General features: G+C 72.8%; 44 protein-coding genes and 1 pseudogene (1 of these 45 running past the window's edge). 19 read left to right on the top strand and 26 right to left on the bottom strand.

Going from position 1 to position 57,671, the window contains the following annotated elements; all coding sequences use genetic code 11:
- Together ABZ851_RS28480 and ABZ851_RS28485 are read left to right on the top strand one after the other, a co-directional pair.
- The coding region (locus tag ABZ851_RS28480; RefSeq protein ID WP_361133262.1) for a condensation domain-containing protein at positions 1-2,121 on the top strand (2,121 nt) is incomplete at its 5' end.
- Positions 2,121-7,808, top strand: a complete 5,688-nt coding sequence (locus ABZ851_RS28485) for an amino acid adenylation domain-containing protein (RefSeq protein ID WP_361133265.1) — start codon at positions 2,121-2,123, stop codon at positions 7,806-7,808. The genes ABZ851_RS28480 and ABZ851_RS28485, both read left to right, overlap by 1 nt.
- Before the next feature lie 76 nt (positions 7,809-7,884).
- Here the strand turns inward: ABZ851_RS28485 and ABZ851_RS28490 are convergent, their stop codons facing one another.
- The 4 genes from ABZ851_RS28490 to ABZ851_RS28505 form a co-directional block, all read right to left on the bottom strand.
- Positions 7,885-10,353 carry a BTAD domain-containing putative transcriptional regulator gene (locus tag ABZ851_RS28490; protein ID WP_361133268.1) on the bottom strand — a complete coding sequence of 823 codons (2,469 nt, stop codon included), beginning with the start codon at positions 10,351-10,353 and terminating at the stop codon, positions 7,885-7,887.
- 432 nt (positions 10,354-10,785) lie between these two features.
- A complete protein-coding gene (locus ABZ851_RS28495; protein ID WP_311623245.1) occupies positions 10,786-11,487 on the bottom strand; it encodes a class I SAM-dependent methyltransferase in 702 nt (233 codons plus the stop codon).
- Between the two features lie 50 nt (positions 11,488-11,537).
- Positions 11,538-12,935: an acyltransferase family protein gene (locus ABZ851_RS28500; protein WP_361133271.1), complete on the bottom strand. Its 1,398-nt coding sequence runs from the start codon at positions 12,933-12,935 to the stop codon at positions 11,538-11,540.
- Positions 12,928-13,929 (bottom strand): alpha/beta hydrolase, encoded by a 1,002-nt coding sequence (locus tag ABZ851_RS28505; protein ID WP_361133274.1) that lies wholly within the window; start codon positions 13,927-13,929, stop codon positions 12,928-12,930. Before ABZ851_RS28505 ends, ABZ851_RS28500 begins: the two co-directional genes overlap by 8 nt.
- A 348-nt stretch (positions 13,930-14,277) precedes the next feature.
- Here ABZ851_RS28505 and ABZ851_RS28510 point away from each other — a divergent pair, with 348 nt between their 5' ends.
- Complete coding sequence (locus tag ABZ851_RS28510) at positions 14,278-14,622, top strand: hypothetical protein (protein ID WP_361133277.1); 345 nt, start codon at positions 14,278-14,280, stop codon at positions 14,620-14,622.
- Between the two features lie 70 nt (positions 14,623-14,692).
- Here ABZ851_RS28510 and ABZ851_RS28515 read toward each other — a convergent pair whose 3' ends face one another.
- From ABZ851_RS28515 to ABZ851_RS28560, 10 genes are all read right to left on the bottom strand, one after another.
- A complete protein-coding gene (locus ABZ851_RS28515; protein WP_361133280.1) occupies positions 14,693-15,508 on the bottom strand; it encodes an ABC transporter permease in 816 nt (271 codons plus the stop codon).
- Positions 15,505-16,488, bottom strand: coding sequence for an ATP-binding cassette domain-containing protein (locus ABZ851_RS28520; protein WP_361133283.1), 984 nt, complete (start codon positions 16,486-16,488; stop codon positions 15,505-15,507). Before ABZ851_RS28520 ends, ABZ851_RS28515 begins: the two co-directional genes overlap by 4 nt.
- 94 nt (positions 16,489-16,582) lie before the next feature.
- Entirely contained in the window at positions 16,583-17,569 is a 987-nt protein-coding gene (locus tag ABZ851_RS28525) for a clavaminate synthase family protein (protein ID WP_361133286.1), read from the bottom strand.
- Positions 17,570-17,649: 80 nt separating this feature from the next.
- Positions 17,650-17,868: an MbtH family protein gene (locus tag ABZ851_RS28530; protein WP_088800672.1), complete on the bottom strand. Its 219-nt coding sequence runs from the start codon at positions 17,866-17,868 to the stop codon at positions 17,650-17,652.
- A gap of 60 nt (positions 17,869-17,928) precedes the next feature.
- Positions 17,929-18,939, bottom strand: a complete 1,011-nt coding sequence (gene sbnA, locus ABZ851_RS28535) for a 2,3-diaminopropionate biosynthesis protein SbnA (RefSeq protein WP_361133289.1) — start codon at positions 18,937-18,939, stop codon at positions 17,929-17,931.
- A 42-nt stretch (positions 18,940-18,981) separates the two neighbouring features.
- Complete coding sequence (sbnB, locus tag ABZ851_RS28540) at positions 18,982-20,016, bottom strand: 2,3-diaminopropionate biosynthesis protein SbnB (RefSeq protein WP_361133292.1); 1,035 nt, start codon at positions 20,014-20,016, stop codon at positions 18,982-18,984.
- A 33-nt stretch (positions 20,017-20,049) separates the two neighbouring features.
- On the bottom strand, positions 20,050-21,072 hold the full coding sequence (locus tag ABZ851_RS28545; RefSeq protein WP_361133295.1) for a TauD/TfdA family dioxygenase: 1,023 nt from the start codon (positions 21,070-21,072) through the stop codon (positions 20,050-20,052).
- Positions 21,073-21,194: 122 nt separating this feature from the next.
- Complete coding sequence (locus ABZ851_RS28550) at positions 21,195-23,750, bottom strand: amino acid adenylation domain-containing protein (protein WP_361133298.1); 2,556 nt, start codon at positions 23,748-23,750, stop codon at positions 21,195-21,197.
- Between the two features lie 221 nt (positions 23,751-23,971).
- Entirely contained in the window at positions 23,972-24,631 is a 660-nt protein-coding gene (locus ABZ851_RS28555; protein WP_361133301.1) for a response regulator transcription factor, read from the bottom strand.
- On the bottom strand, positions 24,628-25,965 hold the full coding sequence (locus ABZ851_RS28560) for a histidine kinase (protein WP_361133304.1): 1,338 nt from the start codon (positions 25,963-25,965) through the stop codon (positions 24,628-24,630). The genes ABZ851_RS28555 and ABZ851_RS28560 overlap by 4 nt, the downstream gene beginning before the upstream one ends.
- A gap of 234 nt (positions 25,966-26,199) precedes the next feature.
- Here ABZ851_RS28560 and ABZ851_RS28565 point away from each other — a divergent pair, with 234 nt between their 5' ends.
- From ABZ851_RS28565 to ABZ851_RS28595, 7 genes are all read left to right on the top strand, one after another.
- Positions 26,200-26,376 carry a hypothetical protein gene (locus tag ABZ851_RS28565; protein ID WP_361133306.1) on the top strand — a complete coding sequence of 59 codons (177 nt, stop codon included), beginning with the start codon at positions 26,200-26,202 and terminating at the stop codon, positions 26,374-26,376.
- Entirely contained in the window at positions 26,373-26,858 is a 486-nt protein-coding gene (locus ABZ851_RS28570; protein WP_361133309.1) for a monovalent cation/H+ antiporter complex subunit F, read from the top strand. The genes ABZ851_RS28565 and ABZ851_RS28570 overlap by 4 nt, the downstream gene beginning before the upstream one ends.
- Complete coding sequence (locus ABZ851_RS28575) at positions 26,851-27,120, top strand: DUF4040 domain-containing protein (RefSeq protein ID WP_361133312.1); 270 nt, start codon at positions 26,851-26,853, stop codon at positions 27,118-27,120. Before ABZ851_RS28570 ends, ABZ851_RS28575 begins: the two co-directional genes overlap by 8 nt.
- Positions 27,117-27,875, top strand: coding sequence for an MnhB domain-containing protein (locus ABZ851_RS28580; protein ID WP_361133315.1), 759 nt, complete (start codon positions 27,117-27,119; stop codon positions 27,873-27,875). The genes ABZ851_RS28575 and ABZ851_RS28580 overlap by 4 nt, the downstream gene beginning before the upstream one ends.
- Positions 27,872-28,219: a sodium:proton antiporter gene (locus tag ABZ851_RS28585; protein ID WP_361133318.1), complete on the top strand. Its 348-nt coding sequence runs from the start codon at positions 27,872-27,874 to the stop codon at positions 28,217-28,219. Before ABZ851_RS28580 ends, ABZ851_RS28585 begins: the two co-directional genes overlap by 4 nt.
- A complete protein-coding gene (locus ABZ851_RS28590) occupies positions 28,216-30,021 on the top strand; it encodes a complex I subunit 5 family protein (RefSeq protein WP_361133321.1) in 1,806 nt (601 codons plus the stop codon). Before ABZ851_RS28585 ends, ABZ851_RS28590 begins: the two co-directional genes overlap by 4 nt.
- A 430-nt stretch (positions 30,022-30,451) precedes the next feature.
- A complete protein-coding gene (locus ABZ851_RS28595; RefSeq protein WP_361133324.1) occupies positions 30,452-30,892 on the top strand; it encodes a hypothetical protein in 441 nt (146 codons plus the stop codon).
- A 24-nt stretch (positions 30,893-30,916) separates the two neighbouring features.
- Here ABZ851_RS28595 and ABZ851_RS28600 read toward each other — a convergent pair whose 3' ends face one another.
- The 5 genes from ABZ851_RS28600 to ABZ851_RS28620 all read right to left on the bottom strand — a co-directional run bounded on the left by ABZ851_RS28600 (position 30,917) and on the right by ABZ851_RS28620 (position 36,693).
- Positions 30,917-31,237 carry a DUF6479 family protein gene (locus ABZ851_RS28600; protein ID WP_361133327.1) on the bottom strand — a complete coding sequence of 107 codons (321 nt, stop codon included), beginning with the start codon at positions 31,235-31,237 and terminating at the stop codon, positions 30,917-30,919.
- 112 nt (positions 31,238-31,349) lie between these two features.
- The gene (locus ABZ851_RS28605; protein WP_361133330.1) at positions 31,350-32,933 is read right to left on the bottom strand and encodes an FMN-binding glutamate synthase family protein; all 1,584 of its coding nucleotides are present in this window, start codon (positions 32,931-32,933) and stop codon (positions 31,350-31,352) included.
- 45 nt (positions 32,934-32,978) lie between these two features.
- Positions 32,979-34,802, bottom strand: a complete 1,824-nt coding sequence (locus ABZ851_RS28610; protein WP_361133333.1) for a thiamine pyrophosphate-requiring protein — start codon at positions 34,800-34,802, stop codon at positions 32,979-32,981.
- A 169-nt stretch (positions 34,803-34,971) separates the two neighbouring features.
- A complete protein-coding gene (locus ABZ851_RS28615) occupies positions 34,972-36,174 on the bottom strand; it encodes an aromatic acid exporter family protein (protein WP_361133335.1) in 1,203 nt (400 codons plus the stop codon).
- Positions 36,175-36,294: 120 nt separating this feature from the next.
- Positions 36,295-36,693 carry a VOC family protein gene (locus tag ABZ851_RS28620; protein WP_361133338.1) on the bottom strand — a complete coding sequence of 133 codons (399 nt, stop codon included), beginning with the start codon at positions 36,691-36,693 and terminating at the stop codon, positions 36,295-36,297.
- 152 nt (positions 36,694-36,845) lie between these two features.
- Between ABZ851_RS28620 and ABZ851_RS28625 the strand changes: the two genes are divergently transcribed.
- The 6 genes and pseudogenes from ABZ851_RS28625 to ABZ851_RS28650 all read left to right on the top strand — a co-directional run bounded on the left by ABZ851_RS28625 (position 36,846) and on the right by ABZ851_RS28650 (position 42,749).
- On the top strand, positions 36,846-37,949 hold the full coding sequence (locus ABZ851_RS28625) for a WYL domain-containing protein (protein ID WP_361133341.1): 1,104 nt from the start codon (positions 36,846-36,848) through the stop codon (positions 37,947-37,949).
- A 167-nt stretch (positions 37,950-38,116) separates the two neighbouring features.
- The gene (locus ABZ851_RS28630) at positions 38,117-38,512 is read left to right on the top strand and encodes an SH3 domain-containing protein (protein WP_361133344.1); all 396 of its coding nucleotides are present in this window, start codon (positions 38,117-38,119) and stop codon (positions 38,510-38,512) included.
- A gap of 93 nt (positions 38,513-38,605) precedes the next feature.
- Positions 38,606-39,628, top strand: coding sequence for a teichoic acid biosynthesis protein C (locus tag ABZ851_RS28635; RefSeq protein WP_361133347.1), 1,023 nt, complete (start codon positions 38,606-38,608; stop codon positions 39,626-39,628).
- 202 nt (positions 39,629-39,830) lie between these two features.
- The gene (locus ABZ851_RS28640) at positions 39,831-40,682 is read left to right on the top strand and encodes a helix-turn-helix domain-containing protein (RefSeq protein WP_361133350.1); all 852 of its coding nucleotides are present in this window, start codon (positions 39,831-39,833) and stop codon (positions 40,680-40,682) included.
- Between the two features lie 129 nt (positions 40,683-40,811).
- A pseudogene (locus ABZ851_RS28645) lies at positions 40,812-41,177 on the top strand (nucleoside deaminase); the annotation flags it as partial.
- Positions 41,178-41,663: 486 nt separating this feature from the next.
- On the top strand, positions 41,664-42,749 hold the full coding sequence (locus ABZ851_RS28650; protein WP_361133353.1) for a DUF2637 domain-containing protein: 1,086 nt from the start codon (positions 41,664-41,666) through the stop codon (positions 42,747-42,749).
- A gap of 40 nt (positions 42,750-42,789) precedes the next feature.
- On the opposite strand, the gene ABZ851_RS28655 is transcribed toward ABZ851_RS28650, so the two are convergent.
- The gene (locus tag ABZ851_RS28655) at positions 42,790-43,167 is read right to left on the bottom strand and encodes an ATP-binding protein (protein ID WP_361133608.1); all 378 of its coding nucleotides are present in this window, start codon (positions 43,165-43,167) and stop codon (positions 42,790-42,792) included.
- A gap of 395 nt (positions 43,168-43,562) precedes the next feature.
- Here ABZ851_RS28655 and ABZ851_RS28660 point away from each other — a divergent pair, with 395 nt between their 5' ends.
- Together ABZ851_RS28660 and ABZ851_RS28665 are read left to right on the top strand one after the other, a co-directional pair.
- The gene (locus ABZ851_RS28660) at positions 43,563-46,748 is read left to right on the top strand and encodes a glycoside hydrolase family 38 C-terminal domain-containing protein (protein ID WP_361133356.1); all 3,186 of its coding nucleotides are present in this window, start codon (positions 43,563-43,565) and stop codon (positions 46,746-46,748) included.
- Between the two features lie 120 nt (positions 46,749-46,868).
- Positions 46,869-47,093 carry a hypothetical protein gene (locus tag ABZ851_RS28665; RefSeq protein ID WP_361133359.1) on the top strand — a complete coding sequence of 75 codons (225 nt, stop codon included), beginning with the start codon at positions 46,869-46,871 and terminating at the stop codon, positions 47,091-47,093.
- Between the two features lie 18 nt (positions 47,094-47,111).
- On the opposite strand, the gene ABZ851_RS28670 is transcribed toward ABZ851_RS28665, so the two are convergent.
- On the bottom strand, positions 47,112-48,854 hold the full coding sequence (locus ABZ851_RS28670; RefSeq protein WP_361133361.1) for a pyruvate dehydrogenase: 1,743 nt from the start codon (positions 48,852-48,854) through the stop codon (positions 47,112-47,114).
- A gap of 228 nt (positions 48,855-49,082) precedes the next feature.
- A complete protein-coding gene (locus ABZ851_RS28675; protein ID WP_361133364.1) occupies positions 49,083-50,669 on the bottom strand; it encodes a protein phosphatase 2C domain-containing protein in 1,587 nt (528 codons plus the stop codon).
- A gap of 458 nt (positions 50,670-51,127) precedes the next feature.
- Between ABZ851_RS28675 and ABZ851_RS28680 the strand changes: the two genes are divergently transcribed.
- Positions 51,128-51,610, top strand: coding sequence for a DUF456 domain-containing protein (locus tag ABZ851_RS28680; protein ID WP_129293433.1), 483 nt, complete (start codon positions 51,128-51,130; stop codon positions 51,608-51,610).
- Positions 51,611-51,793: 183 nt separating this feature from the next.
- Here ABZ851_RS28680 and rsgA read toward each other — a convergent pair whose 3' ends face one another.
- From rsgA to ABZ851_RS28700, 4 genes are all read right to left on the bottom strand, one after another.
- On the bottom strand, positions 51,794-52,921 hold the full coding sequence (gene rsgA / locus ABZ851_RS28685) for a ribosome small subunit-dependent GTPase A (RefSeq protein ID WP_361133367.1): 1,128 nt from the start codon (positions 52,919-52,921) through the stop codon (positions 51,794-51,796).
- 276 nt (positions 52,922-53,197) lie between these two features.
- Positions 53,198-55,306 (bottom strand): hypothetical protein, encoded by a 2,109-nt coding sequence (locus ABZ851_RS28690; RefSeq protein WP_361133370.1) that lies wholly within the window; start codon positions 55,304-55,306, stop codon positions 53,198-53,200.
- Positions 55,303-57,414 carry a hypothetical protein gene (locus tag ABZ851_RS28695; RefSeq protein ID WP_361133373.1) on the bottom strand — a complete coding sequence of 704 codons (2,112 nt, stop codon included), beginning with the start codon at positions 57,412-57,414 and terminating at the stop codon, positions 55,303-55,305. The genes ABZ851_RS28690 and ABZ851_RS28695 overlap by 4 nt, the downstream gene beginning before the upstream one ends.
- Positions 57,411-57,671: the 3' portion of a hypothetical protein gene (locus ABZ851_RS28700; RefSeq protein WP_361133376.1), read on the bottom strand. The gene runs 2,301 nt beyond the window's last position; only the last 261 of its 2,562 coding nucleotides appear in the window; its start codon lies beyond the right edge, outside the window — the gene reads right to left on this strand; its stop codon occupies positions 57,411-57,413. Before ABZ851_RS28700 ends, ABZ851_RS28695 begins: the two co-directional genes overlap by 4 nt.

The raw sequence follows: 57,671 nt of genomic DNA on the forward strand, positions 1-57,671 counted from the left end.
ACCACCCACCACACCCTCGAATACCTCGGCCGCACCGACAACCAAGTCAAAATCCGCGGCTTCCGCATCGAACTCGGCGAAATCGAAACCACCCTGACCCAGGCCACCGGCGTCACCGACGCTCTGCTGATGGTGCGTCAGGACGGTCCGGCCGGGGCGCGGCTGATCGGTTACGTCACCGCTGACGCGCCCGCCCCCGACCCCGCCGGCCTCCGCGCCCACCTCGCCGCGAGCCTGCCGGACTACATGGTCCCGGCCGCCATCGTCGTCCTCGACCGCTGGCCCCTGACCCCCAACGGCAAGATCGACCGCAAGGCGCTGCCCGCGCCCGCCTTCACCGGCTCCGGCACCGCCGGACGTGCTCCCCGCACTCCCCGCGAAGAGGCCCTGACCGGTATCTACGCCGCCGTCCTCGGCCTCGACGCGGTCACCATCGACGACAGCTTCTTCGAGCTGGGGGGAGACAGCATCAGCTCGATGCGGGTGGTGTCCCAGGCCCGGGAGGAGGGGCTGACGCTGACGGTGCAGCAGGTCTTCCAGCACCGTACGGTCGCCGAGCTGGCCGCCGTGGCCACCGAGGTCACCGGGTCGTGGGCCACGGCGGACGACGGCGTGGGCACCTTCCCGATGACTCCGATCATGCACTGGCTGCGTGAGCTGGACGGCCCGGTGGCGGGCTTCAACCAGTCGGCCACGGTGCGTGTTCCGGCCGGTGTGGACCTGGAGCGGCTGACCACCTCGGTGCAGAGCTGGCTGGACCACCACGACATCCTGCGGCTGCGCATGACGACCGCCGAGGACGGTTCCTGGCAGCCGGCCGTGGCGGAGCGCGGAGCGGTGGCCGCGGGTGCGGTGCTGCGCCGGGTGGACATCGCCGGGCTGTCGCCGCGGGCGCGGGACGCCGCCATGGCCGACGAGGGCGAGCAGGCGCGGCTGCGGCTGTCCCCGGAGGGCGGCTCGGTGGTCCAGCTGGTCTGGTACGACGCCGGGTCCCGGGCGCCGGGGCTGCTGCAGATCGTGGCGCACCACCTTGCCGTGGACGGGGTGTCCTGGCGCATCCTGGTGCCGGATCTGGGCGAGGCCTGGGAGGCGGCGGCCGCCGGGCGCGCCCCGGCGTTCGCGCCGGTGGCCACCTCCTTCCGGGCGTGGGCGCGGCGGCTCGCCGAGGCCGCGCAGGAGCCTGCGTGGGAGGCCGGGCTGGACGTGTGGACGCGGGCCGCCACCGGTGGCGCTGACGGCTTCGCGGCGTGCGAAGCGCCATTGGGCGCACGGCAGTTGGATCCCCGTCGGGACACCGCGGAGACGGTGCGGATGCTGGAGCTGAGCCTGCCGCGCGAGCGCGCCGAGCCGCTGCTGACGGACGTTCCGGCGGCGTTCCACGCAAACGTCGGCGATGTGCTGTTGAGCGCGTTCGCCCTGGCGGTGCGCGAATGGCGGGGGCGCCGCGGCGAGGCGGCGGACGAGGTGCTGGTGGACCTGGAGGGGCACGGGCGCGAGGACATCGTGCCGGGTGCCGACCTGTCGGGCACGGTGGGCTGGTTCACCAGTCTCTACCCGGTGCGGCTGCCCCTGGCGGCAGCCGACTGGGCCGAGGTGCGGGCGGGCGGCCCGGCAGTCGGTGCCTCCCTCAAGCTGGTCAAGGAGCAGCTGCGGGCGCTGCCCGGCAACGGCGTCGGCCACGGCATGCTGCGCTACCTCAATCCGCGCCTCGGCCCCGTGCTCTCCGCGCATCCCGCTCCGCAGCTGGGGTTCAACTACCTCGGGCGGTTCGAGGCGACGGACGGGGCGGCCGGTGAGGGCCGGCCGTGGACGATGGTCAGCGGACTGCCCTCCCCCGCGCCGTGGGACGGCGGGATGCCGCTGGCGCATCCCGTCGAACTCAACGCGCTCACCGAAGACCTGGCCGACGGCCCGCGGCTGCGGGCCACCTGGACCTGGGCCGGCCACCTCCTGCCGGAGGAGGACGTCCGGGAGCTGGCCGAGCTGTGGTTCTCCGCCCTGGACGCCCTGACCGCCCATGCCCGGGGGGCCGGTGCCGGTGGCCACAGCCCTTCCGATCTCTCCCTCGGTCTTTCCCAGGCTGAGATCGACGAACTCGAAGCAGAACTGAGGATGCTCTGATGAACCGGCCCGCGCTCGAAGACGTGCTGCCGCTGACCCCGCTCCAGGAGGGAATGTTCTTTCACTCCCTCTACGACGATGACGCGGTGGACGTCTACAACACCCAGATGGTCCTCGATCTGGACGGCCCGCTGCGGCCGGACGTCCTCAAGACCGCCGCCGCGGCCCTGATCCGCCGCCACCCCAACCTCCGCGCCGGCTTCCGGCAGCGGCAGAACGGGCAGGCGATGCAGGTCATCCACCGCGAGGTGCCGCTGGCGTGGGAGGAGGCCGACCTCTCGGGCACTGACGGCGCGGAGGCCGAGGCGCGTCTGACGGAACTGCTCGCCGCCGACCGGATGCGCCGTTTCCCGCTCAGCCGGCCGCCGCTGATGCGCTTCACCCTGGTGCGGCTGGGCGCCGGGCGGCACCGGCTGGTGATGACCAGCCACCACATGCTGCTGGACGGCTGGTCCACCCCCGTGCTGATCCGTGAGCTGTTCACGCTGTACGAGGGCGGGGGCGACGACGCGGCGCTGCCCCGGCCCGTACCGCACCGCAGCTACTTCAGCTGGCTGGCGCAGAAGGACGACGCGGAGGCGGAGCGGGCCTGGCGGGACTCCCTGGCAGGGCTGGCGGGGCCGACGCTGGTGTTCCCCGCCGACCCGTCTCGGGTGCCGGGCATGCCGGCGCGGGTGACGACCTCGCTGTCCGCCGAGTTCGGCACGGCCCTGGAAACGCTGGTGCGCGACCGCGGGCTGACCGTCAATCATCTGGTCCAGGGTGCCTGGGCCATGGTGCTGGGCCGGCTCACCGGCCGGGACGACATGGTGTTCGGCACCCTGGTCTCCGGCCGCCCGCCGGAGATCCCCGGCATCGCGACGATGGTCGGGATGTTCATCAACACCATTCCGGTGCGGGTGCGCCTGGAGCCCGCGGAGTCGGTGCTCAAGAACATCGACCGGCTGCGCCACGAGCAGGCGGCGCTGCTGCCGCACCACCACCTGGGGCTGGGCCGCCTGCAGCGGATGGCCGGGCACGGCGACCTCTTCGACACCTTCATGGTGTTCGAGAACTACCCGGACGACGAGGCGGCCCGCCCGTCCTACGCGGGGGTCGGGGTCGAGGTGGCCGGCGGCCACGACGCCGCGCACTACCCGCTGCGGGTCATCGCGGGGCTGGCCGGGCGGCGGCTGGTGATCGAGCTGGAGTACCAGCCTGACCTGATCGACGAGGACGAGGCGGAGGCGGTGCTCACCGCGCTCGCCGATGTGCTGAAGGCCGTCGTGGCCGCTCCGGACGGCAGCGCCGGGGATGTGGAGTTCACCCTGCCGTCGTCGTTCCGTCGTGCCACCGCGTCGGCCGCCGAGGACGGCACCGGAGCGGCCGACGGGACGGACCCCGGGGACCACACCCCGGCCGGGCCGGGTGCCAGGGCCCCGCAGACGCCGGTGGAGGAAATCCTCTGCGGGCTGTTCGAGAAGGTGCTGGGGCAGCCCTGCCCCTCGGTGGACGAGAGCTTCTTCGCGCTGGGCGGCCAGTCGCTCACCGCGATCCGGCTGCTGAGCCAGGTACGGGCCGCCTTCGGGGTGGAGCTGTCGGTGCGTGCGGTCTTCGAGGCGCCGACGGTGGCCGGGCTGGCCGCGCAGCTGGCGCAGGCGGGTACGGCCCGGCCGCCGCTGGTGGCGGTGGAGCGTCCCGAGCTGGTGCCGATGTCCTACGCCCAGCGCGGCCTGTGGTTCGCCTTCCGGCTGGGCGGGCCCGGTGTGACGTACAACAACCCGCTGCCGCTGCGGCTCTCCGGCGATCTGGACCGGGCCGCGCTGGCCGCCGCGCTCGCGGACCTGGTGGAGCGGCACGAGGTGCTGCGCACCCGCTTCGCCGAGTTCGCGGGCGGGCCGTGCCAGGTCGTCATGAGCCCCCAGGAGGCGGACATCCGGCTGGAGTGCGTCGAGCTGGCGGGTGAGGGGGACCTGCCGGACGCGCTGGACGGGGCGGCGGGCCATGCCTTCGATCTGGCCACCGAGGCGCCTGTGCGGGCCACGCTCTTCCGGGTGTCCGAGCGTGAGCACGTGCTGTATCTGCTCACCCACCACATCGCCAGCGACGGCTGGTCGCTGGCCCCCCTGGTCCGCGACCTGTCCGCCGCCTACCGGTCCCGTACAGCAGGCCGGGCCCCGCGGTGGGAGCCGCTGCCGGTGCAGTACGCGGACTACGCGCTGTGGCAGCGGGAACTGCTGGGCGCCGAGTCGGTCCCCGACAGCGTGGCCGCGCGCCAACTCGGCTACTGGACCGAGAAGTTGTCGGGTGTGCCGGAACTTCTCCAGCTGCCCCTGGACCACCCGCGTCCGGCGGTGGCCGGCCGGCGCGGTGCCACCGTGCGCTTCACCCTGGACGCCGCCCTGCACACCCGGATCACCGAGCTGGCCCGGCAGTCGGACGTCACCGTGTTCATGGTCGTCCAGGCGGCGCTGGCCGCGCTGCTGACGCGGCTGGGCGCGGGCAGCGACATCCCGATCGGCGCGGTGCTGGCGGGGCGCACCGACGAGGCGCTGGACGACCTCATCGGGTTCTTCGTCAACACCCTGGTCCTGCGTACGGACGTGTCCGGCGACCCGGCCTTCCGCGAACTGCTCGCCCGGGTGCGGGAGACGGACCTGGGCGCCTACGCCCACCAGGACCTGCCCTTCGAGCGGATCGTGGAGGCCGTGAACCCCGGGCGCTCCCTCTCGCACGCCCCGCTCACCCAGGTCACCCTGGTCTTCCAGAACAACGAGCGCGGCTCGCTGGACCTGCCCGGGGTGCGGGTCTCCTTCGAGGGCGAGGCGACCGGCAACGCCCGGGTGGACCTCGCCTTCAACATGGGCGAGAACCACACCGGGGAGGGCGCGCCGGCCGGCATCGACGGCCTCGTGGAGTACGCCGCCGAGCTGTTCGAGCCGCACACCGTACAGCTGCTGGCCGACCGGCTGTGCAGGCTGCTGGAGAGCGCCACCGCCGACCCCGGCACCCCGGTCTCCGCGCTGGAGATCCTCTCCGCCGGCGAGCGGCGGGCGCTGCTGCAGAGCGACGGGCCCGCCGCGGGCGCGACGGCACCGGTGGGCACCTTCCCCGAGCTCTTCGAGGCGCAGGTGCGGCGCACCCCCGGGCGGCCCGCGGTGGAGTCCGCGGACACCACCGTGACCTACGCCGAGCTCAACGAGCGGGCCAACCGCCTGGCCCGGCAGCTGGTCGCCCGGGGCGCCGGCCCCGAGAGCTATGTCGCGGTGGCGCTGCCCCGCTCGGCACAGATGCTGGAGGGCATGCTCGCCGTCATGAAGGCCGGGGCGGGCTATCTGCCGCTGGACCCGGACTATCCGGCCGAGCGGCTGGCGGCGATGCTGGCGGACAGTGCGCCCGCGCTGCTGCTGACCACCACGGAGCTGGCGGGCCGGCTGCCGCAGCCCGGGGGCCTCGACGTGCTGCTGGTCGACGAGGCGGCCACCGCCGCCGAACGGGCCGCGCTGCCCGGGGCGGACCTGGAGGACGCCGACCGCCGGGCCCCGCTGCGGGTCGCCCACCCCGCCTATGTCATCTTCACCTCGGGCTCCACCGGCCGCCCCAAGGGCGTGGTGGTCAGCCATACCGGGATCGGCGCGCTGGCCGCCCATCAGCTGGCCCACTACGGGGTGCGGCCCGAGAGCCGGGTGCTGCAGTGCGCCTCGCCCAGCTTCGATGTGTCGGTGGCGGAGTTCTGCCTGGCCCTGCTGTCCGGCGCGTGCCTGGTCGTCCCCGCCGACACCCCGGCCGGACCGCGGCTCGCCGCGTTCCTCGCCGAGCGGCGGGTCACCCACCTGCTCATCGTCCCCTCGGCGCTGGCGCAGGTGCCGCGGACCGAGCTTCCCGAGCTGCACACCGTGATCACCGGCGCGGAACCGCTCTCCCCCGAGCTGGCCGGGTTCTGGGGCCGCGACCGGCTGCTGGTCAACGCGTACGGCCCCACCGAGGGCACCTGTGACGTGAGCTTCGCGCGGCGTCTGGTCCCCGACGCGGCCGCGGCGTCGGTCATCGGCCGGCCCATCGACGGCAACCGGATGTACGTCCTGGACAAGGCGCTGCGGCCGGTACCGGCGGGCGTCGAGGGCGAGTTGTACCTCTCCGGCGGCGGGCTGGCGCGCGGCTACCTGGACCGTCCCGGCATGACCGCGGAGCGCTTCGTCGCCGATCCGTACGGCGCGCCGGGCGCCCGGATGTACCGCACCGGCGACCTGGCGGCATGGAACGCCGACGGGCAGCTGCAGTTCCGCGGCCGCGCCGACACCCAGGTCAAGGTCCGCGGATTCCGTGTGGAGCTGGGCGAGGTGGAGGCCGTGGTCGCGGCCTGCGCCGGGGTCGAGCGGGCCGTGGTGATGGTCCGCGAGGACCGTCCCGGCGACCAGCGGCTCGTGGCCTACGTCGAACCCGCTCGTGAGCAAGGGGAGTTGGCGGTGCGCGCGCTGCGCTCCGAGGTCGCCGAGCAGCTGCCCGCCTATATGGTGCCGGGCGCCTTCGTCATCGTGGACGAGTGGCCGCTGACCCCCAACGCCAAGCTGGACCACCGGGCGCTGCCCGCGCCCGCGCAGCCCGCCACCGGCGCGTACCGGCCGCCGCGCACACCGCAGGAGGAGCTGGTCTGCCGGCTGTTCGGCGACGTGCTCGGCGTGGAGCGGGTCGGCGTGGACGACAGCTTCTTCGAGCTCGGTGGGCACTCCCTGCTCGCCACCCGGCTGACGCACCGGCTCGGGCAGGCCCTGGGCCGCCCGCTGGAACTGCGGGACATCTTCGCCGCGCCCACACCGGCCCGGCTGTGCGAACAGCTCGACGGTGACGGCGGCGGCGCCTTCGAGGTGATCCTGCCGCTGCGCACCTCCGGCAGCGCGGCCCCGCTGTTCTGCGTCCACCCCATCGCCGGCCTCAGCTGGCGCTACTCGACGCTGCTGAGCGCCCTCAGCGCCGATCACCCGGTGTACGCGGTGCAGGCCAGGGGCCTGGACGGGACGGAGCCGCTGCCCGCTTCCATGGACGAGCTGGCCGCGGACTACGCCCGGCAGATCCGCGCGGTACAGCCCGAGGGCCCGTACCACCTGCTGGGCTGGTCGCTGGGAGGCATCATGGCGCAGGCCGTGGCCACCGCGCTGGAGGCGGACGGGCAGGAGATCGGGCTGCTGGCGGTGCTGGACACCTCGCCGCCCGAGCCCGGCAGCCAGGGGACCGGGACGCGCGAGGAGATCCTCGCCCAGATGTACGAGGGGTACGGCAAGATCTACGGCGTTCCGGAGGGTGCACCCGAGGAGCCGACCGCGGACCACATGCGTGCCCAGATCGTCGAGTGGTACGGGGAGGGCAGCAGCGAGCTGCGCTACCTGGGCCCCGGACACCGGGCCGCCGCACTGGAGATCAGCATCAACAACGCCTACCTGGCGGCGGAGCGGCGGCCGGATGTGCTGCGCGCGGACCTGCTGCTGGTGCTTGCCACCCGCAAGCGCCTGGAGGCCGTGGTCCCCGAGGCGTGGGAGGAGTTCCTGGCGGGCCGGATGGAGATCGTCGAGGTGGACTGCGAGCACGCCCAGATGATGGATCCGGGCCCCGCCGAGCAGATCGCGCGGATTGTCGCGCCGCGGATCGGACGGGCGCCGGGGGCCGCCGCGCGCACCGGAGGAGCGGCCGGTGCGGTTTCCTCGCTCGCTTGAGGTCACCGGGGCGTGGCAGGGGGCGGCCCCACGACGGGCCGCCCCCGTGGGCGAACGGTGCGACGGCGCCGGCCCGTCAGGCGATCGCCAGGGACTGGAGCAGCAGGGCGGAAGCACTGTCGACCAGCCCGGCGGCCCCACGGGCCTCCCCCGTGCCGAGCGCGGCAGGCGGCTGCCCGGGGCGGCCCACTGCGGGGAGCAGGTCGTCCCCGACCCGGTCGAGCGCGGCCATCCCGCACAGGGCCAGCGCCCGGCCGTAGGTCTCGCCGAGGTCGGTGAAGAGGCGGAACGCGGTCCTGAGCAGGTTCTTGGCGCGATCGTAGCGGTGCCGGCGCATCTCCACCGAGGCCAGCTCCAGGGTCATGGCCGCCTCACCGCGGCGGTTCCCGGCCCGCCGCACGGCCACCAGCGCGCTCTCGGTGACCGCCCGCCAGTCGTCGCAGGCGTTCCGGGCCTCGAAGAGTGCCGCGGTGGACATCACCAGTTCCCAGGCGAGTTCGTCCGCGCCGAGCCGGGAGAGCTGCCGTACCACGGCGACCACCGAGGCCCGCTCGGCGTCGAACCAGGCGAGCGGGGACTCCAGCAGCCCCCTGGCCAGGGCCGGTTCGAGGGGGCGGCGCGGGGTGGTACCGACCAGCACGGTGAAGCCGTCGCCGAACTCCCGCCGGTGCGCCTCGTCGGCGAGGGTGAGCCAGCCCTGCCAGGCACGCTCACGGGCCGCCCGCCGCTCCCGCTCCGGCTCCTCCGCCCGCGCCCGCTCCCGCGCGTACAGCTTCAGCAGGCTGTGGAAGCCGTAGCGGACGGCGCCGGCGTCGTCGATACCGACGACGGTGAGCAGGTTGATATCTACCAGCTGCTCGATGAGCTTTTCGGCCTCGGTGGTGGGCAGGTCGAGCAGGGCGCCACCGACCCAGGCGGCGAAGTCCGGCACGTCCAGCAGGGACAGCCTGCGGAACATCCGGGCCAGGTCCACGGGCAGGGCGCGGTAGGTGGCGGCGAAGACGGAGCGCATCTCCAGGCCGCCCGCGCTGAGTTCGTCCAGCCGCCGCGGCTCCTCGGCGAGGCGGTCGACCAGGTGGCGGACGGACCAGTGCGGCTTGGCGGCCAGGCGGGTGGCGGCGATCCGCAGCGCCAGGGGCAGGCCGTCGCACAGGGCGCACAGGGTGTCCACGGCCGCGAGGTCGGCGGCCCCGCGCGCCTCGCCCGCGATCCGGCGGACCAGCGCGGACGCCTCCTGGGCGGGCATCAGGCCGAGGGGGATGTGGAGCATGCCGTGGAGCGCCGCCATGTGCTCCTGCTGCTCCCTGCTGGTCACCACGACACGGCTGCGGCCGCTGCCGGGCAGCAGCGACTGGACCTGGTCGACGGTGCGGACGTTGTCCAGCAGCACCAGGACGCGGCGCTCGGCGAGCAGCGTGCGGTGGAGCGAGATCCGTTCCCCGGGGTCGTCGGGGATCTGTTCGCCGGGCAGGCCCAGGGACCGCAGCAGGCGCCCGAGCACGGCGTGCGCGGTGGCGGGACCCGGCCCCCGCTCGTGTGCGGAGACGTCCACATGGAGCTGCCCGTCGGGGAAGCGCGCGGCGACGCGGTGCGCCCAGTGCACCACGAGGCTGGTCTTGCCGGCACCGGCCATACCCGTGACGAAGCCGGTGGCCGGCGCCGTCCCGGGCGCGTCGTCGGCCAGCAGGGCGTCCAGCCGCCGCAGCTCCGCCTCCCGGCCGGTGAAGGCGGGCACGTCCGGCGGGAGTTCGGCCGGTACGGTCCGGGCGGCCGGTGCCGCCGCCGGGCGCTCGGTCTCCTCGGGACGGTCCGGTCCCGGCTCGTCGCGCAGGATGGCGTGGTGCAGCTGCTGGATCGACAGGCTCGGCTCCAGGCCCAGCTCCTCGACGAGCTCGTTCCGCCAGACGCGGAAGCCCTCGGCGGCCTCGACCCGCCGCCCGGACCGGAACTGGGCCAGCATCAGGTTGTGCCGGAACTGTTCGTGCTGGGGGTAGTCGTTCACCACGGCGGACAGCACCGGGATGAGTTCTTGGTGACGGCCGAGTTCGAGTTCGACGCCGGTCCATGCCTCGTACGCCGCCAGCCGCTTGGCCTCCAGGCGCGTCTCCGCGTCCTCGGCGAGCTGCCCGCCCACACCGATCAGCGGCCGGCCGCTCCAGAGGTCCAGGGCCTGCTGGTAGAGCCGGCTGGCGTCCTCCAGAGCGCCTTTGCGGACCCTGTCGCCCCCTTCGGCCACCAGCTTCTCGAACTCGCGGACGTCGAGGGAGCTGCACTCGGTGTTCAGGCGGTATCCGGGGTGGGCGGTCACGATCACCGGGGCCTGATGCCCGGCGGCCCTGAACGCCTTGCGCAGGGCGCCCACGCAGATGGCCACTTGGGTGCGTGCCGAGGCCGGCGGCTCATCGCCCCAGACCGCGTCGATCAGCGCGTCGACGGATACCACTCGTCCCCAGGCCAGGGCCAGTGCGGCCACGATGACCCGCTGCCGGGGCCCTCCGATGGCGACGGCCTGGTCGCCGACTCTCGCCGACAGCGACCCCAGCAAGGTAAATGCAACCCAGTCAGCCTGTGACCGCTCCCCCACGGCATACCCCCCATGCCTCCAGCCGCACCGAACGTACGGCCGAGTCACCTTAGAGCAGAATCTGCGCCAAGATCGCGGGAGTGGCCGAAATGTTTCGCTGATCCCACCTTTAGGCGGGTAAAACGGAACACACATTCCGCCAGGTACACAGTGGTCGTCACCACGCGAATCGTCGCCGGTCGACGCCGGGGCCCGGTATGGGATGGTTGTGGCGCGCGGCAGATCTGTCCGGATCTGACCGGAGGTTGACTCTTTCTTGACGTCTCCGTCCCTCGGTACGGCCGTAGTGGCCGGAAACCTCTGTGCGCCTCCGGGAGGGCGGCGCCCCGCCCCGCGCCGCACGGGCGGCGCGGGGCGCGGGGGATGGGCGCCGCAGGGAGGTGGACCAGGGGGTTACAGGCTGGGCAGGTCGAAGAAGATCATGGGGTTGTGCCGGCTGTCGCGCACCGGCTCGTCCAGCCCGAGGCCCTTCTTGATCTCGGCTATCTCCGCGTACTCCGCCGGGGACTTGGCCGGGGACGGCGTGAAGAACTCCACGTTGTTCTCCGCCAGCCACTTGACGATGACGGAGCCCTCGCTGAACGGCTTGGGACGGCGCCCGTGGTAGACGTCGTGCACGCTGGTGGGCGTGCCGCCGGGCACGGCCGGGAACAGGTTCTCTATGTACCAGCGGGCGAAGCGCGCACCGTGGTCGGCGTCGATGAAGAGGTAGTCGACATCCTGCGGAACGCTGTCCAGGTTCTCGCGGACATCGCCCTTGGTGAAGGTCCACTGGCCGGTCAGTTCACCCGGCACGTTGCGCACCACGTGGTCCACGATGTCGAACGAGTACAGATGGCCGGTGCCGTTGTCGCGCAGCGCGCTCAGCTGCCAGATGGTGGACCAGCCGTAGAAGGTGCCGATCTCCACCACCTTCGCGGGCCGCAGCTCCCGCAGCCGCATGTAGGAGATCTCCGCCTCCACGTCGTCCAGCTGAGCCTTCATGGCCTTGCCGCGCTCCCTCAGGAGACTGCGCTGGGCGTCCTTGACCTTCCGCAAGTCGGCCTCGTACTTGGTGTACAGGGTGCGCAGCGAATCGAGAGAGAGTGCTTCCATTGCTCCTCCAAGGGATACCGGAAGGGCCACTCCGGCCGCTTCCGTGACGTTCAGACGGGCCGGCCCGATGGCGTGCGAGCGGTACGCCCGCGCCCGGTCCGGGACGTGTTCTCCGTCTCCCGGAAAGCGATGCACAGCACCACGAGCACGATCGCGAATACCGGTACCCAGCCGATGCGGGCCAGCGCCCACAGCGGGTGATCGGGATTGGTGTGCAATCCGAACAACGGCCGCCCCGTTGCGAGGGAGGTCACCGTGACCGTGAGCATGGCCGTCTGATGCCAGAGAAAGATCGTGATCGCCGAAAGGTTTATCACGGTCACTCCTGCCCAGGCGAATTGCCCCGGACGGGCCCGCAGTTCCTTCCCCGGCACCGCGGGCGAGGCCAGGGGTGAGGGCCTTCCCACCAGACGCCGCAGCGGACCGCACAGCAGCATCGCGGCACCGCACTGGGCCAGACCGAAGGTGACGGCGGCCAGGGTGAGGGGGTTGAGGTTGGAGATCTGCGAACCGGGGACGCCGACCATGCTCGCGGGGTAGCCGCACCACAGGACCAGCCCTGCCGTGCTCACGGCACCGGCGGCCAGCAGCACGACGGCGGACCGGCGCCGGGCGAAGCCGCCCGCGGCCCAGGCCGCGCCCAGGGCGAAGGGGACCAACCAGCCCGCGAGGACGTTGCCTTGACGGGCCGCGTCGACCCAGCCGACGTCGCCGAACGCCATCCGGGCGCCGTCCGTCGCCGCCACATAGCCGCCGCCCAGGACCGCCGCCGTCGCGCCCGCCCGGCGCACCAGCGGGGTGAGGGCCGTCAGCAGGGCGAAGACCAGCAGGAACCAGAGCGGGGAGAGCACGAGGTTGAGGAGGGTGTGGATCGTCTCGTGGGCGGTATCGGCCACAACCAGTCCGGCCAGCACCAGCAGCCACATCCCCAGCAGGGCGCCCACCGGTCCGGCCAGCCGGCGCAGCCGCTGCCGCAGCCAGGCACCGTAGCCGACACCGCGCGCCCGCGCGGAGTCGTAGCCCTGGGCCGCGACCCGCCCGCCGACGAGGAAGAAGACCGCCAGCGGCTGGAGTACCCACGACAGCGGGGTCAGCCCGGGCATATGGGCCAGCGGGCTGTCGCCCAGCAGATGGCCGTCCGCGCGCAGTGCCACCGCGCTGACCAGCCAGTGCCCCAGCACCACACCGGTGACCGCCAGGACCCGCAGCACGTCGAGGGCCCGGTCCCGCCCGTCCGGGGTGGCCGCGTCGATCCGCAGGACCGCCGCGTGCAGCCGGTCGAGGGCCGTGCGGGCCGGGGACGTACGGGCGGGGGCGGTGGCCGGTTTGGTGACGGTGGCCGGTTTGGCGTCGGTGGCCGGTTTGGCGTCGGTGGCCGGTTTGGCGTCGGTGGCCGGCTGCGTCCGTGGAGCCGGTCGCACCGTGGCGCGCGTCCGGAGGTCAGCCATGGGACACCTCCGCACCGCGGCCGAGACCGATCATCGCGAGGTTGCGCACGGCGAGACCGCCGGGCTTGAAGTAGTCGCTGTGGCCGCCTGGGCCCGCGTCGAAGGCACGGGCCCCGAAGGTGCGGCTGACCGGGTCCGTACCGAACCCGATCGTCGCGCCGGGGACGCTGACGCTGGTGTGCGGCACACCGGCGATCCAGTCCTGCGCGCCCCGGCCCGCCCACACCGGCACCCGCACGGCCAGGTCGGAGACGGACCGAAGGCCCGTACCGGGGCTGCCGACGACGGCGATCCCGGCGAGGTTGTCCATCGGGGCGGCCGCGTTCGCCGGGCTCGCGACGGCACTGCCGCAGACCGCCGAGCCGTAGGAGTGGCACAGGAGGGTGACCGGCGCGGCTGGGTTGACCTTCTTCAATTCCCCGAGGAACGCGCGCAGTTGGCTGCCGCCCGCCCGGGCGCGGGCGGTGGTGACCACATCCCGGCTGAGGGTGCGCGGGGCGTGGTAGCCGAGCCAGCCCACCACGGCGACATCGGTGTCCGGCGCGAGCCGTCGCATCTCCGCCCGCACCGCACGGGCCCCGCCGGCCAGCGCGGCCTGGCGGGTGCCCAGCTCATCGAAGGTGTCGATGGTGGTGTCCGAACCGGGCACCACCACGACCACCCGGTCCGCATGCGCCAGGTCGCCCAGCACCTCCACGGCCAGGCCGTCGTCGCGGGTGGCGAAGGAGAGGAACGTCCGTCCGTGCGCGGCGAGTTGAGCCAGATGCCCGGCCCTGGAGCTGTCGCCCATCCGGCGCGCGGCGCGCTCGGACCGCTCGATGAAGTCGTGGTTCGCCTGGTACCGCGCGGCCAGGGTGTCCGCCCGGACGGCGGGCAGCCGCGGCGGGGCGGGCATACCGCCGGCCGCCGAGCCGGAGGCAGCGGCGACGGAGAAGACCATCGCGCCGGCGGCGACGCACACCGCGAACGCGCGGCGCACCACGGATGCTCGCACGAGACCCGCCTTCCTGCTCACTTCGTTGACGGTCAAGACGGTATTTCGCGCGCCCTCTTCGCGCGTCACCCTCAAGAGCTCACTGCACGGGTAGCTCTCAGGTATGACGGGGGCTTTCCTCAGGGGCCGGTGGCGGCAGTAGCCCCTTCCCCGGAACGGGTCTCCTCCCCCGGGCCCGACCGGGCTCTCCCCGCCCCGCCTCCCCCACTGCGTCATGCCAACTCACCTACCAATGGGGCGACTTGGCGACAATCGCGAAATAACGTGGAAATAACGGTGCTGACTACGGTGGCGAGCGGTCTCGGATTCCCGAGTGCTCAAGCCGACCGATCAGCCGAAGGAAAACCCATGCGCAAGAATCTCTTCCGCGCTCCCGTCCTTGCCGCCCTGTCCGCGGCCGCGCTGCTCGCGGGCAGCGGCGCCGCGCAGGCGGCGACCGGCGTCATAGACGTCCATATGTACAAGGGCGAACGGAACGTCTCCAACCCGGAGAACGGCAAGTGCTACAACGTCTCCAACGGGTACAACGACGGCCGGCTCCTGGTCACCAACAAGACCGACCGCAAGGTCAAGGTCTTCGTCGGCACCGACTGCCAGGGGACGGCGGACGCCGTGGTCGAGCCGGGCGCGACGTACCGGGCCAGCGAGAGCTGGGGGATGCTCTTCTACATCCGCAGCGTCCAGGCCGTCTGAGCCGCATCCGGCAAGGGCCGGTGGAAGGCGGCTGATGCCCCTTCCACCGGCCCTTGGCAGCACGTCACCGTCAGGCGCGCGTCCGGTACTTCGCCACGCACAGCGGTGTGAAGACCGCGATGAATCCGGCGCTCCACGCCACGGCCATCGTCGCCGAGTGGGCGACCGGGCCGCCGACCAGCAGATTGCGGGCGGCGTCCACGACCATGGTCATCGGGTTGTTCTCGACGAAGACCCGGAGCCAGGACGGCATGGTGTCCGGGGCGACGAAGATGGAACTGCCGAACTGCAGCGGCACCATCGCCAGCGTGCTCACGCTCTGCACGGTCTCCATCCCCCGTGCGGCCAGGCCGATGAACGCCTGCAGCAGGCACAGGGCGACCCCGTACAGCAGCAGCACACCGACCGCGGCGACCGTGGCGGCGACGGAGGTGTGCACCCGGAAGCCGATCAGGAAGCCGAAGGCCAGGACCATCAGCAGGCCGGCCAGGACGCGGACCGCGTCGGCGAGGATACGGCCGATGAGCACCGCCGAGCGGGCCACCGGCATCGACCGGTAGCGGTCCATCACCCCGCTGGCGAAGTCCATGTTCAGGGCGATGCCCGAGGTACGGCAGGTGGTGGTGAGGGTCAGCGCCATGATGCCGGGCATCAGGTACTGACGGTACTGCGCGCTGTCTCCGGCGATCGCGCCGCCGAAGCCGTAGATGAAGACCAGCGACAGCGTCACCGGCATCAGGGTGGCGTCGATGATCTGGCCCGGACTGGCCGCCGCCTTGCGCAGGTTGCGGCGGGCGAGCGCCAGTGAGTGGCGTACCAGCGGGCGCATTCCCCGCCCCTGGGCGGCCCGTGTCGCGATGCCCCGGGCGATGGTCGGTGAACTCATGCCGCGCTCCTCGCCGCCAGTGCTCCGGCCTGCGCCCGCGGGGCCCGGCCGGCCCCGGTCAGCGTCAGGAATACCTCGTCCAGGCTGGGCATGTGCACCGTCAGCCCGGAGAGCGGGATACCGGTCTGCCCCACCGCCTTGACGACCTCGCTCAGCTGGGCGCCGTCGCCGGACAGCGGCAGCCGGATCTGCCCGGTCTCCTCGTCGGGCGCGGCGGTGGGGTGCCCCTGGATCTCCAGGGCCCGCCGCAGCGCGGCCGCGTCCCCCACCTGCTCGGGCCGGACGCACAGCACCTGGCCGCCCAGGCGCGAGCGCAGCTCCTCGGTCCGGCCGCGGGCGATGACCTGGCCGCGGTCGATGACGACCAGCGAGTCGGCCAGCGCCTCGGCCTCCTCCATGTACTGGGTGGTGAGCAGCACCGTGGTGCCCTGGCCGGCCAGCCGGCGTACCTCGGCCCACAGGGCGTTGCGGCTGTGCGGGTCGAGTCCGGTGGTCGGCTCGTCCAGGCACAGCACCCGGGGGTCGCCCACCAAGCTGGCGGCCAGGTCGAGGCGGCGGCGCATGCCGCCGGAGTAGCCGCCGACGGGCCGCGTGCCGGCCTCGGTGAGGCCGAAGCGCTCCAGCATCTCGTCGGCCCGCGCCCTGGCGGTGCGGCGGGGGAGGTTGAACAGCCGGGAGATGACGTAGAGGTTCTCCCGGCCGGAGATGTCCTCGTCCACCGAGGCGTACTGGCCGGTGAGCCCGATCAGCGCGCGGACCTCGCGGGCCTGGCGCACCACATCGTGGCCGCACACCAGGGCCCGCCCGCTGTCGGGCTTGATCAGGGTGGAGACCATTTTGACCGTGGTGGTCTTGCCCGCACCATTGGGGCCGAGCAGTCCGAGCACATGGCCGGCGGGCACCTCGAGGCTCACCCCCCTGACCACCGGCTTGCCGCCGTAGCTCTTGGCCAGATCCTCGATCAGGATGGCAGGAGTCATGAGGTCCTGGTTCTTTCCGTAGTGGTTCACGCCGGCCGCCCGCCGCCTGCCGCTCGCGGCGGGCGGCAGGCGGCGGGCGGTGCCGGGCGGCTGCTCAGTCGAGGACGTAGCCGTCCTGCACCCGCAGGCCGCGGGAGCGGCGCAGGTCGTTGAGGACGAAGGTGCGCTGCAGCCAGCGGTCCTTGCCGTCGTAGCGCGGGATGAAGGCCGAACGGCCGTGCGTGGTGATGCGGTTGTCGACGATCGCCAGGTCGCCGGGGGCGAGCACGGTGCTCAGGGAGGTCCGGTCGAACGCGTCCTGGAGTTCGGCCATCGCCTGGGCCGCTCGCGGGGTGAGCGGTTCGGTGGCGGCGAAGTCGACGCACAGGTCGGGGTCGTCGGGCGCGCCGGTCAGGACCGGCTGCGGCTCGGTGTGCCCGCCGTCCGAACCGCCGAAGGACGGCGGCGGGGCGGTACGGAACTCCGCGCTGCGCAGGACCTCCTGGGTCTGCTCGCTCAGCAGTGGCAGTGCCGCCCGGATGCCCGCGGTGCGCAGTCCGGCGACCCTCTCGTGGTCGGCGCGCAGGCACAGCAGCATGACGTAGTCGGGCCGGTGCGGGTGGAAGGCGTTCTCGGTGTGGAAGGTCAGCAGGACCGAGCCGGCGTTGCCCTGGAAGTCCTCCTTGCCGGGGACCGGGACCACGTCCTGGACCAGCGCGCCGGTCTTCTCCGGGCGGAACGCCGCGGGGTCGCCGAGTCCGCAGGCGACCATCATCAGGACCGCCGCGGAGATGCTGGCCTCCTGCTGCACCGAGTGGGCGGTGGACGGGGTGGCGGGCAGGGTCGCGCCGCCCACGGGCAGGCCGCGGATCAGCAGGACGCCGCTGGGGCCGGAGTCCCTGCGGAACTCGCCCAGCGGGGCGCGCAGCCCGGAGGGCAGCTCGTTCCACTCCCTGCGGGCGGCGGCGACCCACTCGTGGCTGTCGACCTTGCCGTCCGCGGCCCCGCGCAGCCGTCGGGCGACCACATCGGTCTGCGTGGCGTCGTCGCCCGCTATCGTCACGACCGTCGCCTGTGCGCCGGTCTCCAGTACCACAGTCATCGAGCTTCACCTTCTGGTGGAACGTGTATGTGTACGGGCCCTGACGGCTGCCGTCGCGGGCCGGCGGCGGCGTGGCGCGGTCAGCCGGTGCCCTCCATGGCGCGGACCAGGCTCAGCGGGCGCATGTCGGTCCACTGCTCGGAGATGAAGGCGAGGATTTCCTCGCGGCTGCCCTCCTCGCGGGCGGCGCGCCAGCCGGCCGGCACATCGGCGAAGACGGGCCACAGGGAGTACTGGCCCTCGTCGTTGATGAGGGCGAGGTAGCGGGCGTCGTTGTCCTCGAACGGGTTGGTGCTCATTGTCGTGCGCCTCTTTCCGGGTTCTTGTGGTGCTCGGCTGTCGCGGGGCGGGCGGCCCGGCTAGGACAGCGAGGTCAAGGGGAGGGATGCGGGCCCGGCGTCGGCGACGGCCTCGGCATCGAGCACGCCGGGGCCGTAGACGCCCTGCGCCCAGTTGGTGAGATAGACGGTGTCCAGGTAGCGCTCCCCCAGGTCGGGAGCGATCGCCACGGCTTCGCGCCGCTCGCCGCCGGCATGCCGGGCCAGCCAGCGGGCGGCACCGCTGACCACCGTTCCGGTGGAGCCGCCGAACAGGAAGCCGCGGGCGGCGAGCCGGTGGCACATGCGGAGGGTGTCGGGCTCGGGCACCATCACCACGTCGTCGATGAAGGACTCGTCCAGCAGCGGCGGCCGCACTCCGGTGCCCAGGCCGGGGATCATGCGGGGCGCCGGCGGGTGGCCGAAGGTGACCGAGCCGACGCTGTCCACGGCGACCACGCGGACGGCGGGGCGGTGCTCCTTGAACCAGCGGGCGCAGCCCATCAGCGTTCCGGTGGTGCCGGCGCCGACGAACAGGACGTCCAGGCCGGGGTGGCTGCGGGCGACGGCGGGCGCGGTGTGGCGGTGGTGGGCCTGCCAGTTGGCGTGGTTGGTGTACTGGTTGAGCCAGACGTACCGCTCGTCCTGCTCGCACAGCGCCTGGACGTGTGCGATGCGCGCGGCCAGGAATCCGCCCTCGTGCGCCGGCTCGGTGACGGTGTGCACCACGGCGCCGAAGGCCTCCATCAGCCGCTTGGAGGCGAGGTTGCAGCGCGAGTCGGTGACACAGACAAGGCCGTATCCCTTGCTGGCCGCGATGACGCTGAGGGCGACGCCCAGATTCCCGGAGGAGGACTCCACCAGGATCGATCCGGGGGTGAGCGCCCCCGACTCCTCCGCCGCCTCCACCATGGCGACGGCGGCCTTCTGCTTGACGGAGCCGGTGAAGTTGAACCCCTCGCACTTCAGGTGCAGCGGGATGCCGAGCACCGCGTCGAGGTCGACGTACAGGTCTTCCTCGTTGAACTCGTGGGGGGCCGAAATGATCGGCACGAGACCTCCCTGCCTGGCCGGACGTTGATGCGGTGGACTGCGTCAGCCGTAGCGCTGCATCTCATGGAAGAAGTCGTCGACGACGTTCAGCTGCCCCAGGGCGCGGACCGCGTCGTAGACGTGCTTGCCGAGTGCGAGATCAAGGACGCCCAGGCCGAAGGGGGAGAAGAACACCGGGCGGTCGGCGGCCGGGCGCAGCTTCCCGGTCAGCACGTCGTGGAGCGTGCCGTGCACGAAGTCGCGGTGGCCCAGCTGCTGTTCGGCCAGGTGGAGAGAGGTGTTGGCCTTCAGGCAGTGCTCGACGTCGTCGACGATGTTGGTGCCGGTCAGCACGACCTCGGGCGCGAGGTCGCGCAACGAGACGTGCAGCACCAGCGGGTTGTGGGCGAACAGGCCCGGGTCGGTGACGTGCGGGGTGCCGGCGATGGTGGCGAAGACGACCAGGTCCGAGGAGCGGATCAGGTCCTCGGGGGTGTCGTGGACGGTGATGCTGCCGGTTTCGCCGGACTGGTCGAGGTACGCGGTGAAACCGCCCGCGTGCTCGGCGGACAGGTCGTGCACGCCGACCTCGTCGAAGGTCCAGCCGGTCTCGCGCAGCAGTCGGTGGATGAAGCGGGCGATGAGGCCGACGCCGAAGAAGCCGATCCGGGCCGGGCGGGTGCGGGTGGCGCCGATCCGGTCGGCGGCCAGCGCGGCGGAGGCGGCGGTGCGCACCGCGCTGATGATGGAGCTCTCCAGGCAGGCGAACGGGTAGCCGGTCTCGTGGTCGTTGAGGATGAGGACGGCGGACGCCCGGGGGATGCCGGCCGCCACGTTCTCCGGGAAGCTGGAGATCCACTTCACTCCGTCGGTGCGCACCCGGCCGCCGATGGAGGCGGGCAGCGCGATGATGCGCGAGGAGGGCTTCTCGGGGAAGCGCAGGAAGTACGAGGGCGGGTTGACGGTGTCGCCCTCACCGTGCAGGCGGTAGGCGGTCTCGATCAGGTCCACCACCTCCTGGCCGCGGCCGTCGAGAACCTGGCTGACCTGTGAGCCGGGTATCACCGCGAAGGAGGGCGCCGGGTGCTGCTGGGACATGAAGAACTCCGTGGAGAAGTGCGGGGTGGACGGTCAGACGGCCGTGGGGCGGGCGGGTACGTCGGTGCGTACGTGGCCGGTGAGGCGCACCGGGTCACCGAAGAGCGCCACGACCTCGCGGTCGCCCTGGTACGCCTCGCGGCTGTGCGCCATCCGCAGGTTGTCGACGACCAGCAGGTCGCCGGTCTGCCAGGGTTCCCGTGACGTGGCCGCGGTGTAGGCGGCGTTGATGGTCTCGATGACGTCCTCGGTGATGGCCTCGCCGTCGCCGAAGCGGGTGTTGAAGGGCAGCGCGCCCGGGCCGTAGAAGGAGGTCAGGTACTCCCGGACGGCCGGGTCCAGGGTCAGCTCGTTGAGGAAGGCGATCTGGTTGAACCACAGGCGCTCGCCGGTGACGGGGTGGGCCACCACCGCGGCACGCCGCTGGCGGGTGCGCAGCGCGCCGTCCGCCAGCCACTCGTGCGCGATGGCGTGTCCCGCGCAGTATGCGTCCGCCTCGGCCCGGTCCTCGGAGCCGAAGGCTTCGAGCCGGCTGACGCCCACCTCGCGGTAGTCGCGGTCCAGCAGCCAGCCCTCGCGCTCGAAGCGCTCGACGAGGCCGGCGGGCAGGGTGCGCAGCAGCGTCCGGGCGTCGGCGACCGCGGTGGCGCCGCCGGCGGCGGGCGCGGTCAGGCAGCCGAAGAGGGCGAGCGAGGGCACCTCGACGGCGTAGCTCAACTCGTGGTGCATACACATCGGTTCGTCGGCCGGCCACTGGGAGGCGGAGTAGACGCCGTCGCCGTGGTCGGTGCGGCTGGTGAAGCCCTCGCGCTCGGTCATCGCCGTCACACCGAGCCACCGCGCGGCCCGCGCCAGGTCCGCGGGGGCCTTCAGGCCGAGGCCCCGTACGAGCAGGGCGCCGTGCCGGGCGACCAGGTCCCTGACCGCCGGGCCGGACAGCGTCTCGAAGTCCGCGCCGGGGACCTCCAGCAGGGGGGTGCGCCCCGCGTCGAGGGTCGGCTCGCGGCCGTCGGGGAGTGCCGCGCCGGCCGTGGTGCCGTCGGTCGTGACCGTCATCGGGTTGCCTTTCTGGGCGGTCTGGCGGCGTACGGGCGGGCCGGCCGGTACGCAGGAGGAGGAGGAGGAGGAGGTGGGTCCGGCCGCCGGGGCGGTCGGGGAGGGGCGGGCGCCCGCCGGCGTCAGACGGCCGGGGCGGCCTCGGCGGCCCGCTCGTCCAGCAGGGCGGCGAGGTCGGCGAGCACCGGCCGGTTCATCAGCTCCGCGGGGGTCACCGTGCGGTCCAGGGCGACCGCGAGCCGCAGCATGGCCAGCGACGTGCCGCCGGCCTCGAAGAAGTGGGTGTCCCGGCCGATGGTGTCGGCGGGGAGCTTGAGGGCGGCCGCCCACAGTGCGGCGAGCTTGCGCTCGTGGTCCGTGCGGGGTGGCTGGAACTCCCCTTCCGCTGCGCCGAGTTCGTCCGCCGTACGGGTCAGCGCCTTGCGGTCGATCTTGCCGTTGGAGGTGAGCGGCAGGACGGGCAGGTAGTGGATGCGGCCGGGGACCATGTACGCGGGCAGGGCGGCGCCCAGCTCCTTGCCGACGGTCTGCGCGGGCAGCTCCTGGGCGGCGGAGTAGAAGGCCACCAGCTGCTTGTGCTCGCCCTCGCCGGTGATGACGACGGCGCTGTCGCGCACCCCGGACACCCGCAGCAGCTGGTTCTCCACCTCGCCGATCTCGATACGGAAGCCGCTGATCTTCACCTGGGCGTCGCGGCGGCCCAGGAACTCCAGCCGCCCGTCCGGCAGCCAGCGGCCGAAGTCGCCGGAGCGGTACATCCGGGCGCCGGGCCGGTACGGGTCGGGGACGAACGCGGCGCGGGTGCGCTCCTCGTCGTTGACATAGCCGCGGCCCACGCAGACGCCGGAGAAGACGATCTCGCCGGACGAGCCGAGCGGCACCGGACGCAGCAGTTCGTCGACGACGTAGATCCGCACGCCGGCGATCGGACGGCCCAGCGGCACCGACGCCTGCTCGGGCACGGCGCGCATCACTTCGTGGTTGGTGTCGTCGGAGGTCTCGGTCAGGCCGTAGGCGTTGGCCAGTGCGACGTCGGGGAAGGCGGCGAACCAGCGTGCCACCAGGTCCTTCTTCAAGGCCTCGCCGGTCGCCGAGACGCAGCGCAGGTGGGGCAGTTCGCGGGGGTGGCGCTCCAGTTCGGTCAGCACCACCTCCAGGTAGGAGGGGACCACCTGGACGACCTCGACGCGGGCGCGCTCCAGCGTCTCGACGAAGCGCGCCACGTCCAGGACGGCGGCCTGCTCGATGATGCGGGTGCGGCCGCCGACGGCGAGGGCGGCGACCAGCTGCCACAGCGAGATGTCGAAGCACTGCGGAGCGCTCTGCGCCACCACCCCGCCCTCGCGGACCCCGAAGTCCTCGATCTTGGCGAGGAGGTGGTTGAGGAATCCCGCGTGCTCGCACAGCGCGCCCTTGGGCCTGCCGGTGGAACCGGAGGTGAAGTAGATGTACGCGCCCTGCGAGGCGGCGACGGGCAGCCCGGGATCGGTGTCGGGGTGGTCAGCGGCGAGCACGTCGTCGAGGTGGTGCGCGACGGCGCCGGGGGCGGCGCGCAGCGCCTCGGGCAGCCCGGCGCAGGCGTCGCGTTCGGCGAGTACGTGGCGGCACTCGCTGCGGGTGAGCATGTCGGCGATCCGGCCCGCGGGGAAGTGCGGCTCCACCGGGAGGTAGACACCGCCCGCCTTCAGGACGCCGAGCACGGCCGCGAGCCATTCCAGGTTGCGCTCGCTGACCACGGCGACGGCGTTCTCGTCGCGCAGGCCCCGGGCGCGCAGCGCGTGGGCGATGCGGTTGGCGCGGGCGTTGAGCTCGCGGTAGGTCCAGGAGCGTGCGCCCTGTTCGGCGGCGATGTCCTGCGGACGCAGCCGGGCCTGTTCCTCGAAGAGCTGGTGGACCCGGCGGTCGGGCAGCTCGCGCTCGGGGCCGGCCAGCCCGTCGAGCTGGTGGGCCGTCTCCGCTGCGGAGACCGGGCTCCAGGTGTGGTGGTCGGCCTCGGGCCGGCGGGTGAGCGTGTCCAGGGCGGCCAGCAGATAGCCGGAGATCCGACCGGCCTGGTCGGCGTCGAGCGCGCGGGGGCGGTGGCCGAGGACGAGTTCCGGCTGCGGACCGGTCGTGTCCAGGCCCACCGCGAGCACGGTCTCGGGGGCCAGGTCATCCGCGCGCGGGGCCCGGCCCGCGACCACGAGCGTGTCGAAGAGGGCGGGGGCGCCGGCGGTCTCGGCGCGCAGTTCCGCAAGGGCCGCGGCCGGCCGGCCGGTCACCGCCGCGGCGGCGCGGGCGGCGGTGTGCAGCAGGTCCCGCCACGGGCCGTCGGCCACCGGCACCGGGCAGGGCAGCGCCTGCGGCTTTGGACCGTCGGCGCCCAGGTAGCCGACCACGACGGCGGAGTCGGAGGTCAGCGCCGCCAGCACCCGTGCGCAGGCGGCCAGGAGTACGGTGCCGGGGTCCGTGGCGAGGTCGTCCGCCAGCCGCCGCACCGCCTGTGCGGTCGCGGCCGGCAGGGCCGTCCGGTGTTCGGCGACGACGCCCGGCGCGGTGTGCTCGCCGGACCACCGGGGTACGGGCGTATGGCCGCCCTCGGCGAGCACGCGCCGCCAGAATTCCCGGTCCGTCACCGGGTCGGCAGTCGTGTGCCACTGTGCGGGCCGGCTGTGCTGCCCGTCCTGCCGAACCTTCACTCGCGTTACCTTCCATCGCGAACGTCCGTCCGGACGCTCTTCAGCATCTGTGCAATGGCCGGTAACGACGCTAGGACGCCGCATTATTGGCGAGATATCGCTTCGGAACCCCGGGGTTATCGCCCCGCCCGGCGCGGTGCGCGCGGGACGGACGGCCGCCGCCGGGGACCCCGCGGGGCCCGCCGGAGGCGTCGCGCCCCGGCGCCGCGCGGGCGGGGCGTTCACTCCCCGGCGACCACCAGCCCCGCTTCGTACGCGTACACCGCCGCCTGGGTACGGTCGCGCAGCTGCAGCTTGACCAGGATGCGCCCGACGTGGGTCTTCACGGTCTGTTCGGCGATGACCAGCTGCTCGGCGAGCTCGGCGTTGGACAGTCCCTGGGCGATCAGGCAGAGCACCTGTGTCTCCCGCTCGGTCAGATCCGCCACCCGGTCCCGGCGGGGCGCGCGGGGTGCGCCCCGCTTGGAGAACTCCTCGATCAGGCGCTTGGTGACGGTCGGGGCGAGCAGGGCACCGCCGGTGGCGATGGTGCGTACGGCGGCGGCGAGTTCGTGGGCCGAGGAGGTCTTGAGCAGGAAGCCGCTGGCCCCGGCGCGCAGTGCCTCGTACACGTACTCGTCCAGATCGAAGGTGGTGAGCATGAGGATCTTGGTGAGGCTGCCGCTTTCGGTGATGCGGCGGGTGGCCTCCAGGCCGTCGAGCTCCGGCATCCGGATGTCCATCAGCGCGACGTCCGGGGCGTGTTCGGCCACCTGGCGGACCGCCTCCGCGCCGTTGTCCGCCTCCCCCACGACCTCGATGTCCGGCTGCGCGTTGAGCAGGACCGCGAAGCTCCCCCGGATCATCGCCTGGTCGTCGGCGATCAGCACGCGAATCGTCATGAGTCCTCACTCCGGCCGGTGGGCAGCACGGCCCGTACCTCGAACCATCCGTCCCTCATACGCCCCACATGCAGGGTGCCGCCGAGCATGGAGGCCCGCTCCCGCATGCCGAGGACACCGTGTCCGTTGCCGCTCTGACGCCGCGCGGTGGCGGCGACCGGGCTGTTGGTCACCTGCACCCCGAGCTCCGCCTCCCCGTAGGTCAGCTCCACCCGGACCCGTGCGCCCGGTGCGTGACGCAGCACATTGCTCAACGCTTCCTGGGTGATACGGAACGCCGAGAGTTCCACATGCGGGGGCAGGGCCCGCGGGGTGCCGGCTATGTCCGTCTCGACGGCCAGCCCGGCCGCCCGTACGTTGCCGACCAGCTCACCGAGGTCGTCCAGGGTCGGCTGCGGCACATACTTGCCGTCCTCGGCGCGCGCACCGGGGTCGTCGGACCGCATCATGCCCAGCACGTGGCGGAGTTCGGTCAGGGCGGCCAGCGCATTGCGCCGGATGCTGCCGAAGCTCTCGCGCATCGCCTCCGGCGGATCGGCGACGAGGTAGGGCGCGGCCTCCGCCTGCACGGCGACGACGGACATGTGGTGCGCCACGACATCGTGCAGTTCCCGTGCGATGCGGGCCCGTTCCTCCAGCAGCGTGCGGCGGAACCGCTCGATCTCGGTGAGCTTTTCCTGCCGTCGCAGCTGCCGCTGGGCTTCCCTGCGTCCGCGCACGGCGGCCAGCAGCAACAGCCCGACGCCGGACAGTATCCCGAAGGCGTACAGCCCCTGCCCCGCTCCCTCGGGCCGCAGCACCACCGCGAGCGCTCCGCCCACGAGCAGGGTCAGCAGCCACTGGGTGACGAACAGCCGGGCGCTGACCCGCCAGGCGACGATCAGCGTCACGGCCAGGTGCGCCAGGAACCCCGGCTCCGTCCACGGCCAGGGCGTGTCCCTGGCGGGCGGGGCCCCCAGCGCCACCAGCAGCAGCGGGAACGGCACCATGGCCACCAGCGACAGCCACCAGGCGGCCACCGGCCGGGCCAGGCTCAGCGGCACGGACGCCGCCTGGAGGCAGGCGAGCAGCACCGGCACCGGCCACGGCATCCGCAGCCGCTCGGCGACCACGTCCGCTCCCGGCACGACGAGGTAGAGCGTGAACAGCCCCGCGAGGACCAGCGGGAGCTGGCGCACCACCCGGTTGCGTGCCCGGTGGAGAGTCGGCAGCGGCCGTGGGGAGAGATCCAGGAGCTCCCTCCGTAAGGGACGAACGGTGGACGCCCACCACTGCTGCACTCCGTGCGCCCGCACACTCGATGGTCGCCGCGCACTGTCCGGATCGCTTGTCACGCACGCCATGGTAGAGCCGCGCCGAAGGCGCCCGGAGGTGAGCGAGGCGGGAGCGCGCGGGTGGCCCAGGGGTTCCGGCCGACGGCCACGGTCCGGGGCCGTCGCCGGCGGCGCGTCCGGTGCCGGCCTGCCGCACCCCCGACGGAGGTAATCCGCGGCGCGGTGACGGGGGCTCCGGGCCGGCGCATGTGAGCCTGTGGGCCGGGTAACCGGTCGGCGGGAGGTGTGTACACGGTGGCGCGACGGCTGGCGACGGGTGCCGAACTGCTTCTGTGGTGGGCGGCATTGACGCTGCTGTGGGTGGTGCTGATCGGCCCCGTGGACACCCTGGAGTGGCTGGTCGGAGCCGGTGCCGGACTGATCGCGGCGGCCGTCGCGTGCCGCGCCCGGCGCGCCGCGGGTGCCCGGTGAACGCCTGGATGGCCGCGGGCGCCACGCTGCTGCTCTGCATGGTGGCGCCGGCCGCGTGGGCCGCGGCGAGCGGCCCGGTCCGCCGCCGGGTGCCCGCACAGAACCTGACCGGCACCCTTCTGTGCCTGGTCTTCCTCCTGCTGGCCCAGGGCTTTCACCGCACGGCCTACACCGATACCGCCTTGGTGCTCGCGGTGCTCGGACCGGCCGGGACCCTGCTCTATGTACGGCTGCTCGCCGGCCAGTTGGCGGACCGGCCGCCGCGGCCGGATGCGCTGCGTGCGGTGACGGCCCTGAACTACCTGGCGGTGCCGGCGGTGCTGCTGCCCCTGTGCCTCGTCACCGGCCCCGGCCGGGCCCTGGGGAAACTCCTGGTCATCGGGGCCCTGTTGGTGCTCGGCAGCTGGGGCACCAACCGCGCGGTGCACGCCGCCGCCACGGCCGGGCCCGGCGCCCCGACGGAGGGACCACACGATGGCTGACGATCTGCCGCTGCTGCTCGGTCTGCTGTGGGTGGCCGCGGCCGGGACCGGGACCGTGCTGGTACGCGACCCCGTACGGCAGTCCTTTGTGATGTCGCTGTTCGGCCTGGCGCTCGCCACGCTGTTCCTGCTGCTGCAGGCGCCCGATGTCGCGCTCTCCCAGCTCGCGGTCGGCTCCGTGCTGACACCGCTGATGGTGCTGCTGACCGTACGCACGGTGCGCCGCAAGGCCCGCGGCGAGCGGCAGGAGGAGTCCGGGTGAGCACACGGATGCGCCTGTGGGTGCTGCTCGCCGGGGGCCTGGGGACGGCCGTCCTGTACCTGCTGGCCTGTCGCGCTCTGCCCGCGTTCGGCGGGGCGTGGCACCCCTACGGTGACCGGGCGGTGGACGCCGCCCTCGCCCGGCACACCGCCAACACCGTTTCCTCGGTCAACTTCGACCAGCGGGCGCTGGACACCCTCGGCGAGGAATCCATCCTCTTCGGCTCCGTCCTGGGCACCGTGGTGCTGCTGCGGCAGACCCGGGACGAGGACCGGCGTCCGCCGCGGCCGGTCCCGGTGGCCCCGCAGGTGCGCCGTTACGCGCTGCTCGCCCTGCCGGTCACCCTGCTCATCGGGCTGTACGTCGTCGCCCACGGCCAGCTCAGCCCCGGCGGCGGCTTCCAGGGCGGCGTGGTGGTGGCGACCTCCCTGCACCTGCTCTACATCGCCGTGGACTACCGGGCGCTGGAGCGGATCCGCCCGGTCGGCCGGTACGAGGTGGCGGACGCCGCGGGCGAGGCCGGCTACCTCCTGCTGGGGGCCGCCGCACTGCTGACCGGTGCGGCCTTCCTGACCAACTTCCTGCCCTGGGGCACCTTCAACACCCTCGCCTCCGGCGGCACCGTCCCCCTGCTCAATGCCGCGATCGGGGTGGAGGTGGCGGCCGGTGTCGTGGTCCTGCTGGCCCGTTTCCTGGACCAGGCGGTGGAGATCGAAGAGGAACCACGGGACGCCGGGACGGAGGGTACGGCGTGAACGTACTGCCGTATGTGCTGGCGGGATGGCTGTTCCTGGTCGGCTGCTACGGGCTGGCCACCAGCCGCAACCTCATTCACGCGGTGGGCTGCCTCGCGGTCTGCCAGGCCTCGACCTATGTGCTGCTGCTCGCCATCGGCTACCGCAAGGGCGGCACCGCGCCGGTCTTCTCCGATATCGCCCCTGGCTCGCGCCCGGTCGTGGACCCCGTCGTCCAGGCCCTCACCCTTACCGACATCGTCATCGGGGCGACCGTCACCGCGCTGTTGCTCTCCCTGGTGCTCCAGACCGCCAAGCGGCACCGGACAGTGGATCCCGACGAGCTCTCGGAGCTGCGGGGGTGACCGCCGCGCGGAGTCTGCCGCTGATCGTGGCCGTGTTGCTGTTCGGCGCCGCGGTGCTGGTGGGAGCGGGGCGGCGGCTGCCGCGGTACGCCGCCGAGGTGCTGGCCCTGTCGTTCGCCGCGGGGGCCGCGGCCCTGGCCCTGTTCGCCGCGGCCGCCACCCCGTGGTCCCGGGCGCTGCCCGTCGAGTGGGTGGGGGGCTGGCAGCCGCATCACGGAGTGAGCGTGGGCATCGTGCTGGTCGGCGACCGGATCGGCCTCGGGCTCGCCACACTGGTCTCGCTGCTGGCGGTGGCCTCGCTCGCCTACGCCTGGCGGTACTTCGACGAACCCCCGCACCGCCATGCCGGCTCCTTCCCCGGACTCGTGCTGCTCTTCCAGGCGGGCATGTGCGGCTTCGTCCTGACCGGCGACCTCTTCAACGCCTTCGTCTTCTTCGAGTTGATGAGCGTGGTCGCGTACGCGCTGACCGGCTACCGGGTCGAGGAGGCCCGCGCCGTTCAGGGCGGGCTGGTGTTCGGGATCGTCAACTCCCTGGGCGCGTACGCCATGTTGTCGGGCATCGCCCTGCTCTACGCCCGGACCGGCGAACTGGGCCTCGCGCAGATCGGCCGGGCGCTCGACGCGCGGGCCGGTGGTGGTCCCGACGCCCTGGTGATCGCCGCCTTCGTCCTCATCACCACCGGGCTGCTCGTCAAGGCCGCCGCGGTGCCGTTCCACTTCTGGCTCGCCGACGCGCACGCGGTGGCGCCGACTCCGGTGTGCATGCTCCTGTCGGGGGTGATGGTCGAACTGGGCGTGTACGGGACGGCCCGGGTCTACTGGACCGTCTTCGCCGGCCCCGGCGGCATCCCGGCTCCGGACGTGCACCGGGCGCTGCTGACCCTGGGCGCCGTGACGGCCCTGCTGGGCTCGGTGATGTGCTGGCAGCAGCGCCACCTCAAGCGCCTGCTCGCCTACTCCACGGTGGCGCACACCGGGCTGTTCCTGGCCGGCCTGGCACAGCTGGGCCCGGAGGGGAGCGGCGGAGTCGCCGTGTATGTGCTGGCGCACGCCGGCGTCAAGGCGGCGCTGTTCGCCTGTACGGGAATCCTGCTGGACCGCTACGGCAGCGTCGACGAGCACCAACTGCACGGCAGGGGACGGGAGTTGCCCTGGGTAGGCGTCATGTTCGCCCTCGGCGGGGCGGCCCTTGCCGGGCTGCCCCCGTTCGGCACCGCGCTGGGCAAGGCGGTCACCGAGGAGGCCGCGGGGGGCTGGGTGACCGCGCTGTTCGTCCTGGCCTCGGCGGTCACCGGCGGCGCCGTGCTACGGGCCGGGGCCCGGGTGTTCCTCGGTCTCGGCACCCGTCCGCCCGACGCCCCGGAAGAGACCACGGGCAAGGCGGAGGAACCGGAGACCCGCGGCGGGCACCTGACCCGCATCCCGGAATCCATGCTCGCGGTCCCGGCGCTCCTGCTCGCCGGAGCCCTCGCGGTGGGACTCGTGCCGGGCCTGCGCACCGGCGTGGGGCACGCCGCCGATTTCTTCACCGACCACCGTGCCTACCTCTCGGCCGTTCTGTACGGCCGGCCGGCGCAGCCCGCGGCCGCCCCCACGCCGCACTGGACGGCAGCCGGCGTGCTGTGGGGCCTGCTGTCCACCGCCCTGGCCGCGGCGCTCGCGGTCCGGGCCGTACGGCGGCCGGCCGGCGAACCGGCACGCTGGTTCACCCCACTGCGGCGGCTGCACTCCGGTCATGTGGGCGACTATGTCGCCTGGTTCCTGGCGGGCGTGGCCCTCCTGGGAGCACTGGTCGTCTGAGAGCTGCCGGCTCCTCGGTCCGCGGGCCGGGAACGGTGTCGATGCGTATCTCACCTCGCGCCTTCCGGCCCAGGTCAGGGCCCTCATCGCCGCTCCCCGTGCGCACCCGCACGACGGTCCGCACCGGCGCCGTCTCCAGCCACCCCGGTTCCCGCTGCGATGCCCGGAGCCGTACCGCGGGGCGGGCCCCGATGCCCTGGTCGGCCCTCCCGTGTCGCGCGCGCGGTCGTTTCGGCGTGAAGTGGAGAGGGCGCCCGACCGTGGAGGTGCCACAGGCCGGGCAGCAGAACAACGACGGCCGCTCCCGCGGGAAGCCTCAGGACCCCATGGGGAGCCTCGCAAGGACCCCGGCCGCTCACCCGGCCCACCGGGCCCGTCATCCGCGGCACCGTGAGCCAATGCCCTGACAGAGAGAACGGCCAGGACAGCAATGCACGACAACAGCGGCGAACCGACGGCCACACCGCATCCGCGGGTGTGCGAACTGTGCGGCACGGCCATCCACCGGACCTCGCAGGTCTCCGGCCGGGTCCGCGACTCCTCCTGGATCCACCCGTACGACTCGGAGCAGGACGGTGACCGGCTCCTGGCGGCCTGCAGCCCCGGCCATCTCGACCAGCTCCGGCAGCGCTACCGCCGGCGGCCGTTCGTCAAGGAAGAACTCTGGGCGGGAAAGATCGACCGCGCCCTGCGCGCCCAGCCCGACCTCGACGAGGAAGAACTCGCCGATGTGACGGGGCTGAACTTCATCCAGATCGAACACGCCCTCACCTGGGAGAGCGAACGCTTCCTGGAGGAACGGGCCGCAGGAAGCGGTCACGAGGGGCCGGACGGCGGCTCCGGCAGACCGGACACCCAGGGGCTGCACTGACACCGGGGCCTTCGGATCCGGGGTTCAGCGTGTCCGGTCCCGGCGGCCGGAGGCGGGGCGGGACTCGATCCCGTTCCCCTTCAGCTCGTGCGGCTTCCGCCGCCGGGACGTCCGTGGGAGGTCATCGGGTTCCCGGCGCTCCACCACGTCACCGGCCGCCGAGCCGTGCGGCAGCCGGGGCTGCTCCTCGGGCCGGGGCGGGCCCGGCTCCCGGGACCTGGCCCGGCGCCCCCAGGCGAAGGCCCCGATCAGCAGGACGACGACGAGGACTCCCACGATCGTGAGCAGGGCGGAACTCGCCCCGGACCGGGCGGCCACCTGTGCGTGCACATCCGACATAGCCATGAACAGATCCCTCCTGCGGAGCGCGTACCCGGCGCACCGGCAGGCAAGCACGGGCTCGCCCGAGCGGAGAGGGGCCGCTGGGGGACGGGCGACGCGGCACTACCGGGCTTCGTCAGATCGTGAAGCGGTCGGGGTCGGCCGCCTCCCAGTCCGCCCGCCAGTCCTGCGGAGGGCCCGCCAGGAGCCGGCCGGGGGCGAGCCAGTCGTAGAGCTCCGCGTAGGAACGGACGGTGTGGGGATCGAGCCGGCGGCGCAGCTGGTGGGGAGCCAGTTCGGCGGCGTCCCGTACGCCCATGGCGGCCATGATCTGCAGGGCGCTGCGGACGGTGGCCTCCTGGTAGCGCCGGACCCGTGCGGATTTGTCCGCCACGTCCAGTGCCCGGGCCCGCCGCGGGTCCTGGGTGGTCACGCCGACCGGGCAGGTGTTGGTGTGGCACCGCTGGGCCTGGATGCACCCGACGGCGAACATCATCGCGCGGGCGGCGTTGGTGTAGTCGGCGCCTTGGAGCAGCCGTTTGACCAGGTCGCTGCCGGTGGCGACCTTGCCGCTGGCCCCGATCTTGATGCGGTCCCGCAGCCCCGTGCCGACCAGGGCGTTGTGGACGGTGATCAGGCCCTCCGTGAGCGGGCTTCCCAGGTGGTCCGCGAACTCCAGCGGAGCGGCCCCGGTGCCGCCCTCGGCGCCGTCGACGACGATGAAGTCCGGCGTGACGTCCTCTTCGAGCATCGCCTTGCAGACCGCGAGAAACTGCCGGCGCGAGCCGACGCACAGCTTGAACCCCGCCGGTTTGCCGCCGGCCAGGTCCCGCATCCGGGCGAGGAACCGGACCAGCTCTCGTGGGGTGCCGAATACCCGGTGGTAGGGCGGGGAGATGACGGTCCGCCCTTCGGGCACCTCGCGCACCCGGGCGATCTCGGCATTGACCTTGCCTCCCGGGAGCACTCCCCCGATGCCGGGCTTGGCCCCTTGGGAAAGCTTCAGAGAAACGCACTTCACGTGCGCATGAGCTGCTTTGGCGGCGAACTCCCGCTCGTCGAATGCGCCGTCCGCCGTCCGGCATCCGAAGTACCCCGTGCCGATCTCCCAGATCAGGTCCCCACCGTGGCGCAGATGGTATTCCGAGAGGCCGCCTTCGCCCGTGTCGTGAGCGAAGGCGCCCTCGGCCGCTCCGCGGTTGAGGGCGAGGATCGCGCGGGACGAGAGCGAACCGAAGCTCATCGCGGAGACATTGAGCAGTGCCATGTCATAGGGCCGCGTGCAGCCGGGTCCGCCGACCCGGACCACCGGGGCCTGCTCGGGCACCGGCCGCGGGACCATGGAGGGCACCAGGAATTCCGCACCGGGCTCATAGACCTCGCGTTCGGTGCCGAATGCCTCTTCGGCCTCGGTGCCCTTGGCCCGCTGATAGACGATGCTGCGTACGTCGCGGTCGTAGGGGCGGCCGTCGGTATTGCGCTCGACGAAGTACTGCTGCAACTCCGGGCGGACGGACTCCAGCAGGTAGCGCAGATGCCCCAGCACCGGATAGTTGCGCAGCACCGAGTGCCGGCGCTGCAGCAGGTCCCACACCCCAGTCGCCGCCAACAACAGCAGCACGCCCGCCGGCAGCCACCACCAGACGGACACCACCGATGCCAGGACCACCGACGCCGTCGCGGCGAGGAGGACGGTCGCGAGGAATATCAGCCGGTACATAGCGAGCTGACCGCTCTTCCTTTCGAGTTCCCGAGGGTCCGGCCGCTACGTGTCGTCCTGCCCCGCGGGCCGGCCGTCCCTGTGGTGGTGACCGGGCAGCATTTCCTGGATCTTGGCCTTGATCCCCTGGCGGATCATGCCGCCGCGGTCGCTGTCGCCCTTGACGATGGCGGCTGCCGTGGCCTCGATCTGGTCGAGTTCGGCGTGCGGGGGGATCGGCGGTACGGCCGGATCGGTACGGAAGTCGAGCACGAACGGCCGGTCGGCGGCCAGGGCCGTGCGCCATGCCCCTTCGACCTCGCCGGGCTTCTCCACCCGGGCTCCGCCGAGTCCGATGGAGCGGGCGAAATCGGCGTAGGGCACGTCCGGCAGCGCCTGTGAGGGCAGGAACTGCGGGGCACCCGACATGGACCGCATCTCCCATGTCACCTGGTTGAGGTCCAGGTTGTTGAGCACCGCGATGACCAGCCGTGGGTCCTCCCAGTCCGGCCAGTATTTGGCGGCGGTGATGAGTTCGGCCATGCCGTTCATCTGCATGGCGCCGTCACCGACGATCGCCAGGGCGGGCCGCTCGGGGTGGGCGAACTTGGCGCCGATGACGTAGGGCACGCCCGGCCCCATGGTCGCGAGGGTGCCGGAGAGGGAACCGCGCATCGTGCCGCGCATGCGCAGGTGCCGTGCGTACCAGTTGGCGGCCGAGCCGGAGTCGGCGGCCAGGATGACGTCGTCCGGCAGAAGGGCGTCCAGGGCGTGCACGACGTATTCGGGATTGATCGGTTCCGCGTCCACCGCGGCGCGCCCCTCCATCACCTCCCACCAGCGGGCCGTGTCCTTCTCGATCTTCTTCCGCCATGCTCCGTGCTTTTTGCGGGTGAGCTGCGGCAGCAGTGCCTTGAGGGTCGCGCGTGCGTCCCCGACGAGATTGACCTCGAAGGGATAGCGCAGGCCCACCATGTGCGGGTCGATGTCGATCTGGACGGCGCGGGCCTTGCCGAACTCCGGCAGGAACTGCGAATAGGGGAAGCTGGAGCCCACGACCAGCAGGGTGTCGCAGTCCCGCATCAGCTCATAGGAGGGGCGGGTGCCGAGCAGACCGATCGCACCGGTCACATACGGCAGTTCGTCGGACAGCGCGTCCTTGCCCAGGAGGGCCTTGGCCACACCGGCGCCGAGGACATCGGCCAGTTCCTCGACCTCGGCCCGGGCGCCACGTGCGCCCTGACCGATCAACACGGCCACCTTCTTCCCGGAGTTCAGCACCTCGGCGGCCCTGGTGAGGTCGTCCTCCGCCGGGACGGGCGCGTAAGAGGCGACCCCGAGGCTGGAAGGGACCATCTTGAAGGCGTGCGTGGGCGGGCTGTAGTCCAGCTCCTGCACATCGGCGGGAAGGATCACCGCGGTCACGGTCCGCCGCGCGTACGCGGTGCGCAGGGCGCGGTCGAGGACGTTGGGCAGCTGCTCGGGGACGGTGACCGTCTCACAGAAGTCGGAGGCGACGTCCTTGTAGAGGCTCATCAGGTCGACTTCTTGCTGGTAGGAGCCGCCCATCGCGCTGCGGTGCGTCTGTCCGACGATCGCCACCACCGGCACGTGGTCGAGCTTCGCGTCGTAGAGGCCGTTGAGCAGATGGATCGCACCGGGTCCGGACGTCGCCGCGCACACCCCGGCCCTGCCGGAGAACTTCGCGTACCCGACGGCCTCGAACGCGGCCATCTCCTCGTGCCGCGCCTGGACGAACACCGGCTTGTTGTCCGCGCGTTCCCAGGCGGCCAGCAGCCCGTTGATGCCGTCACCGGCGTAGGCGAAGATGTGTTCGACGCCCCATTCCCGCAGCCGTCGCAGGACGTAATCAGAAACCTTGACCGACACGCGTCTTCCTCTCCCTGTGCTCCACGGGGACCGACCGCTCCAGCGGTCTCGTCGACGTAGAGGCGTGTGCCCCGCGACGGCCGTGGTACCCGGGCCGGCGGGCGAAGTGGAGTGGAAGAGGCCGTAGGGGGTGTCCTCCGGGGGCCGCGGGAGCCCGGCGCGACCGCCGTCAGTGGTCCACGTGGTGCTGGAGAACGTCACAGGTGTGCTGGAACTCCTCCATGAGGCGGGTCGCCTCGATGACCAGTACGCCGTAGGGGCGGGCCGGGTCGGCGAGCGGCAGGCCGTCCCGCTCGGCCTGGTCGGTCACGCGCCGGCGGCACTGCTGGGCCCGGTCCGCCAGCCGGCACAGCTGCGGAGCCTGGTCGTTCAGCTTGTCCTCGTCGAGCCCGGCCAGGACCTCGGTGATCTCGGAGACGGAGGCCAGGAAGTCGGCGTAGCACTCCAGGAAGGACCGGTAGCGGGGGCTGCTCTCGTCCTCGCTCCACCGGTCCAGGCTCCGCGTCAGGGACCCCATTTGGTACAGCACGCGCTCCAACGCCGCCAGCACCGCGTCGTAGCCCGCGAAGCCGGTACGCCCGCGGTGGCGGCGGAGCAGCCGGCGCGGGTTGTAGTGCAGGCTCTCCTGCGCGGTGTGCAGGCCTGCCCTCGCCTGGGTGACCAGCCCTTCCGTCCGCTGGGCCCGGCCCCGCCACCGTCCGGTGCGCTCCTTGTCGACCTCGTGCGCGCGCAGCGCCGGGTGCATGTCGCCGACCAGGTCGCACAGCGCACGGGCCAGGGTGTGGATACCGTGCTCGGCGCTGCGGTAGCGCAGGGGCGGCACCACGGCGACGTTGATCAGGATGCCGATTCCGCAGCCGATGAGGACCAGCAGGATGATCTGCCCGAGCTGGGTGACCTTCTCCAGGTCCGAGGTCGCGGAGACATAGGTGGAGAAGGCGAAGAACGCCGCGGTGGCCACCTGGGAGCCTTGCGCGCCGAGCGCCGGCCACCGGCCGAGGGCGAGCGCCACCAGCGCCACCAGCGCAAAGGTCAGCAGCTCAGGGCCGCCGAGAAAGCCCAGCGCCGCCTGCACCGCGACGCCCACCGCCACGGCAGCCACATACCGGGAGGACTGCAGCAGTGACTGGTACACGGTCACCTGCATGATCAGCACCGCCGAGAACGGCGCGAAGGCCGGTGACTGTGCGTTCAGGACGTAGAAAGAGACGACCCAGGCGAGCGTGGCGGCCACGGTGCTCTTGCCGACCAGCAGCACCGTGTGGCGCTCGTACCCCTCCGAGCCCAGGGCCCGCCGCCACCACTGCGCCGTCCTGGAGAGCCGGCCTTGTCCGGCCGGCTCCTTCCGCCGCTCGACGACACCATCGGCCACGCCAGTCCTCCGCTTCCTCAAGGGTTTGCCCCGTCCGGCATCTTCGGTCTGCCCGGTACCCGCCCCGTGCGGTGCTATCCACGCCCGGCCGCGTGGTGGACGACTCCTGAGGGCTGCCCCTCAGCGCTCCTGCCGCTGCACGGCCTCGGGGGTGACGGGCGTGAAGAGGTTGATCAGATTCCCGTCGGGGTCCCGGAAGAGGAGCGAGCGGTTGCCCCACGGCATCGTCGTCGGCTTCTGGACGAACTCCTCGCAGAGAGACGTCAGACGCGCGTACTCCGCGTCGACATCGGCGACGCGGAACTCGGTGATCACCGTGCGGTTGGCGGCCGGCTCGGCACTGCCGGCGCCGAACAGCGCCACCGTGCGCTCGGAGGCGAGCGCGAGCGTGCCCGACCCCGTCACGAGCTCGGCGAACTCGGGGGTCGACCATGTCGCCGCAACGCCGGTGACCTGTTCGTAGAACGCGACGAGGCGAGCGACGTCACGGGTGATCACACGGAGCGAAACCAGGTTCATCAGGGGACTTCCTGTCAGAAGGGACGCGTCTGTCAGACGTGACGCGCAGAAGTGACACACCGGTCAGAAGTGACGCGGGATGAAGGAACACCTCGAACGCTAGGACCCATACCGGACAGAACCCGCCCGGTATATGCAGCAGACTTGCCGGAGTGACCACATCGACCACTCGGGTGCTCGCCCTGCTGGAGATCCTGCAAGGGGGCGGCACCCGCACCGTTCCCGACCTGGCCGCCCGCCTCGGCGTCGACGAACGCACCGTCCGTCGCTACGCCGGCCACCTGCTGGACCTCGGCGTGCCCGTCGACTCGGTGCGTGGCCGCTACGGCGGCTACCGGCTCGCCCCGGGCTACCGGATGCCCCCGCTGATGCTCACCGAGGACGAGGCCCTGGCCGTTCTGCTCGGTCTCCTGGCCGCACAGCGGGCCGGGCTGGTCACCACGTCCGCCGCGGCGAGCGAGAGCGCCGCGGCGAAACTCCGGCGCGTCCTGCCCAAGGCCCTGGGGCGACGGCTGGCGGCGCTGCCGGCGACGGCCGGTTTCACCGCCCGGCCCCGCCCCGCCGCCGCACCGGAAGCGGGCGTGCTGCTGGGACTTGCCGAGGCCGCACGCCATCAGCGGCCGGTGGCGATCACCTACACCGACCGGAAGGGCCGCGGCAGTGACCGCACCGTCCTCCCCTACGGCCTGGTGGCGCACTCCGGACGCTGGTACCTGACCGGCGCGGACCCGGCCGCCGGAGAGGGGGAGGTGCGCACCTTCCGGCTGGACCGGATCACCGCCGCCACCGTGCAGCCCGGCTCGTTCACCGTCCCGCCGGCCTTCGACCCGGTGACCACGGTCCTGGACAGCCTCGCGCGGACCCCCTGGAAACACGCGGTGTCGCTGCGCGTCCACGACAGCGTCCAGCACCTCCGCCGCCATCTCCCGGCCGACATCGCCACCCTGTCCACGATCCCGGTGACGGCGGCACCCGACGGCACCGACCCGGCCGACACCGACCCGGCCGCGGCCGGCAGCGCCCACCCCGACAGCCCGGCCCGCCCGGCACCGGCCGGCGAACCCACCGGATGGGTCCGTGTCCGGATCCGGGCCGAGCGACTGGACTGGATCCCTCCCGTACTGGCCGCTCTGGACCGCCCGTTCGTCATCGAACACCCCGCGGAACTGCGCACCCTTGTACAGGAGCTGGCCCACCGCCTCGGCACTCACGCCGCCGCCGGCCAGGAGCGTCCGCCCGGTCCTGAGGCCGGCTGACGGGCCGGGGCGCCACTACTGCCGGCGACCGGCGGCCGCAAGGCGGGCCGGCGCGTTCCACTTTCTCCCTGGGACGGCTGGGACACATCATCGGCCGGCTCGTCGGAAACGCTGAGCGACGCAGGGCCACACTCCGGTGAACCTGCAGATCTCCCGAGGAGAATCCGATGATCCGACGCATGATGCGCAACGGTGTGGTCGCCGCGGTCGCCGCCCTCGCCATGGTCCCCGCGGTGGCGTTCGCCGACTCCTGTCCGCACCCCGCTTCCGGCCGGTACTCCGCGCAGCAGGACACGGCGACGACGAGGACCACTCATGCGTACGGCCGCGTGGTGACCCCGAACGACGCGCGTCTGAACGTCCGTTCGGGCCCGGACACCGCCTACCGCGTGGTCGGCACCGTACGCGCCGGCCGGGTGCGGGCCCTCGCGTGCAAGACCCGCGGCGGCTCGGTGCGGGGCAACCACCGCTGGTACCGGCTCACGCACCACCGGGGCTTTGTCTCCGCCCACTACATCCACGCCTTCCGCGCGGTCCCGTGGTGCCGGGTCCTCGGCAGCTGACGCCGCCTTCGGCGGTGACACCGCAATGACCGCCGGCTGCCTGCCCGTTCGAGGGGGCGGGCGGGCAGCCGGTCCGAATTCTTGGAGCGCGTGATGGTCACAGAGACAGCTGTCGTGCAGGGGCCGGGGCCGGGACGCAGGGCCGTGTGCCGCCTCGCGCTGAGCGCGGCGGCCGCTGCCGTGGTACCGGCGCGGCGAGCGCTGGCGGCACCGGCTCCGAGCCGGAAGCTGCCCGCCCTGTCCGCGCCGGGCCGGCCGTTCCTCGCCGGGCGGCTGCGACACGCCACGGTGCTGCAGTCCTTCGCCGTCGACGAACGGAAGGGGCACCTCTACGCCCTGCAGGTGGTGGCGGGCGGGGTACGGCTGGCGGGCGAGGCGACGGCGCCTTCCCACGCGCAACGCGTCGGCAACGGTGATCTGTGCCTGAACCGGCTCACCCTGGACGGCTCCCCGGCCGGGTACATGTACCTGAAGGGCTTCGGGCACGGAGGCTCGATCGGGCTGGAGGACTCCGCGGACGGCGTCACCCTGTGGACGGAGTGGGACGCCAACCCGGCGTCCGGCTACGGGCGCGGCGTGTGCCGCTTCCGCTTCACGGACGGGCAGGTGCTGGCACGTGACAGCGGCGGACTCGGCACCTGCCACCCCGTCCCCGGCTCCACCAGCAATGCCCCCGCCCTCGATGTGACGCACCGGCAACTCCTGCTGCGGTACAAGACGGACGGCATACCGAGGTTCGCCCTGTACGACCTGGACCGGTTCCGGGCCGGCTGGTTCCTCCCGCTGGCCGACTTCGCCCAGCCGGGCGCCGGCCTCGCCCTGCCCTTCCAGGGCATGGCCGTCCACGGCGCCTACGCCTACCAGCTCCTGGGCAGTGCGTACGGAACGGGGAATCCGGCGTCCTCGGGCGGCAACACCCGGCTGTACCGCATCGATCTGCGGAGCGGACGTGTGGTGTGGCAGCAGCGGGAGCGGACGGCCCCGGGGCTCGCGCCCCGCGAGCCGGAGGGCCTGGCCGTACGGCGGGAGGGGGGCACACCGCGGCTGTGCCTGGGGTTCGTCGAAGGCCCGGCGGGCGGCCGTGGTTTCCGCCTGTACGACAAAGCGCTCAGCTGACATATCCCGTTCGGCGCGCGCGGGGTGTCATCGGCCGCCAGGGGTGGGTACACATTCCGCCATCCGGGAGGAAACACCCCCGGATCCCCGGCCGGGACCGCTGCGGCGACCCTCCCGGCCCGGAGGCAGGTGGTGAGGGGAGGCGCACAAGGTGTCCCGCTGGCGGCCGCTGCCCGACACGCTCGATGCTGACGCGCAACGCTTGACGAAAGAGTTGCGCGCCCTCAAGGAACGGACCGGTCTGAGCCTGGACGGGCTGGCCAGGAAGACCCCGTACAGCAAGTCCGCCTGGCACCGCTACCTCAACGGCGAGAAGCTGCCACCGCGCACCGCGGTCGAGGCGCTGGGCCAGGTGGCGGGCGCGGATCAGGAGCAGTTGCTCGCCGTGTACGACGCCGCGTACCGCGCCCGGACGGCCCCCGTGACCACACCGCCGCCCGTGGCGCCCACGGCTCCCCTCCCGGAGGAACGCACCGGCCGCACGGCGGAACCCGCCGGGTGGATGCGGACGTTCCTGCGCAGCGCCGGGGTGCTGCGGACCGTCGGGGCGCTGGTGGCGCTGACGGCGCTGGTGGCGACCATGGGAGCGGCGGCCGCGATCGTGGAGATTCCGGCACGGGCCGCACGGACGGACGGCGAGGCATCCCCCGCATGCCACGGCCACCGGTGCCAGGGCCGCTATCCGTGGCGGCCCGGCTGCAATCGCGACGCGCGCACGGAGAGCACCCTCGTGGACACCACCTACACCGTGCGCCTCCGGTTCAGCCCCTCGTGCGGAACCGTCTGGTCGGAGGTGCAGCCACGCGCCGGCGGCGCACAGAAGGTATCGATCTGGGTCGGCCGCGACGCCCGCCTCACCTCCCACACCCACGGCCGCGAAGGCCTTGCCGTCAGCCCCATGCTGGCCACCTCGGACCTGCGAGAGGCCGTGGCCTGCGCACAGGTGACGGACCGCGTGGCCTGCACCGGCGCCATCGAGCTGACGAGCCCGGCCCGCTCCCGTGATGGTGATGACTTTCCCGGGCCCAAGTTCCTGGAAAATGTCATGCGTTGAGGTGAGCGGGTGAAAGTTACTTCTCCCAGGCGGCCCGCTCAGCAAGGCAAGCCCCCAGAGGTGCCGTGAGGCACCCGGCAGGCGCTCGCCAGTTCGCCGGTGGCCGGAGGACGTCCGCCGGCCCGGCCCGTCGTTGCCGAGGACCACAACCGTGTGGCCTCAGGCGACCGGACCCGCCATCCGGAGTTCGAGCTGGCGCGCTGGGCCGCGGCGAACATGTCCGCCGGGGAACGAGCGGCGGCGACCGTCTTCACCTCCGGTGAGCACTGCCCGATGTGCGCTGCCGCACATGGCTGGGTCGGGCTGGGTCGCATCGTCTACGTGAGTTCTTCCGAGCAACTGGCCTCCTGGCTTGCGGAGTTGGGGGTTCCCGCACCTCCGGTTCGGACCCTGCCGATCCAGGCGATCGTCCCTGACCTCATAGTGGAGGGCCCGATTCCCGGCCTCGCGGAACAGGTACGCGACCTGCACCGCCGCTTTCACAGCGCACCCTGAGCGCAACAGCACGGTCCGCACTGCGCCTGCGGGGCAAAGCCGCAAGCCGGCCTCAGCGGCACGCGAGTCAGCACGAGCATCCGCGACAACCCCAGCCCGCCCTGAGCGGCCACCGTCGACACGAACACCTGGAACACATCGAACTGCGTCTGACAGGCCGTCACGGGAGTCAGCATTAGGTCAGCATCACGTTTACCAAAGGCGCCCAGAGGCAGTCACACATTGGACACACGGCCGCTCTCGACCAGACCGCCCCGTGGCAGGCTTCGCAGCCAAGAACCGACGCCCGGCCTCGCAACTCGAACCCCACGCCATCCACCAGGGCGACCCCACTCGAACGCAAATCCTGCTCAGTGAAAGAAAGTTCGAGTCCAAGGGGCGTCATGGCACCTCTTGGCGTTGTCTTATTCCGAATGCCTCGGTTACGGCGACGGCGTCCGCCAGGATGTCGCGGAAATCGCGTATTCGAGCCAAAGGGATCCCAGAATGAGAATGACGGACATACCGCTGGACTGGCTGGTTCCCGGAGTCTTGCTGCTCGTCGGGGTGCCGGTGGCCGCGGCGCTGGTGGTGCGGGGCAGGCGGGCGGCTGCCCGGTCCGCCGGTGAGGACTCCCGGGAACGGAGCGAGGAGCGCCGGCGACGCAAGGAGACGGTCTTCGCCTCGGCCTCGTATCTGCTGTTGTTCTGCTGTGCGGCGGTCGCCGCCGCACTGTCCTTCCACGGTTTGGTCGGCTTCGGTGTGCAGAACCTCAACCTCTCCGGGGGCTGGGAGTACCTGGTGCCGTTCGGGCTCGACGGTGCGGCGATGTTCTGTTCCGTGCTCGCCGTGCGGGAGGCCAGTCACGGTGATGCGGCGCTCGGTTCGCGGCTGCTGGTGTGGACGTTCGCGGGCGCGGCGGCGTGGTTCAACTGGGTGCATGCGCCGCGCGGCCTGGACCACGCGGGCGCCCCGCAGTTCTTCGCCGGGATGTCCCTGTCGGCGGCGGTCCTCTTCGACCGGGCGCTCAAGCAGACCCGCCGGGCGGCGCTGCGCGAGCAGGGCCTGGTGCCCCGTCCGCTGCCGCAGATCCGGATCGTCCGCTGGCTGCGCGCTCCCCGTGAGACCTTCGGGGCCTGGTCGCTGATGCTGCTGGAGGGCGTACGGACGCTGGACGAGGCGGTCGAGGAGGTCCGCGAGGACCGGCGCGAGAAGGAGCAGCACCGTCTCCGCAGGCGCGAACAGGGCAAGCTCGACCGGGCACGCATCAAGGCCATCAACCGGCAGCACCGCAGCTGGGGCCGTGGTGGCGGTCGGCAGCTGCCGGTGGCGCAGGCGGCGACGGCCTCCGCGGAGGTGGCCGGGCCCGACCCCGCCATAACCAGCGATGCGGAGCCGCCGCTCACCGGGGAGCTTCCGGTGCGCGCCCGTCCGGCCCTCAAGGCCGTGTCCGGCGCTGAGGCCGAGGGCGCCGCGGCCGCGGACGGGCCCCGGCGGACCGTGGATCTCACCGCCGAGGACGACACCCAGACCATTCCCCGTCTGGACTCCCTGGAGGAGAAACTGGCCGAGATCGAGCGGCAATTCGGCTGACCGGTGGCGGACCGTGCGGGCCGGCATCCCCGCCCATGGGTCAGGCCGGTCCGCCGCCCAGCTCGAACCACACGCTCTTGCCGAGGCTTTCGGCACGTATGCCCCAGGCGTCGGCTAAGGAGCGCACCAGCATCAGGCCCCTGCCGGAGGTGCCGTCGGTGGTCGGGGCGCGCGGCTCGGGACGGCCGGGAACAAAGTCCCGCACCTCCACCCGCAGCCGGTCGCCGACCTTGGCCGTGACGACGGCGCCGCCCTCCGCATGCACCAGGGCGTTGGTGACCAGCTCGCTGGTGAGCAGGGTCGCGACCTCCGTGAGCTCGCCGTCACCCGGCGCCGACCAGCGGCTGAGCAGTTGGCGCAGCTCCCGCCGCACCTCGCCGACCGCCTTCAGATCCGCATGCCGCACCTTCCGCTCCAGTACACCCGGCGCTCGTGCGGCGATTCCCCCGTTCCGGCTCCCCTCAGCCGATTCCTGCTGTCTGTCCCGCTCTTCGCGTCGCACAGGCTGACGCATCTTCTCCCCCGCCCCCAACGAACATCGGCGCTCTGCCTCGAACAGCCTCACGGTCAGCATGCCCATCGGATCTGCCGCCATGCTTCCACCCGCCGGGCGCCGGGAGCACGCCCCGCGCGCCGGGTGGGCCGAGCGCCGCCCAGTGGGTATGCCTGACCCGAGCCCGCCGTGGAACCCGCGGCAGGGACCCCGGACGACCGGAACACTCCCCCGGCACCGGCAACGGCAACCGCCGAAGCCGCCGCCGGCCCCCGCCCGCGCCCCGGCGGCGTCGGGGAGTACGACCGTGAGGAGCCGCTGTGCACGACGACCGACTGCTGGTGGAGGGGCGTCTGGAGAGGGCGCTGGGGCAGTTCATCCGGCCCGCGCAGTACGCGGCGCGGGTACCGCTGCGGCTCGACGTCTGGCATGTGCCGCGCAGCGTCGTCGACGGCCCGGGTAAGGAGGCGAGCGCGCGGGGAACGGTCCCGGTGGGCGACGCGCTGCACGCCCCGTACGAGCCCTTCGCGGTCGGCGAGCCCTGGGGGCCGCCCTGGTCCACGAGCTGGTTCCGGCTGACGGGTGAGGTGCCCGAGGAGTGGGCGGGACGACGCGTGGAGGCCGTCATCGACCCCGGCTTCAGCGGCGACGGGCCCGGGTTCCAGGCGGAGGGGCTGGTTTACGACGCCGAGGGCGTACCCGTCAAAGGCATCCATCCGCGCAACCGGCATGTCCCCGTCGGCGCGCCGGTCAGTGGCGGTGAGCGGGTGCGGCTGCTGCTGGAGGCCGCCGCCAATCCGGCGGTGCTGCGGGATTTCCGCCCCACCGACCTCGGCGATGTACGCACCGCGCCGGGCCGTCCGCTGTACCGCTTCGCCTCGGCGGATCTCGCGGTGCTCGACGAGACCGTCTGGCAGTTGGTCCTGGACATCGAGGTGCTGGCGGAGCTGATGCACGAGCTGCCCGCCGACGGTTCGCGCCGGCACGAGATCCTGCGGGCGCTGGAGGACATGCTGGACGCGCTGGATCTGCACGATGTCGGCGGCACCGCGGGGGCGGGGCGGGCCGCGCTGGCGGACGTCCTCGGCCGGCCGGCCGCGGCGAGCGCCCATCGCGTGTCGGCCGCCGGACATGCGCATATCGACTCCGCCTGGCTGTGGCCGCTGCGCGAGACCGTCCGCAAGGCGTCCCGTACCTTCGCCAACGTCACCCAGCTGGCCGGGGAGTACCCGGAGTTGGTGTTCGCCTGCTCCCAGGCGCAGCAGTACGCCTGGGTCAAGGAGCACCAGCCGCACATCTGGGAGCGCATCAAGGAGGCCGTGCGGAAGGGGAACTGGGCTCCGGTCGGCTCGATGTGGGTGGAGTCCGACGCCAATATGCCCGGCGGTGAGGCACTGGCCCGGCAGTTGGTGCACGGAAAGCGCTTCTTCCTGGAGGAGCTGGGGGTCGAGACCGAGGAAGTCTGGCTGCCCGACTCGTTCGGCTACAGCGCCGCGTTCCCGCAGCTGGCGCGGCTGGCGGGGGCGAAGTGGTTCCTGACCCAGAAGCTGTCGTGGAACCAGAGCGACAAGATGCCGCACCACACCTTCTGGTGGGAGGGCATCGACGGCACCCGGGTCTTCACCCACTTCCCGCCGGTGGACACCTACAACTCCCGGCTGGCCGCCGGTGAACTCGCCCATGCCGAATGCAACTTCGCGGACAAGGGGCGCGCCACCCGCTCGCTGGTGCCCTTCGGCTGGGGTGACGGCGGTGGCGGCCCGACCCGCGAGATGCTGGAGCGGGCCCGCCGGCTGCGCTCCCTGGAGGGCTCCCCGCGCGTCGGGATCGAGCCGCCGGCCCGGTTCTTCGAGTCCGCCCACGCGGAGTACGGGGCGGCGGCACCGGTCTGGTCGGGCGAGCTGTACCTCCAGTTCCACCGCGGTACGTACACCTCGCAGGCGAAGACCAAACAGGGCAACCGGCGCAGTGAACACCTGCTGCGCGAGGCGGAGTTGTGGGCCACGACGGCGGCGGTGCGGGCGGCTGACGGCGGCTACGCCTACCCGTACGACGCCCTCGACCGCCTCTGGAAGACCGTGCTGCTGCACCAGTTCCACGACATCCTCCCGGGGTCGTCCATCGCCTGGGTGCATCGCGAGGCCCGTGACACCTACGCGGCGGTCGCGGCCGAACTCACCGGGATCATCGAGACGGCGCTGGCGGCACTCGGGGCGATCGAGGCACCCGGGGCGGCCGGGGTACCGACGGTGTTCAATGCCTCGCCCTACGACCGGGAGGAGATCGTCACGCTGCCGGGGGCGGGGCCGGAGCGCGGTCCGGGGGCGGGCGGGCCCACCGAGGTGGCGGTGCATGTCCCCGCGCTCGGCTCGGCGGCCGTCCGCCCGGCCGGTCCGGACTCCGCGACCCCGCCGCCCGCGCCCGTACGGGCCGACCACGACGCGGACGCCACCGTCACGCTCGACAACGGGCTGCTGCGGGTGGTCGTCGACGCCGACGGCCTGCTGGCGTCCGTACACGATCTGCCCGCCGGGCGGGAGGTGCTGGCGCCGGGTGCCCGCGGCAATCTGCTGCAACTGCACCCCGACCACCCCACCCAGTACGACGCCTGGGACCTGGACCGGCACTACCGCCATCGGCACACCGATCTGACCGACGCCGAGTCGGTCGAGCTGACCGCGGCCGGGCCGCTGTCCGCGACGGTACGGGTGACCAGGGCGTTCGGCGCGTCCCGGATCGTCCAGGAGCTGACCTTGCGGGCGGGCTCACGCCGCCTCGACATCCGCACCGACATCGACTGGCACGAGTCGGAGAAGGTCCTCAAGGCCGCTTTTCCCCTGGACGTGCACGCCGAGCGGTCCACCTCCGAGGTGCAGTTCGGGCACGTACACCGCCCGACCCACACCAACACCAGCTGGGACGCGGCCCGGTTCGAGATCTGCGCGCACCGCTGGCTGCGGGTCGCCGAGCCGGGCTACGGCACCGCGCTGCTCAACGACTCGACGTACGGCCACGACGTCACCCGCACCCCGCACCCGGAGGGTCTGGGCACGACCGTCCGGCTCACCCTGCTGCGCGCGCCGCACAGCCCCGACCCCGAGACCGACCAGGGCACCCACCGCTTCACCTATGCGCTGCTGCCGGGCGCCGGGACCGGTGCGGCGGTCGCCGAGGGGCTGGCGCTCAACCTGCCGTTGCGGACCGCCGTCGCGCCGCCCGTCCCCCCGCTGGTCCGCGTCGACCACCCGGCCCTCACCGTCGAGTCGGTCAAGCTCGCCGAGGACCGCAGCGGCGACGTGGTGGTGCGGCTGTACGAGTCGCACGGCGGACGTGCCGTCGGCACGCTCTCCCCCGGCTTCCCGGTCGCACGGGCCACCGTCACGGACCTGCTGGAGCGGCCGCTGCACGAGGAGGAAGCAGGGCCGACCTCGGAGGTGACGGTGGAGCTGCGTCCGTTCCAGATCCTGACGCTCCGGCTGAGACCACAGCATCCGCCCGGGACCTGAACCGGCCACAGCATCCGCCCGGGGCCTGAACCGGCCGCGGCACCCGCCCGGGGCAGCCGGGGTCCCTCTATTCTCGACGCGTCAGCGGTACGTTCGGGTGGGGAATTCAGGGGGCGGGGAATGAAATTGTTCTGGTCATTGGCGTGGATACGGCACGCCGACGACTTCGGGTACAGCCATGGCGTCCTGCCGGGAACGATCGGGACGGTCGCCGTTCTCCTCACGGCCGTCGCCCTGGGCTTCGCGCTCCACCGCGTCGACCGCATCCGCCGCCTCCGCTTCGCGGCACCCGCCGCGGCGATCACCTTCTTCACCGCCGGAGTGCTCTGGCTCGCGGGCAGTTGACGGGGCCCTCCCGCCGGACTAAATCCTGGGAACGTTCCGCAAGTTGGAGCGGGCCATCTGCAGCATCCGGCCGACGCCGCCGTCCAGCACCATCTTGCCGGCCGACAGGGCGAAGCCGGACACCATCTCGGCGCTGATCTTCGGCGGGATGGAGAGGGCATTGGGGTCGGTGACGATGTCGACCAGCGCCGGCCCCTTGTGCTTGAAGGCCTCGCGCAGTGCGCTGCGCACCTGCTTGGGCTTCTCCACCCGGATGCCGTGGGCCCCGGCCGCGCGGGCGAGGGCCGCGAAGTCCGGGTTGCGGTAACCCGTGCCGTACGAGGGCAGCCCGGAGACCAGCATCTCCAGCTCCACCATGCCCAGCGAGGAGTTGTTGAAGAGCACCACCTTCACCGGCAGGTCGTACTGGACCAGGGTGAGGAAGTCGCCCATCAGCATGGTGAACCCGCCGTCGCCCGACATCGAGACGACCTGGCGCCCGCGGTCGAGGAACTGGGCGCCGATCGCCTGCGGCAGCGCATTGGCCATCGAGCCGTGGCTGAACGAACCGATCACCCGGCGGCGGCCGTTGGGGGTGAGATAGCGGGCCGCCCAGACATTGCACATACCGGTGTCGACCGTGAAGACCGCGTCGGCCGCGGCCTCCTCGTCCAGGATTGAGGCGACGTACTCGGGGTGGATCGGCAGGTGTTTCTCGACCTTGCGGGTGTACGCCTTGACCACGCCCTCCAGCGCGTCGGCGTGCTTCTTGAGCATCCGGTCCAGGAACCGGCGGTCCGTCTTCGGCTGCACCTTGGGCATCAGACCGCGCAGGGTCTCGCGCACATCGCCCCAGACTGCCAGGTCGAGTGTGGAGCGGCGGCCCAGGTGTTCGGGGCGGACATCGACCTGCACGATCGTGACGTCGTCGGGCAGGAACGCCTCGTACGGGAAGTCCGTGCCGAGCAGGATCAGCAGGTCGCACTCATGGGTGGCCTCGTAGGCCGCGCCGTAGCCGAGCAGTCCGCTCATGCCGACGTCGAAGGGGTTGTCGTACTGAATCCATTCCTTGCCGCGCAGCGCGTGGCCCACCGGGGCCTTCACCCGCTCGGCGAATTCCATGACCTCGGCGTGGGCTCCCGCCGTACCGCTGCCGCAGAACAGCGTGACCTTGCCGGCCTCGTTGATCATCCGGGCCAGCTTGTCGGTCTCGGCGTCGCCGGGGCGGACGGACGGACGCGCGGTGACCAGGGCGTGTTCGATGGTGCGCTCGGGGGCCTGCTCGGCGGCGATATCGCCGGGGAGGGAGACGACCGCGACCCCGCTCCGCCCGATGGCGTGCTGGATGGCGGTCTGCAGCACCCGCGGCATCTGCCGGGTGCTGGAGATCAGTTCGCTGTAGTGGCTGCACTCCGCGAACAGCCGGTCGGGGTGGGTCTCCTGGAAGAAGCTGGTGCCGATCTCGCTGGAGGGGATGTGGGAGGCCAGCGCGAGGACCGGGGCCATGGAGCGGTGGGCGTCGTACAGACCGTTGATCAGGTGCAGGTTGCCGGGGCCGCAGGAGCCGGCGCAGGCCGCGAGGGAGCCGGTGAGCTGTGCTTCCGCCCCGGCGGCGAAGGCGGCGGCCTCTTCGTGACGGACCTGGATCCAGTCGATCGCGGAGTTCCGCCGGATGGCGTCCACCACCGGGTTGAGGCTGTCGCCGACGACACCGTAGAGCCGCCGCACTCCCGCCCGCACGAGGATGTCCACGAACTGCTCGGCCACGGTCTGCTTCGCCATGTCGCGCTCGCTCCTTCGGCGGTGGGCGTTGCCCCCGCTGGCGTGGTGGGGGCTGCTCTCCCATGAACCCATGGGGCGCCGCGGCGCGCCTCCGCTGTGCCTCCCCGTGGATCTCAGCGGGTGCCTTCCCGGTCCGCCCCCCGGTCCACCCCCCGGTCCGCCTTCGCGGCCCGCCTTTCCGCTGCGCCTCGCCGCCCGGTCCGCTTCGGGGTCCCTGTGTGGCCCGCGCTACGACTCCCACACCCCCACGGCCGTACGGTCCTGCGGGTGGTTCTCGGCCCGCAGTTGCGCGGCGGTGAGGAAGTCCACCAGTCCCGGCGGCCCGGCGGCGGACCACCGGTCGGCCAGCCGGGCGGCGAAGGCGGGCTCCTCCCGCAGCGGTTCGGCGAGACCCGCGGTGCACAGCAGCAGGGTGTCCCCCGGACGGGCGAAGGCCGTCCGGAAGAGGAACGGCTCGGGCCGTGCCGGGCTTCCGTTCGGGTGCGGGTCGTACGCCGGGGCCGGGGCCGGCCGGGACAGTCGGCCGGTGCCCGCCGCCTTTCCGGAGAGGCGGGCCGTCCCGGCGGGCTCCAGGTCCTGCCAGGCTCCGTCGCGCAGCAGGAAGAGGCCGCCCGCGCCGACGCCGAAGAACACCCGGGTACGGCAGTCCGGATCGGCGGGCAGCAGCAGGCAGCGCAACGCGGCCGGGTGCCGCTCCGGTGGGGCGCCCCGCTCCGGGCCCCGGCCGCGCAGGGTGCCGTAGCTGCGGTCGGTGAGCCGCTGCAGCCCGGATTTGAGGGCACCGCGGCGGTCCGTCCGGATGTCCTCCGCCAGTCGGGTGTAACTGCGGCCGACCGCGCCGCCGATCCAGGTGCAGGCGTCCCGGGCGGCGCGGTGGGCGCCCTCGGCGGACGGGCGGCCCGTGGCGACGGCGACCAGGATCAGAGCGTGCCGGCCGGCCCCGAAGCGGGCGGTGAGCAGCGCGTCACGGCGTATGTCGCCGCCCCGGCGGGCGGCGTCGCCGCGCTGTGAGACGGCGCGCAGGGTCAGCACGCCGTACCGGGCGCCGTCCAGCGTGGTGTCCGGCACCAGGTCGTCGAGCGCGGCCGGGTCGGCGGCGGGCAGTTCGCCCGGGTCGGCCCCGGGCGAGGGCGGGCGGTCACCGGCGGGGCCGGCGGTGGCGACTGGGCCGGCGACGGCAGGCGGTGGGGTGTCCTGGGGAGGGCGGGGCGGTGGGGCGGTTCGCCGGCCGGGTGGTGGGGCGTCCCGCTGGGGGCGGGGCACCGGGGAGGCCCGCCGGTCGGTGGGCGGGCGGTCGGCAGGCGCGGGGGCGAGGGGAGGGCTGTCGAGGGGCGAGCCGCCGGTGGATGAGTCATCGGTGGACGGGCCGTCGACAGGCGGACGGTCGGCGAGCGGGCGGCCGGGGGCCGGGCGATCTGCGGATGGCGCGTGCTTCCCGGGCCCGGTGGACCGGAGCGGGATCGGTGCCGACGGCTCGGGCGGGGAGGGGGCGGGCCGGCCCGGCGGTTCCCCCGGTTGCGGGTCGGCCGTACCGCGATCCGGGGGCATCCGCGGTGCCGGACCGGCCCGCCTCGGCCCTCTGAGGGTCCGCAGCGCCGATGCGACCCGGTCATCGAGGGTGTCCGTGGTCCCGGACGGCCCCACATCGGACGGGCCGGCATCGCACACCGCGCGGCGGCCCGGGGCACCCTCGTCCGCGCCCGCGCCACCGTCACCGCTGCCGCTGCCGCCACCGCTGCCGTCGCCGTCGCCGTCGCCGTACAACTGCCGCCACCAGTCGTCCTCGTGGCCCCGCGCGGCTCCCTGCTGATCCATGGGCCGTATTGTCCCCGGACGGCCACGGCCGAGACAGGGCGCGAAAGAGCGTCCACCGGGCGGCCGGCCTCCTACGGGTGATCGTCCGCCGGACCGCGGCGGCGCACTCCGGCCGCGGCTGCGGACTCCGGCCCGGCGGGCCGGGTGGCCGTGGGTGTTGGCCGGTCCGCCCTCCGGCGTTGTCTGTTTGCCGGGTGACGCGGACGGGGCGGGGCTGACGGCGGAGCACTCGCCGGGCACGCCCGGTCCGGCCGGCCGGCAAGCGCTTCCGGGTCGCGTCCGGCACGCTGGGGCCATGAGAGTGTGCAGCGTACGAGCCGTCATGGGTCCTGCACCCGCCGGGAGTGAGGCCGGCGCGTGAGCGAGGGCAGCGGGCGGGCCAGGAGCAGCAGCCGGCGGGCCGGGCGAAGGAGCGTGCCCGGCGAAGGCGGGCCGGCCGGACGGGACGGAGCCGCCGCATGAGTGTGTGGCAGCTGGTCGCGGTCGGCCTGGTGATGCTGCTGGGGCTGCTCGGAGTGCTGGTGCCCGGTATTCCCGGGCCGCTCATCGTCTGGGCGGGCGTGCTGTGGTGGACACTGTCCGAGAAGTCCTCCCTCGCCTGGGTGGTGCTCATGGGCGCCACCGCCGTGCTGCTCCTCAACCAGGCGCTGAAGTGGCTGCTCCCGGTCCGGAACCTGCGGGCCGCGGGCGCGCCGTACCGGGCGCTGTTCCTGGCCGGGGTGGCCGGCATCGTGGGGTTCTTCGTGATCCCGGTCATCGGCGGCCCGCTGGGCGCCGTCGGCGGCCTCTACCTGCTGGAACGGGTCCGGCTCGGCAGCCATGGCGACGCCTGGGCCTCGACCCGTACGGTCATGCGGGCCATCGGCCTGAGCGTGCTGATCGAGCTGTTCGCCTGCCTGCTGGTCGTCGGCGCCTGGGCGGGCGCGGTGGCGGCGGGGTGAGGGGCCTCCGCCCGGCGGGGCCGTAGGCGGCCGCCCGCGGGCCGACCGCGGACAGCGCCGCGCGCACCCGTTCGGCGGCACCACGGTCCGTGCCCGCGTCCAGCAGCACCCGTCCGGCGGCGAGGGCGGTGCACAGGGTGCGGACCGGCCCCTCCCCCGCCGCCAGACGCCCCTCACCTCACGTCACCTCTGCGGCCCCCGCTTCCGCTCCATCATGTGCCGCCCCAGCGCCTGCTTCTGCTTCCAGTCCCGGCGGAGCTCGGCGCGCAGCCGGGCGTCCGTCTTCGCCACGATGCGCTGGTTCTCCCGCAGCAGCTTGCGGTAGCTCTCCAGCCGCCGTACGGGCAACTCACCGGTCTCGACGGCCTCTTGCACCGCACAGCCGGGCTCCGCCTCATGCGCACAGTCGTGGAAGCGGCACCCCTCGGCCAGCGACTCGACATCCGAGAACGTCCGGGCCAGCCCGGCCCCCGCGTCCCACATTCCGACGCCGCGCAGCCCCGGCGTATCGATCAGCACTCCACCACAGGGCAGCGCCCGCAGGTCCCGGGTGGTCGTGGTGTGCCGCCCCTTGCCGTCCCGGTCGCGGATCGCCTGTACCAGCTGCACCTCCTCGCCGAGCAGGGCGTTGGCCAGGGTGGACTTGCCCGCACCGGACTGCCCCAGCAGTACGGACGTGCCCCCGGCGAGCACGGCGGAGAGCACATCGATCCCGTCACCGGTCGCCGAGCTGACCGCCAGCACCTGCACACCGGGAGCCGCGGACTCCGCATCCGCGACGAGATGCGCCACCGTGTCCGGCCCTCCGGCCAGATCCGCCTTCGTCAGCACCACCAGCGGCTGTGCCCCGCCCTCCCAGGCCAGCGAGACGAACCGCTCGATACGCCCGAGGTCCAGCGCATCGGCCGACGACACCGCGATCACCGCATGATCGACGTTCGCCGCGAGGATCTGCCCCTCGGAACGCTTGGACGAAGCAGACCGCAAGAACGCCGTACGCCGTGGCAGCAACGCCCGGACGACGCCGTCGAGATGGTCACCGGTCAGCCCGTTCTCCAGGTCGATCACGGCCCAGTCACCGGTGCACGGCACCCGCATCGGATCGCTTGTCGCCACGAGTGCGGTATCCGCCAGCACGGTCCGGACGCCGTCGCCCTCGGGCACGACGACATCCACCCGCCCGCGGTCCACGCGGACGATACGGCCGGGCACGAACCCCTGCCCGGCATAGGGGGTGAAACTCTCCGCGAACCCGTCGTCCCAGCCATGGGCGGTCAACGGATGCGCAGCAGAGAAATCGAGGTCGAACAACGGGATGACCCTTCGGAAAGAGCGGTCCCGGCCACGCGCAGCACGCGCGAGAAGAAGAAAGGTCGGTCAGCCGGAGACCACAGGGGTGGGATGGATGAGCTTCCGGTTCCGGGCAGCGCCCGGCGCAATGACAGTCATCACGGTCCTCACCTCCTGTTCTCGCGAAAGTTCCCGCGAAAGTGCACGCGAAGGTGCACTCGCATTCAGCGGCTTGCGGCACGGAGCCTACGGGAGCGGGGAGCCGGGGCGCCAACCTTTTTCCGGCCGGACGCTGCGTCACACGAAGATCAGCAGGATCGCGATGAGTACGGCCATCACTCCGATTCCGGTTCCCACCACGCAGCCCGGGTTGGTCGCCAGGTCGGAGAGCCGGGCCCCGACGGTGGGCGGATCCGGCACGGTCGCGGAGGGCTCGGTGGACGTGGTGGCCACCAGGGCGGCGGGGGAAGCGGCGTGGGACGTGGAGGGAGCCGTACGCGGAGCAGCACTCTGGCCGATCACATCGCGCAGGATCTGCTGCCACAGGACGGGAGGCAGGTCGGGGGGCAGGCCGTTCGCCGGTGTGATGATGCTCTGCCAGAGCCAGTTGCCCGCGGTGGGGTGACGGTCCCGGCACATACGGTGCAAGAGCTCCTGCAGGTCACGCCGGTAGCGTTCGTCCCGGGCCAGAGGGGCGACGGCCCAGGTGAAGAGGTCGGCCGCCCGGCTGGCCATGGCCGTCCTCGAAAGGGTCTGTGCACCCTGCCCGTTCGGCTCGAAGTACAGTCCGTGGCGGAGCACTTCGGCACACAGCTCGTGCCGCATCTTCGTCTCTCGCCCCCGGACGCGGTCGTCGTCGCCCAGCTCGTGCAGCAGCAGATCCAGGGAGTCCGCCGGCAGATCGGTGGAGCGCAGTTCGTCCAGGAGCAGGCCGTCGGAGTGCGTGCGCAGCCGCTCCCTCAGCAGGCCGCGTTGCTGGGCGTTCCTGCGCTGAGGGGCACGCAGGTCCTCGTGGAGCGCGGACGCTTCGGGGGCTGCCGCCTGTCCGGTACCGAGCGTTGCCGGCCGGTGGGCGGGCGTCCGGACCGGGAGCGGAGTGGGGGGTGCAGGCGTGGGTGCGGGCTCCGGTGAGGGCTCCGGCGTGAGGGCCGGCGGAGGAGAGACGGGGGTGAGCGTCGGCGTAGGGGGTACCGGCGCGGGTGCGGGCTCCGGCTGCGGGGCGACGGGCCGGGCGACCGGGGACCGGGCCGGTTCGTCTTCCGGAGACGGGAGTTCCGGGGACGGGAGCTCCGAGGACGGCAGCTCCGAGGACGGCAGCTCCGAGGACGGCAGTTCCGAGGACGGGAGCTCCGGGGACGGCAGCTCCGGGGACGGGAGGCGGTGCGGGGCCGCGGCGGTGCGGGGGCCGGTCCGGGGGCCGGTGTCCAGGATCTCCTTCAGCAGGCTGCGCCGCTGCGGCCACCCCAGCGCCGCGCCGTCCTTCAGCGCGTCGGCCAGCTGCGGCACACCGGGACCGTCCGCCGGGTGGGCCAGGAGGTGGCTCACCAGCCGGGCCGCCGCCCTGTGCTCGAACCGGAGGTCGGCCGGCGGGTGGCCCGCGATCCGGGCCAGCGGCCCCGACCCGCCCGCGTCCGGTTCCCAGCGCGGGACGCACATCAGACGCAGCTGATGGGTGTCGGCCGTGTCGTACGTGGCGTACGTCCACTCCTGGCCGAGCCAGGAACCGAACAGCAGGAACAGCCCCAGGTACACCAGCGGCGCCGCGTCCCGGCCCGGCCAGCCGGGCAGCTTCTCCTCGTCCGTGAGCAGCGACACCCGCCGTGCCGGGTCGCGCAGCCACTCCGCGGTGACCAGGATCAGCGCGTGCTGGACCGTCGGCAACAGCTCCTGCATCCCCGGCAGCCGCCGCCGGGCCACCGCGTCAAGCTGCCCGCACTCCACCGGGCGCAGCCGACCGGCGGCCCGCTCCGCTGACTCCCGGTTGCCCCAGCCGCCGTGGGAGAGGCCGAGGCACTGACGGGTCTTGAGCGCCCGTGGGTCACCGACCAGGACATGGCTGACCGTGCTGGGCCGTCCGCCGCGGTCGGTGGTGGGCCAGCGCTGGACGAGCATGACCTCACCGTCGCGGGACAGCGTGCGTACGACGCTCTGCCGCTGGGCCGCCGCACCGGACACCCACAGCAACGGGCCGAGTTCTCTGCCCAGTTGATCGGCGCGCCCGGCGGAGCAGGAGTGGGCGACGGCCTTCATGCCGGTGTCCTGGCGGCCCTGGTTGCCGTCCCACCGGAAGACCACCTGGTGCACCGGCCCCGCGGCTGCGCCACCGCCCGGCCCACCACCGCCCGGCCCACCACTGCCCGGTCCGCCCCTGTCGGCCGGTGGCCTCCGCTCCTGGAAGTCGCTCACTTCGCTTCCTCTCCCCCTGCTCCCCTGGCTCCGGGTGACGGTTCCGCTTCCCTCGCGGGTACCGGCCCCACGGCGAACTCCTCGGCGCCGCCGTCCACTTCGACCAGCCCGTGCATGGCCAGCAGGGACAGCAGCGGCTCCAGCACCCGCAAAGGCCCCGCTCCCGCCGGATAACGGCCGTGTTCCTCCTGGCCGCCGGTGGCCGACGCGATATGCAGGGTGCAGCGGCGGATCGTGTCGAACGGGCGCAGCCATGCCTGGCCGGCGTGGTGGCGCAGCAGCCCGTAGACGTCCCGGCTTTCCTCGCGTATCCGGGCGGCATCGAGCGCGGTGGGCGGCGCCTCGCCCAGCCAGCGGTCGACGGGTGGCTGGAACCGCAGCAGGTCGGCCTTGCCGAGCACCATGGCGGCCGCCACGTCCAGATACGGGCCGTTCTTCGGCAGGCGGTCCAGGACGGTGCCGAAGGCGAGGTCGCCGTCCCGGTTCACCTCCAGGCCCCAGCGTTCCCTGGCGTGGTCGAGGTGCGGCAGCGGGAGGGCCAGCGCCGGGTCGACGACGAAGACCATGGCGTCGACGCCCAGCAGGAAGCGCAGCGCCGCGTCGGTGCGTACCAGGTCCTCGCCGCCGAGGTCGAAGAAGGCGACCGGACGCACCTGCCCGCGCGCATCGGTGAGCAACAGGGACTCCACGAAGCGGGCGAAGCCGTCCAGGCCGAGGCCGCCGGTGTGGTCGAGGACCTTGCCGTTGCGCAGCGGCTGCACCCGTTCCCGTACGAACCGGGCGTGCTGCTCCGGGTTGACGGACTGCCACTGGAGGCCGAACGGCTCCAGGCCGCCGTCCGTGATCTCCGCGATCATCTGGGTCAGCAGGTGGCTCTTGCCGGTGGAGGACTGGCCGACCATCGCGACGGTCAGGGGGCGGCCGTAGGTGAGGTAGGGCACCGGGATGAAGTGCTCGGGGAAGTCCGGGTCCGCCGTGCACTTCTGGACGGCACCGCGCATGATGTCCTGGCGCCGCAAGGGGTTGCTGATGCCCGAGGGGTCCAGGGCCTGGTACTGCATCTTGCTGTCGGTGACGAACAGCGACGTGAGGTCGAGCTGGATGGTCTCCAGGCAGTACGGGCAGAGGACTTCGCCGTTGCTTCTCCCGGCCGGTGCTCCGGACCCGTCGCCGGGTGCGGTGGCGGGCGCCTGCCGCTTGAGGCCCAGCGCGTGCGCGAATGCCTCCCGGTGCGGGCGCGTCTCGTCGGCCGGCACGGAGAGCGCGAGGCGCCGGGCGGCACCCGGGGCCAGGAGGTCGAGCAGCCGGGCGGGCGTCGGCCGGCCGGCCGCCAGCGGGGCGAACGCGCCCCGCAGCGTCTCGGCGAGCACCCGGTGCCGGCCGAGGTCGGCGGGCGCCCGGTCGCTGGGGCCGGGCCGGCCGGTCACCAGCTGGTAGAGCACCTGGGCCGCGCTCCACACCGCGTCCCTGGAGTCGACGAGGCCTTCGCCCCGGCGCTGTTCGGGCGGGCAGTAGGGCGCCCGGCCCCACCGGGTCCTGGGCCGTCCGGTGCGGGCCACCCCTTCCAGCCCCCAGAGCTGGAGCGAGGTGCCGTCCCAGAGCACGGTGGCGGGTGAGATGCCACGTAACACCAGGCCCTGGCCATCCAGCAGGCACAGCGCCAGCATCAGATCGCGGGCGAGGACCCGCTGGTCGGTCGCGGACATCACATGAGTGCGCACGGCGGCGGTGCCGCGCGGTGCGGCGTACAGCAAGTACGGCTCGGCGGTGTCCAGTTCGTAGCCGACGATCCGCGGGAAGAGCGTCGCGTACTCCGTGTCGACGAGCACCCGGTGCAGGTGCAGGGCGGTGCCCGTCTCGGCGTCCAGCAGTGCCCGCGCCGCCGGGTTCGCCGCGTCGGCGGCGGTCAGCCGCACCTGGACGACCTGCTGCCCCTCGTCGTCGAGCAGGCCGTTGCGGATCCGCTGGGGCAGCAGCGGATCACGGCGGGATTCGCGGCCGAAGCGGACGGGGGCGATGCGGCGCCGTCCCGAGGGGACGGTGAAGGCCAGTGTGGTCCGCCGCGAACTGTCCGGCTCCGCCAGGGGGGAGTGCGGGCTGCCGGTCACCAGCGGTCACCGTCCCTTCGGTCGTACGTGTCCGCACCGTCAGGTGCGGGGCTCTCGCGGGGCCGGACGGTGTCCACCACTCCCATCCGCAGCGGGGTGACCCGGATCAGCCCGGCGTACCGTCCCGACGACGTCCACAGCGTCCCCTGGGGCCAGGCCGCACCGCTCGTCCGCCAGGCCTTCTCGACCTCGCCGCGTACGGCCTCCGGTGCGAATCTGATCCACACCGCCGCCGCCGGGTCGCGACTGAGCAGGGT

The organism is Streptomyces sp. NPDC047049, assembly GCF_040643995.1.
GTDB lineage: Bacteria > Actinomycetota > Actinomycetes > Streptomycetales > Streptomycetaceae > Streptomyces > Streptomyces mooreae.

Bases quoted from the DNA above. Each gene is read 5' to 3' on its own strand.
- ABZ851_RS28680 (WP_129293433.1), top strand. From the start codon at position 51,128: ATGAGTGTGTGGCAGCTGGTCGCGGTCGGCCTGGTGATGCTGCTGGGG.
- ABZ851_RS28600 (WP_361133327.1), bottom strand. From the start codon at position 31,237: ATGGCTATGTCGGATGTGCACGCACAGGTGGCCGCCCGGTCCGGGGCG.
- ABZ851_RS28495 (WP_311623245.1), bottom strand. From the start codon at position 11,487: ATGGAAGCACTCTCTCTCGATTCGCTGCGCACCCTGTACACCAAGTAC.
- ABZ851_RS28670 (WP_361133361.1), bottom strand. From the start codon at position 48,854: ATGGCGAAGCAGACCGTGGCCGAGCAGTTCGTGGACATCCTCGTGCGG.
- ABZ851_RS28605 (WP_361133330.1), bottom strand. From the start codon at position 32,933: ATGTACCGGCTGATATTCCTCGCGACCGTCCTCCTCGCCGCGACGGCG.
- ABZ851_RS28620 (WP_361133338.1), bottom strand. From the start codon at position 36,693: ATGAACCTGGTTTCGCTCCGTGTGATCACCCGTGACGTCGCTCGCCTC.
- ABZ851_RS28575 (WP_361133312.1), top strand. From the start codon at position 26,851: ATGGCTGACGATCTGCCGCTGCTGCTCGGTCTGCTGTGGGTGGCCGCG.
- ABZ851_RS28515 (WP_361133280.1), bottom strand. From the start codon at position 15,508: ATGAGTTCACCGACCATCGCCCGGGGCATCGCGACACGGGCCGCCCAG.
- ABZ851_RS28520 (WP_361133283.1), bottom strand. From the start codon at position 16,488: ATGACTCCTGCCATCCTGATCGAGGATCTGGCCAAGAGCTACGGCGGC.
- ABZ851_RS28555 (WP_361133301.1), bottom strand. From the start codon at position 24,631: ATGACGATTCGCGTGCTGATCGCCGACGACCAGGCGATGATCCGGGGG.
- ABZ851_RS28675 (WP_361133364.1), bottom strand. From the start codon at position 50,669: ATGGATCAGCAGGGAGCCGCGCGGGGCCACGAGGACGACTGGTGGCGG.
- ABZ851_RS28650 (WP_361133353.1), top strand. From the start codon at position 41,664: ATGAGAATGACGGACATACCGCTGGACTGGCTGGTTCCCGGAGTCTTG.
- ABZ851_RS28630 (WP_361133344.1), top strand. From the start codon at position 38,117: ATGATCCGACGCATGATGCGCAACGGTGTGGTCGCCGCGGTCGCCGCC.
- ABZ851_RS28500 (WP_361133271.1), bottom strand. From the start codon at position 12,935: ATGGCTGACCTCCGGACGCGCGCCACGGTGCGACCGGCTCCACGGACG.
- ABZ851_RS28525 (WP_361133286.1), bottom strand. From the start codon at position 17,569: ATGACTGTGGTACTGGAGACCGGCGCACAGGCGACGGTCGTGACGATA.
- ABZ851_RS28635 (WP_361133347.1), top strand. From the start codon at position 38,606: ATGGTCACAGAGACAGCTGTCGTGCAGGGGCCGGGGCCGGGACGCAGG.
- ABZ851_RS28485 (WP_361133265.1), top strand. From the start codon at position 2,121: ATGAACCGGCCCGCGCTCGAAGACGTGCTGCCGCTGACCCCGCTCCAG.
- ABZ851_RS28510 (WP_361133277.1), top strand. From the start codon at position 14,278: ATGCGCAAGAATCTCTTCCGCGCTCCCGTCCTTGCCGCCCTGTCCGCG.
- ABZ851_RS28595 (WP_361133324.1), top strand. From the start codon at position 30,452: ATGCACGACAACAGCGGCGAACCGACGGCCACACCGCATCCGCGGGTG.
- ABZ851_RS28665 (WP_361133359.1), top strand. From the start codon at position 46,869: ATGAAATTGTTCTGGTCATTGGCGTGGATACGGCACGCCGACGACTTC.
- sbnB (WP_361133292.1), bottom strand. From the start codon at position 20,016: ATGTCCCAGCAGCACCCGGCGCCCTCCTTCGCGGTGATACCCGGCTCA.
- ABZ851_RS28545 (WP_361133295.1), bottom strand. From the start codon at position 21,072: ATGACGGTCACGACCGACGGCACCACGGCCGGCGCGGCACTCCCCGAC.
- ABZ851_RS28530 (WP_088800672.1), bottom strand. From the start codon at position 17,868: ATGAGCACCAACCCGTTCGAGGACAACGACGCCCGCTACCTCGCCCTC.